Origin of the sequence: Shewanella glacialipiscicola (assembly GCF_023283485.1) — a bacterium.
GTDB classification, from domain to species: Bacteria; Pseudomonadota; Gammaproteobacteria; order Enterobacterales; family Shewanellaceae; genus Shewanella; species Shewanella glacialipiscicola.
The window spans coordinates 57,672-111,142 of sequence record NZ_JAKILU010000012.1 but is presented as its reverse complement, the minus strand read 5'-3'; the positions used below and the strand labels follow the sequence as shown (position 1 = coordinate 111,142).

Genomic DNA, 53,471 nt, shown 5'->3' with positions numbered 1-53,471 from the left:
GGACCCGTCCTCTTTCTGATGAGTTTAGCGACTACATCGTGGCCCATTGCGAGGCCGATTAAAAGTGGATGGGTCCATTCCATTATCCATGGCGAGACTCACGCAATTTGTCTATTCACCCTGCGGCAACTCCGAGGGGATGCCGTATTCCTTTGATTTTTTGAGTTGTCTGATGATCATTAAAAACATTCAAGAGTTGTGGATGTCCTGTTTCACCATTCGCCCCTGCGAGCTAATGAAAAATTAAACAATGAGTGTCTTGATAAATTTTCTGTGCGGAGCCGTATGCAGGGGGGTGTGGGGCTAGATACCTCCGGCCACCCGATTAAATTTTTGATATCAGGAGTTTTAGGTCAAACCCATTAAACTTGTGATTTGGCCAATGCTCTACAACCAAGGCGATTGTCTTATCCTCAACTTTCTCAGAATATGAATTACAACCTGAAATAGCACTTTTCATCTCATCAGATAAAGGTAGTCTTAAACTCGACATACTCAAAGCTTCTGCCATAGCTTCTAACTTTTCACATGCCTGGTGGGCTCTGGATGCATCATTCACATTCACTTTAAGCTTCAGAGCTTTTGCAACATCTTCAGAACCTTCAACATAATAAGCGATATTATCAGGAATAATACCATTGCTAAATTCTTTCATTGGGGATGATGCAAACCAATCTTCTTCGAAAGATCTATTATAGAACCCAGTGTTCAACCCTTCGTTTACGAGAAATTCTTTGGCTTTATAGGGGCTCCAACCTTGCTCTTTTGGCACATCCTTTGGATTTTTCTCAGAATGTCTCGCTTTACATATATATTTGAAGGTATCAATCAGATCCGAGTGTGATTCTATGTTTGCTTTGGCGACTTGAAATGACCACCGCTCAAGCAGGCTGAGCCGAAAATTAAATAATATAAATGCATAAAGTTTAGCCGTATATCTATGGAGCCGGCTCTTTATTGTTCGTCTTAGACGAACAAAGACCTGTTCATAGGTTGAATAAACCAACATAAAGAAAACAAATGGTAAGTAACAGAGAGTCAGTAATGGTGGAACAAAGAAGTCGTATGCAGTTTTTTCTTTCCCAAACTCGTCAAAATCGGTCATTAACATGTACAAAGTGTAAACGATTAAGACTACCCCGAAAGAAGATAGGCAATACTCTAGAAAAACCTTTACCTGATGATGTTTTCTATCGTTTTCAGCAATAGCCAGCATAGCTCCCAATAATGCTAAAACAGGAACTAGCAAAATTTCGACCCAAAGAGAGAAAGTATACACACCAACGACAAATTGAAGAATCGCTAGTAGTTTCAAGTTACCTAAAACTGAGTGCTTGAAAAAATGCTTATCTTGTTTGATTTTTTCAAGCTTAAATAGCGACATAAAACCAACAGAAAAGCACCAAAAAACAGTATTTTTTAGCTGCTCAAAATCCCATAGTTCCAACTCAGAAAGCCAGTAAATGACAATTGCCATGTAAGCAATCATCAAACAAAGGACAGTCATAATTCGTCTAACAAAAAAAGCTGCTATCACGCCTTTGAAGGCATTTCTGACCTCTGCCATTTTAGAGGAAAAAAGAATGTAAATAGAAATTGCCAGAAGCCATAACGAAATTGCAATTTCTCGATTATTTAGAATATCCACGAGTTTCCTTGTGCATTTAACGGCTTTGTATTTATGCGCTGTTTGCAGCGCATAAATGGCTTGTTGGACTTGGTCGCTGCCACATCCATGTCAATTGGTATAAATGATGCTATAGGAATCTGCTATTTTGCGGTAGCGGTTTTTTATACAGTTTGATGGGTAATCACTTGATATCGTTTTAGCTTTATTATTCTTTGCTGGCTAGCAGAGATACGCAAAGGTTACTAGGATTAAGCATTGTCATGGAAGTGACCGTTGACGGCATGGATGCCGTCGTCGAGCCTATAGGGACATATTCACGGCGAGTCACTGGAATGACAGTGTTTAATCCTTATTGAAGGTGATGAAGAACCTTGCTTTGCATCTAAAAGGTTTAATAAGCCATCTATTCCTAAATTTCCATTATCTAGCAAAGAGTTAGGCAGCCAAGCTACTTATATCTGCGTAAGCGAGATTAGGCATTGCGGCACTCTTGCAACACCAGAGCAAAGCAAGATGCGGTAACTTGTCATTCGTCTTGTGGCCTCGTCTTGTGGCTCTTGTCTAGTGGATCAAACGCGCAGGCGGGTTTTCTTCTGTTATAATGCCCCCTCGATTTTTTGGAGGCGAGAATGGACGTATCTTCTTTACTAGACGGCCTGAATGATAAGCAGCGCGAGGCTGTCGCGGCACCGCAATCTAGCATGTTAGTGTTGGCGGGCGCGGGCAGTGGTAAAACTCGGGTGTTGACCCACCGCATTGCGTGGCTGATGCAGGTTGAACAGCAGAGTCCGTACTCGATTCTCGCGGTGACATTTACCAATAAAGCGGCGGCTGAGATGCGCGAGCGAGTTGAAAAAGTCGCTGGCACCAATATGGGCCGCATGTGGATTGGCACGTTCCACGGCTTGGCGCATCGCTTGTTACGCACTCACTTCCAAGATGCGGGTTTACCGCAAAGCTTTCAAATCCTCGATTCTGACGATCAAGTGCGTTTGATCAAACGTATTCTTAAAAGCTTGAATTTGGATGAGAAACAATATCCTCCACGCCAAGCTCAGGGTTATATCAATGGTAAAAAAGACCAAGGATTACGCCCTAAACATATCGATGCGTGCGGTTTTCCGCTGGAGCAGAATCTGCTAAAAATCTATCAGGTTTACCAAGAATCCTGTGACCGCGCAGGTTTAGTCGATTTTGCCGAAATCCTATTACGTGCCCATGAGTTATGGCTCAATAAGCCGCACTTATTGGCCCATTATCAAGACAGATTTAAGCATATTTTGGTGGACGAGTTCCAAGATACTAACGCCATTCAATATGCGTGGATCCGCGTGCTCGCCGGTCAAACTGCCAATGTGATGATAGTCGGTGATGACGACCAATCGATTTACGGCTGGCGCGGCGCTCAGGTTGAAAACTTACATCGATTCTTAAAAGATTTCCCGACGGCGACCACGATTCGCCTCGAGCAAAACTATCGCTCTAAGGGCAATATTCTTAAAGCTTCCAACGCCTTAATCGCCAATAACCCAGAGCGTATGGGCAAAGAGTTATGGACGGATGAAGCCGATGGCGATCCGATTTCGCTCTATTGCGCCTTTAATGAAATGGACGAGGCGCGCTTTATTGTCGGTCGGATTAATGATTGGCACGAAAAGGGTGGCAACCTTGGTGATTGTGCGATTTTATATCGTTCAAACGCTCAGTCGCGGGTATTGGAAGAAGCCTTATTACACAAAGGTTTAGCTTATCGTATTTATGGTGGTTTGCGCTTCTTCGAGCGCCAAGAAATTAAAGATGCCATGGGTTACCTGCGGCTGATTAATAACAAAGACGACGATGCGGCGTTCGAGCGTGTGGTTAACACGCCGCCCCGTGGTATTGGCGATCGCACTTTGGATATTTTGCGCACTACGGCGCGTCAGCATGAGTTAACCCTGTGGCAGGCGAGCGTGCGCTTGCTCGACGAGAAAGTGCTTGCGGGTCGCGCGGCAAATTCTGTGCGTGGTTTCATGGACTTAATTATGACACTGCGTGAAGACACTCAAGATATGGTGCTGTATCGCATGGCCGATACTGTGATCCAAGCGTCGGGCCTTAAGGCCATGTATGAAGCCGAAAAGGGTGAAAAAGCCCACGCTAGAATCGAAAACTTAGAAGAACTCGTCACGGCGGCGCGTACTTTTGAGCTGCCAGAAGAGCTGGAGGACATGGGCGAACTTAACGGTTTCCTGTCCCACGCGGCGCTCGAAGCGGGCGAAGGCCAAGCTGATGCTTTTACTGATGCGGTGCAGCTAATGACGCTGCATTCTGCCAAAGGCCTAGAGTTCACTATGGTGTTCATGGCGGGCGTAGAAGAAGGGATCTTCCCGAGTAAAATGGCGCTCGAAGAGGGCGATAGACTCGATGAAGAACGCCGCCTCTGCTATGTGGGCATGACCCGCGCCATGGAAAAACTCTACATTACCTATGCAGAATCACGGCGCATTTATGGCCGCGAAGATTACGCTCGGCCATCGCGTTTTATCAAAGAGATCCCGCCACAGTATGTGGATGAAATCCGCCTTAAGGCGCAGGTTTCAACGCCAATGGCAAATAATCGTTTTAGCGCCCCAAAGTCGGCGGCGACTAACGACACCGGCTTTAACGTTGGCCAACGAGTCAATCACCCTAAATTTGGTGAAGGCAAAGTGACTAACTTTGAGGGCAGCGGTGCCCAAGGGCGAGTGCAAGTGAGCTTTACTGACTTTGGCAGCAAGTGGTTAGTGGTGGCTTACGCTCGGTTAGAAGCGCTTTGATGCATGTCGCCGCCGCGATACATGTCAGCTTTTTGTGACAGGCTTTTAGGCGCATATTCGCATCGGGAGAAGCATAGGTATATGATGCTACACCTGAAAATCGAGTGGAAACTTGAGCCGATATTAGGAATGGGAGTACCTAGTTAATGAATTTAAAGCAGAAGTGGGATGTGTATTCCCGTCTTACTCGAATCGACCGCCCTATAGGTACGCTATTATTGCTGTGGCCATGCTTGATGGCGCTGATGTTAGCGGCGGGTGGTATGCCCGATGTTAAGGTATTAATCATCTTTATTTTGGGTGTAGTAATTATGCGTGCCTGTGGCTGCATTATTAATGATTATGCCGATCGCGATCTGGATTCTTTTGTTGAACGCACTCGATCTCGCCCGCTGGCCAGTGGCGAAATCAGCACGAAAGAAGCGCTGATACTGTTTGCTGTATTAGGCTTAGTGGCGTTTGGTTTAGTCTTACTACTCAATGGCTTAGTCGTTAAGTTGTCCGTTGTGGGCATTATCCTCACGATTATTTATCCCTTCACTAAACGTATCACCAATATGCCGCAAATGTTTTTGGGCATAGTGTGGAGCTGGTCTATCCCTATGGCATACGCGGCGCAAACAGGTACGGTGCCAATGGAAGCTTGGTGGTTATTTGCCGCCAATTGGTGTTGGACTGTCGCCTACGACACTATGTACGCCATGGTCGATAGGGACGATGATTTAAAAGTAGGCATAAAATCCACTGCGATTTTGTTTGGTAAATATGACCGCCAAATCATCGGGTTATTTCAGTTGGGCGCATTAATCTGTTTTATTGCCGCCGGTTGGAGCGCCGACCGTGGTTTGGTATATGGCCTAGGAATACTGACTTTTATCGGCTTTAGCACCTACCAACAAGTGCTAATTTTTGGTCGCGAACGCGCACCGTGTTTTAAGGCATTCCTCAATAATAATTGGGCAGGTTTGGTGTTATTCGCCACCTTAGGCGCTGATTATTTATTAGCTTAAATGCCGCATGGCTGTTGAGCTGCAGCTCAACAGCCGCTATGAAATATCCGTCACTCTGCCACATCAGTCATCTCAGATATCTCCCTACAGGCTTTACTTGCGTAAACGGACGATAATACGTGCGATTAAATATATGCTACTCAATACGTGCCACTAAATGAGTTTAGTGGGCGCGCATGATTGGCACTCATGCTTAAAAACAGTTAAACATATCTGCTATTTTACATGTGTTATTGACGCGGCAGCTTAAGCGAGTATGATTTTCTTCTCTATTGAGGGAGTGTTTATGGCCCAGCTAATACCGTTACAACTGTTTAAATTACTGTCAGACGAAACGCGGCTCGGTATTATGCTTTTGCTTCGTGAAGCCGGTGAACTATGTGTGTGCGATATCACAGTCGCAATACAACAAACTCAACCTAAGATATCGCGCCACCTTGCCATGCTTAGAGAATCAGGTTTATTACTGGATCGCCGCGACGGTAAATGGATCCATTATCGCCTCTCGCCGCATATTCCCGTTTGGGCTGCTCATATTCTTGAGCAAGCTGGCCTGTGTCAGTTGATTGAAACCAACCAACTCCTTAAGCGGCTGCAACAAGGTCATTTATCTTGTCAGTAATACGCTAAAAAATTTTACAGATACATATTCGAAAATTCAGATGTGTATTCGGGTGTATTTCAAATGTATGTATAGTGGGGAAGACCATGCTACTGGCGATAACGATTTTTATGCTGACCTTAATCTTGGTGATTTGGCAACCTAAGGGCTTAGGGATTGGCTGGAGCGCCTCGATTGGTGCTGCCATGGCGCTTACCACAGGCGCCGTGCAATTGAGTGATATTGCTGTGGTATGGCAGATAGTCTGGAATGCGACGGCCACCTTTATCGCAGTGATTATTATCAGTTTATTATTAGATAAAGCGGGTTTTTTCGAGTGGGCGGCATTACATGTAGCCCGCTTTGGCAATGGTAAAGGGCGTTGGCTGTTTAGTTATATCATTTTGCTCGGTGCCTGCGTGGCGGCATTATTTGCTAACGATGGCGCGGCGTTAATCCTCACGCCTATCGTTATTGCGATGTTATTGGCGCTCGGTTTTAGCCGCGGTGCGACTTTAGCCTTTGTAATGGCGGCGGGTTTTATTGCCGATACCGCTAGCTTGCCGCTGATAGTCTCTAATCTGGTGAACATTGTCTCGGCAGACTTTTTTAACCTGGGTTTTATGGACTATGCCGCCGTGATGCTGCCAGTGGATCTGGTGGCGATTGTAGCGACCTTAGGCATGTTGCACTGGTTTTTCCGTAAAGATATTCCAGTTACTTACGATATTGCTAAGCTAAAGTCGCCCAATGAGGCAATTAGCGATCCGCAAACCTTCAAGGTGGGTTGGCTGGTGTTGGCGTTGCTCTTGATTGGATTTTTCGCCCTAGAGCCTTTAGGTGTCCCCGTGAGTGTGGTTGCGGCTGTTGGCGCTTTGATTCTTTGGGGCGTTGCCCGTCGCGGTAAGATTATCGATACAACTGAGGTGCTCAAGCAAGCGCCGTGGCAAATCGTTATTTTTTCGCTCGGCATGTATCTTGTGGTATACGGTTTACGCAATGCGGGTCTGACGGATTTACTGGCGAATATACTCAATACCTTCGCACAATATGGTATCTGGGGCGCGATCTTAGGCACGGGCTTTTTGACGGCATTTTTATCTTCGGTGATGAATAATATGCCGACAGTGCTGATTGGTGCCCTGTCGATTGAGGCCAGCGAAGCCAGCGGTGTGATTAAAGACGCTATGGTGTACGCCAATATTATTGGTAGCGATCTTGGGCCTAAAATCACTCCAATTGGTAGTTTAGCCACCTTGTTATGGTTGCATGTGCTATCACAAAAAAATATCACTATTACATGGGGTTACTATTTTAGAGTCGGTATTGTGATGACGTTACCGATACTGTTAGTGACCCTTATTGCTCTGGCGATTCGTCTATCTTTTTAACGCGGTTTTTATTGAGCGTGTGACGGATTATTGCAGGCGCGCAATATTAGGTGCTGATTACAGATAGTTAACTAAATTTTGTTGAATAGAGAGAAAATCATGCAAGCAGCCAGTGTTATTCGTATTTTTCATAATCCAGACTGTGGCACCTCGCGCAATACGCTAGCGCTTATTCGTAATAGCGGCGTTGAGCCTGACATTATTCATTATCTTCAAACCCCGCCATCGCGGCCCGAGTTACTTACCTTGATTGCTGCTATGGGCATACCAACAAGGGCGCTGCTGCGCGCCAATGTGGCGCCTTTTGAAGAGCTGGGACTCGCTAATGACCGTTTTAGCGACGATGAATTGGTCGATTTTATGTTGGCCCATCCGATTTTAATTAATCGCCCTATTGTGGTGACTCCACTTGGCACAAGGTTATGCCGCCCCTCTGAGTTGGTGCTGGATATATTACCTAACGTGCAGCAAGGTGCTTTTAGCAAAGAAGATGGTGACGCTGTGATTGATATAAAGGGAAAAAGGTTAACATAATGAATCTATTAGATAACGCGCTTTCTTCAGATAACGTGCTGGAGCCCATGCCAGCACTAAAGTCTGAGTTGTTAGATAGCCGCATTCAGGCGGCGCAATTTATGCTGTCGCCAGAGGCGCATCCGCCTCGAGTGCTCATGCTCTATGGCTCAGTGCGTGAACGCTCTTACAGTCGCTTAACTACTGAGGAAGCCGCGCGGTTACTCACTAGCATGGGCGCTGAGGTGCGGATTTTTAATCCATCAGGCTTGCCGCTCGCCGATGATGCCCCCGATACGCACCCTAAAGTGCAAGAGTTACGGGAAATGGTGCGCTGGAGTGAGGCTATGGTGTGGTGCTCACCAGAGCGTCATGGTGCTATGACCGGCATAATGAAAACCCAAATTGATTGGATCCCGCTGAGTGAGGGGGCAATTCGTCCTTCACAGGGTAAAACCTTGGCCATTATGCAAGTGAGTGGCGGCTCGCAATCTTTTAATGCCCTCAATCAAATGCGGATATTAGGTCGCTGGATGCGGATGTTCACGATCCCAAATCAGTCATCGGTGGCGAAGGCGTGGCAAGAATTTGATGAAGCAGGGCGGATGAAACCTTCAGCCTATTACGATCGCATTGTGGATGTGATGGAAGAGTTGATGAAATTTACTCTATTACTGCGGGGAAATGTGGATTACTTAACCGACAGATACAGTGAGCGTAAAGAAAGCCACGCAGAACTTACCGCCAGAGTGGAGCAAAAGCGCATTTAGGCTTGCGTCTACCAATACCAAATGGTTACATTTTAATATCGCGATAGTATTTTTATAGCAGTTAGCAACGTATTCAATGTCGTATTTGATGTGAGTCGCTAAGTTTAAACTGCGAATATTAGAATTAATCGCCAAAGGAATAAACCATCAAAGGAGGTGATGTATGCCGTGTCAGCTAACCCGATTATTTGGCATTGAACTGCCGATTATTCAAGCGCCTATGGCGGGTGTTCAGGGCGGCGCCTTAACGATAGCCGTATCGCAAGCGGGTGCTTTAGGGTCGTTGCCCTGCGCCATGTTATCGCCCGAGGCTTTGCACACTGAATTAACGCATATTCGTACCCAAACGACTAAGCCCATCAATGTAAACTTCTTTTGTCATCACGAGCCCGCACCGCAAGCGGTAAAACAAGCCGCATGGCTCAAGCAACTCGCGCCTTATTTTACTGAGTTAGGTGTCAATCCTGACGCCCAAACCGTGGGGCAGCAGCGCTCACCCTACACCAGTGCTCAGGCTGAAGTGTTAGCTAAATTTAAACCCGAAGTCGTGAGTTTTCACTTTGGTTTACCCAATGATGATTTGCTGCTAGAGATTAAATCTTGGGGTTCTAAAGTGATTTCTACCGCGACCACAGTGGCAGAAGCCTTGTGGCTAGAAGCGCATGGCGTGGATGCTATTATTGCTCAAGGTTTAGAGGCCGGCGGCCATAGAGGGCATTTTTTATCCGATGATTTAACTGCGCAGCTCGGTACTTTTAGTTTATTGCCACAAATCATCGCCGCCGTTGCTGTGCCCGTTATCGCCGCAGGTGGCATAGTTGATGCGAAAACCGTGCGCGCCGCGATGGCAATGGGCGCTTCGGCGGTGCAAGTCGGTACGGCCTATTTACTTTGCCCTGAATGCACCACCAGTAAACTTCATCGCGCCGCACTGCAAAGTGAGGCCGCGCAGCATACTGCGCTGACTAACTTATATTCTGGTCGCCCCGCACGCGGCATAGTGAATCGTTTTATGGCCGAACTTGGGCCTATCAACCAAGCCGTACCCGATTTCCCTCTTGCAGCAAGTGCTGTTGCCGTATTACGAAGCGTGGCAGAAGAGCAAGGATTGGATGATTTTAGCCCACTGTGGTGTGGCCAAAATGCTTCAGGCTGCAAAGTGATTCCCGCTGCGGAGCTCACAAGGCTGTTAGCTTTAGGTTTGATGGACTCAGAAGCTATCGTATAGGGAATTTGTTAACAGGATATCAATATACTTGCCATGACGTGTCGTTGATACCGTTAAATAGCGATTTTCATCCGCTAAAAAACATGGTTAAACAGCTTTCGGTTCAATAAATTTACCCATAAGATTAGGACTTTGGCGTAATGCCGAGTATTTTCTACTTTATCGTTCGCTTTTATTGTGGGAAATGTTAGCCCTATGACGCCGATTTTCAGTAATGCCGCGATTGGTCGTACTCTATTGATTTTGCTGTTGTGTGCTGGCGTGTTCTTTTTTATCGACTTTTTAGTGCCCGCCTTAGCTGCCTTGATCGTGTGTTTTTCGAGTTGGCCCCTGTATCAAAAACTTTTGGCAAAATGCGGTAATCGCTCTGCATTGGCGGCAACCATTGCGCTGTGTTGTATTGTGCTCGGGCTGATTATCCCGCTGGTGTTGGTATTTTCCTATGCGTTACAAGAGATTAAAACTTGGGTTGATTGGCTGGTATTTACCAACCAACACGGCTCGCCCGTGCCCTTGTGGATCAAAGATTTACCTTGGATGGGTGAATGGTTGACCCTGCAATGGCAGCAATTTATCGGTGAACCCCACGAATTAGGTAAAATTATCAGTGCCATCAGTGGACAGAACCTGACGGGTATTTCTCGTGGGGTACTGCAGTTGGGTTGGAACACGTTGGGCTTATTATTAACGTTGATTTTTATGCTGATCACCTTATTTTTCCTCTATAAAGATGGTGAACATGTGGCGAAACAATTAGATGTTATCGGTGAGCGAGTGCTGCCCGCCCGTTGGCATAGCTTTTCCCGAGTGGTGCCTGCTACGGTCAGTTCTACGGTTATTGGCATGACGCTTATCGCCATTGGTGAAGGCATAGTGCTAGGGATTGCCTATTGGATTGCCGGTGTGCCATCGGCCGTGGCGTTTGGGGTGTTAACCGCCTTTATGGCTTTGGTTCCCGGTGGCGCGCCCACTATGTTTACCTTAATTTCACTTTATTTGGTCGGCACTGGTGATACAACCGCAGGTGTCGGTTTGTTTCTCTGGGGTAGCATAGAGCTGTTTATTGTTGATAAAACTCTGCGACCGAATTTGGTTGGTGGGCCAATTAAATTGCCTTTTTTACCGACCTTTTTTGGCTTGATTGGCGGCGTGAAAACCATGGGTTTTGTCGGTTTATTTGTCGGCCCCGTATTGATGGCCTTGCTGGTGGCGATTTGGCGTGAGTGGTTAAGGGATGAGCCTGAAACGATATCGATAGCTAAAGAAGATTAATAACCTGAGCTCGGGATAAGCTCTGCGTCTCTACAGGTTATTTTCCCCTTTATCTGCGTTAACTTTGCTACTAATAGCCTACTATTAGGTACGCAAACTTGCCTTGATAACGGAAAAACTACCTCTGTAGAGTTAATTTTGCGAATAAGGTAATAAGATTAATCAGTTACCACAGCCACTATCCCGAGTTTAGATTAAATAATCTAAAAGCCCACGATATACAGGCTTTTAGACAATAGGATGACGTTACGCTTTAACCAGCTTTGTCAGATCTGCTGGGCGGTAGTAAACTGACTTTAGTACCTTGCCTTGGCGAACCACTTTACCTACCATTTCCACATCTTTAGCGCATTTAGCGATAATGAAGTCGCCCTGTTGGCTACCAACAATTTCAACACCTTGCTTGGCATAAAAGGCAATTGTCTCGGCCAGTTCTTGCTCGTTACGGCACACTTTACTCATATTACTCGAGTGGACTTCGTCCCAGCAGCTTATAAAATCAATTTCACGGTTTTTAGCCACACAAAGCAACAAGTCGATTAAGTAACTGATTTCGAGTCTGTCGGTCATAGCTTGCGCGCCTAAGTGCACTAAACGGCCCATTAACACGTATACAGAATCGACTATGGCATCGGCCTGTTCGATACGACTATCGGCTTCGGCAAGTTCAGTTAACTCCTCAATAATCAGTGAAGTATGTAAGGTGTCGGCCTTGTCATCTAAAGAATCAACATCATTAACGGGCAAGTCGAAGGTGCTACGAAACTCACTGATATCACGATATAAGTGGTCATAAATAGGTTGAGTTAAACGGGTGAATTTCATCTGGCTTGCCTTGATATAAAGAGTTTGGTGGCAATTTTAAAGAAATGCGCCGTGAAATACAAAGTTCAAGGATGGGGTCAAGCGTATAAAAATGCCCGCTGCTAATATTCGTGCAGCGGGCTTCGGTTAATTACGGGTGGTGTGTACCGAAGGAGATTTGAGTTATTAACGTGTTAATTGGTTGGTTATTGGCCGTATTTGGCGATTAATTGGTCTAAGTAAGGGGCTACGTCTTTATCGCCCCAGTCTAGGTATCCCCGCACAAAGCCTACCAGATTACCTTTTGTATCAAAAAAATACGTCGCGGGAACCACGTTTGCAGGAATGATTTGTTCTATGTTTTGCGTTGGGTCGAACCAAGTTTGGTAGTCTTTAAAATTGTGTTTAGTGAGGAAAGGGCGAACTTCCTTTGGATCCTCATCGATAGAGATTGGCACTATGGCAATATTTTTGCCCTGATATTGTTGTTTAAGCTGTTGAAGTTGTGGAATTTCACGTAAACAAGGTACACACCAAGTTGCCCAAAGATTGACTAACACCAGTTTGCCTTGGTGCTGCTTTAGGGTTTGAGTTTGTCCTGCTTCATCGAGAAAGGGCACATTTGGCACCCCGCGTGCGTGCTGCATTTCAACAAAGCCAGTCATTACCCTAGGTTTAGGAATTGCTTCACCGGTATCGTAAAGTTTATTTTGTAAAGAGTGGGCTTGGACTATGGTGCTTAATAGAGCAAAACCGCATAGCAGCGTGAGCCTAACCAAATGTCGTTTCATAGATTAATCCTCTATTTTTTAAAGAGTAGGGCGTGGTGCACTACGTTTAGTTAGCGCAAGGCAAATCCCTACACCGAGTAATAGGAACAGTAATGGCCCAAACCACAACGCCAAAGTTGAGCCTTTAAGTTCGGGTTGATAACGGATTTTTTCACCATAGCGTTGCACCATAAAATGAATTATCTCGTCTTGGCTTTGCCCCTGTTCCAGCATGGTAAATATCTGCGCTTTAAGCTCATGGGCGATAGGGGCTTGAGATTCAAATAGGTTCTGGTTGGTCGCCATAGGGCAGCGCAGCACTTTACTGATATCCATGGCCTGTTGTTGATAAGACACTGTGGTGATTGACCGCTCTTGCGCCATAAATAAAAATATCGCGGCTCCCAAAAGTAGTGTGATAACAAGCAACCCCATTAAAAAACTGAGGTAAGGTGAGCGAAATGAGGCATTCATTAGGCGATGCTCTCCTGTGGTTGTGTATTGGTTGTGCTGTCTAAGGTTTTAACATCTAAAGTTTCAACATCAGATAGATAGCCAAGGCGGCAAGCGGGCCACGCCGCGATAGCACCACCTAATATCATGAATAAGGCACCAAGCCATATCCAACTCGCCAGAGGTTTATAGCTGATGCGGATAAGGTATTCGTTATCACTCAGTTGTAGGCCCATTGAAACGTAAATATCCCGCCATAGACCGTGGTCAATACCAGCATGTGACATTTCCATACCATTACTTTTAAAGGTTTGCCGTTGGGGCGTAACATAGGCTAATACTCGCTCATCTTGGCCGGCATCGCGAATACTGATATTGGCTTGGATAGCAGTAAAACTATTGGTATCAACATTTTCAGTGCTTTCATAAACCAACACATAACCCGCTAGTGGTTTACCTTGCCCTGGTCCCATTCGAAGCAGGGCTTCTTGTTCAAAAAATGATACAGCCGTAGCGCCTGTAATCGTAATAGCCACCCCAAAATGGGCGATGAGCATAGCCACTAAGCGGCGTTTAGAAAGATGATTGACTGTATTGTTAGCATTAATGCTTGCGGGATTATTTTTGCTGGTTTGCTTATAGAATCCTAATGCCGCCATCAGGGTGAGTAATAAACAAACCAGTAACCAAAGCGCTGCTGCAGTGCCAAGCATTAAAAATAAATGATCCCCCGTGGCGGCTTGAAAGCTTATCCATAAGGTTAAGGCTAATACCAATATACCCGGAATGAGCAAGGGCTTAAGTTGTGCTTTTGATGCCTTTTGCCACTGGGCTAAGGGAGCGATACCCATTAACAACACGAGTAAAAAGGTGAGCGGTACAAAAATCGCGTTGAAATAAGGCGCGCCAACGGAAAGCGTTCCTAGGCCGAGTAGTTCGTAGAGTAAGGGATAAAAAGTCCCCAGTAACACTGAGAATGCAGCCACCACTAAAAGAATAATGCCGAGCAACAAGAGGGTTTCTTTACTGAAAAGAGCAAAGCTGACATCTTGTCTGAAGGTATGGGCTTTGAGCGCAAAAATAAGTAAAGCGGCGCTGACAAAAAGCACGAGTAAACAAAGGATTGACATACCACGGGTGGGATCAGAGGCAAAAGCGTGCACCGATTGCACTATGCCAGAACGGACTAAGAAACTGCCGAGTAAACACAGCGAGAAAGCTAATAGACACAAGAGTAAAGTGGTGATCTTAAAGCCCTGACTGCGTTTGGTTAATATGACGGAATGCACTAATGCCGTCGCGACCAGCCAAGGAATAAAAGACGCGTTTTCTACCGGATCCCAAAACCACCATCCGCCCCAACCTAATTCGTTATAGGCCCACCATGAGCCGAAGGCATTACCCGCCGTTAAAAAAATCCACGCGAATAGTACCCAAGGTTGTAAATGGTTGACTTGGCGAGTATTAAATTTCCCTCCAAGTAGCGATGCTAAAGCCGCAGCAAAACAAACGGTCAGCCCAACATAGCCAAGAAAGAGCATAGGTGGATGCAGTATCAACCCTATGTCCTGCAATATGGGGTTGAGATCGCGTCCCTCAATCGGAAAATCAGGTAATAAACGAGCAAAAGGATTAGAGGTAAACAGTAAAAACAGGTTAAAGCCGAGGATCACTAAGGATAAAATCGCCAGTAACCTGGCAAAATACAACGCATCTTGGTAGCGGTCATTGCTGTTAGCGTGGGTGCAATCGGTTATCGATAGACGATAACTGATAATGGCGCCCCAGAGTGCAATGGCAAACACCCAAAATAACATTGAACCTTCATGGCTACCCCAAACGGCCGCGATTTTATATCCCAGCGCTAATTGACTATTAGAATGGTTGGCAACATAGGCAACAGAAAAATCATCGGTGACAAAACAATAAACGAGGCATAGGAGCGATGTGAATACTGCAAAAAATAATGCACGAAATAAAATAGGACTGCATCCTAATAGGTAAGCATTATTTCGATACACGCCGATTAATGGTATTGATGCCGATAATAGTGCAATAACAGTGCTAATAATTAGCAACACATGTCCTATTTCTGGCAGCATCACGGTCATTTATTTATGTCCTTTTGGTTATTCCACTATTCAATGGCTATAGGGCGTAACTATTAAGTTATTAGCAAGTGTTAAGTCATTATCAAGTATTAAGTCGTTAGCAATAAATTGATGGTTCGTTAAATTGATTTTTATATTTATATCGGCGATTCGCTATTTTGTTGTTCAAGGTTATTCGAATGCTATTTTAAAAAATGTGATCTATTCCTTTATTAATTTCTTTATTTATCTCGTTGAATACTTTTTAAAGTTAAAAGTTATTTTTAGATTATTTTAGAACTAAAAATGTTGTTTTTTGATCTAAAAAACTAATGGGAGATAAATGTTAAGCTAATGATTTTATTGTTTATTAATTAGCTGTTGTTATATTGATTTGTTTATAAGGATTTAATGTGCTCTAGCTCTGATTTTTCATCCTCGCCCTTCTTCATCATGCAGTCACTGATCAATTGTTTGTGTCGTTCCGAGAACAATTAAGTTCAGTGGAAAATATAAAACTAATGATAATTAGGAGTGAATGATGAAACGATGGAAATCCAAGGCGGCATTAAGTGTGCTGTTTTGTTTAGGCACTGTCGTCAGTGCAGTAGGGTTAGCGTCTGACGCTAAGTCTGCAGGAGACATCAAGCCCGGTTATGGCAATAAACAGCAAAGTGCAGAAGCACAAGCTATTATGGCCAATCCCGATGTAACAGTAGACTCTCGGGGTGTGAGAACCCTTCAGGACTATATCGTTCAAGAAAAAGAGTTATTTGACTTTTTGTTCGAAAACCATCCAGTATTTAAATATGCAGAAGCCGGCCGCCTAAAGGGAACTTATAAAGTCAGTGACCGTGGAGAAGAATATTTACACGGTGGTGACAGTCAGAAATATAGCCAACACCAAGAGGGTAATCGCCCTATGGCACTGCAATATCGACTTGGCGCTAAGTCGATATTGGATTTCCCTAATAAGTTTGTTGGGCCTGAAAAATGTGGTGAATGCCATGGTCCACAGTATGAAAAATGGAAACGTTCACGCCATTCTAAAACCTTACGCTTCCCTGGTAACCACCCAGAAGTGGAAAACGATATAGAAAAAACAATGTATGGCACTAAAGATACGTCTATTCTGCCAGATGGTATTACGCCAGACGCCATTTACGCCACAGTGGGAACACCAAGAACCAAATATGGCTTTATTGATGGTTATTTAGTTCGCGGTACTTACCATATTCGCGATGGTCTGCTTAAAGACGGTACGGGTACTATGGTGGCCGGTGGTAACCAATTCTCCCGCGGTTGGGCTGAATGGTTAACGCCTGAAATGGCAAAGAAAATCCAAAAGGTGGTGCCTAATTTTCCAACGACAATGGAAGAGTTCGGTGCTAGCGGTTCACATCAATGGGGCATGAGCTCATACGGCGCTAAGTATGAGAAGGAGTTTTTATTCCAACCTGCTAGCTCCTATTGCGAAATGTGCCATAGCTTCAAGTTTGACTTTAAAACCAAAGAAGAGTTCTTTGCCGCGTTAGGCAACCCTAAAGAACTGCAAAAACACACAGTTTCACTGGGTATTACCTGTGAAGAGTGTCATGGCGCAGGGGGTCACTTAGACGGTGGTATTGGCGGCGGCATGCCTTCAAACTGTGAGCGTTGTCACCAGCGGTTCAACTTTGTTGAAGAGCTAGCCCAGACACCTCAGGGTAAAGAAAAGCTGGAATATGCCTTCAACGTGAAGATGAAGTCATCATGCCCATCTTGTGGTACTGAAGGTTCGCAAATGTTTGCCTCTGCTCACTATGACAAAGGTATGCGTTGCTCGACATGTCATGATCCACATGAAGTCACCGATGGCGATTGGAAGTCTGGTATCACGAAACCTAAGTTAGTGAAAGAGTGTACCGACTGCCATGCTGCACAGGCTGAAATTGCTAACAATACCAAGACGCATGGTAAGCAAACCTGTCAAAGCTGCCACATGCCAAACATGGGAAGTTGTGAAAACTTCACTGCTATTCAGGTTCCTGACTTAGCGGGCTTTGATAACGTACGTAAATCCCACATGTGGAAAATTGATGTGGATCCATTACGTAAAACGCTCAATCCACCAGAAGGCAAGTCTCGCGACTCTTCTACTAAAGGTTGGACCGTGGCGAAAGATGAACAGGGCCATAACTACCTTGATTTAATGTGGACTTGTGCCCGTACCTCTGTGTCAGACCACGATGTGGTTGAAAACAAAGGTTGTCATAGCCAATTCCAATCAGAGTTGCCAGCCGGTCTGCATTTCAAAGACCAAATGGAAATCTACGGCAAAGTTCAGAAGTGGCAAAAGCCAGTGAAAGAAACCTTTGCACAAGTAGAGGAAGCACTCGCTCGTATCGATAAGTCAATGTCAAAGGCTAAGTTATCGACAGAAGACAAAGCGCAAGTGTTGATGTTTACCGATAAAGCCGAAGAAGTCATCAAGCTCATTCGAGATGATGGTTCATGGGGTGCACACGGTGCTCGTTACTCACTCAAACGTTTAGACGCAGCTTTGACCTATGTTACTCAAGCCCAAGCCATTATTGATGCTAAAGGCCTAAGTGCAAAAAAAGCCTAGTTTAATGTAAGTCCTAGTTATCCCCGACACCTCTGGGTGTTGGGGAATTTGAGAACCAGATTATGAATACATTACTGCGTCGCAGCCTTACTCAAACCTTAATGGTATTAGCCTTGGGTATCACGGCAATGCCTGTGGTGGCGGGTGGTGGCTCTGAGATGTCCGAAGTGCCTTATAACGAGATCGAACTTAACCCAATTTCAATGATGGAAGCTGAAACATTAGTGGGACAGCAGGGGGTTTATTTTTTTGACGTAAATACGCTGGAAATATGGGCGGATGGTTTTATCCCCGGGGCGGTTTTTTTCAATGTGCAGAGTTGGAGAGAGTTACTTCCAAAGAATAAAGATGCGGTGATGGTGTTTTATTGCGCCAATCGCCTGTGTACCACCAGCAATATGGCCGCCAGAGAAACCATGAAATTAGGTTACACCGGTGTGCGGCATATGACGGATGGCATTTTTGGCTGGCGCATGTCAGGCCGAGTCATTGAAAAGCCATAGTTAAAACAAGATTTATCGTCAGTTTAGTTTGCGGGTCAAAAAGTGAAACTCACAGGGTTAATTACTAAAGAGAACATAATATGAAAACACGTATGCCAACTTCTTTTATTCCAAAAACCGTCACAGTGGCGACCTGTGCGGCACTCTTTATTTCTATGGCAAGTTTTGCAGCGCCCAGTTTGCAAACCGATGCCGATAAAACCTCATACAGCATGGGGGCATCCATCGGTAATTACATTTCTGGTCAAGTCTATAACCAAGTTGAGTTGGGTTCAGCGGTGAATGTTGATTTGGTGGTGCAAGGTTTTATCGATGCTCTCAAAGATAAACAACAACTGACCGATGAAGAAGTGCTGACCTACCTTAATCAGCGGGCTGAAGAACTAAACGCCGCTAGAACGTTAGTCGCTGAAAAACAAATGGTAGAAACGAAAAAAGCCGGTGCTGCATTTTTAGCGGAAAACCAGAAAAAGTCTGGCGTTAAGGTCACTGCATCGGGTTTGCAATATGAAGTCCTCAACCAAGGTTCAGGTAATAAACCTAAAGCAGAAGATGTTGTGACGGTGGAATACGTGGGCAAACTGATCGATGGCACTGAGTTTGAAAACACCGTTGGCCGTAAAGAGCCGACGCGTTTTGCCTTGATGTCAGTGATCCCCGGATGGGAAGAGGGGATCAAACTGATGCCTAAGGGCGCTAAATATCGCTTTGTGATCCCGGCCAGTCTTGCCTACGGTGCGGAGTCAGTTGGGGTGATCCCACCAGAATCCACTTTGGTGTTTGATGTTGAGCTTAAAAATATAGAAACCCCGAGTGAAATGAAAGAGATAAAAAACAAAAGCATGATGCCAGGTCACAGTTAATAGCGGCTATTCGCGGTATTGATGATGATAACAGACGCTCAGTTTAGGGGATAAAATCGTGGTTCTAGGGTTAGGAATTAGCATGTGTTTGGGGCTGTTTGTTGCTTATATTTATTGGCAACACCGCCGCTTAAATCTTGCACAAGATATGGCGCAATTACCTGTCGTATCCGCTAAAGCACCTTTGTTAATGGGCGCGCTACTGGTGCTACTGACCCTAGCTATTTACAGCCAAACTGGCCGTTTTCACGATTGGAACCAAGGTAAAGTTGATGAAAATATTGATTATTTAGTCGCGGCCGATATTACCAAGGGGATTCGCTTGGTTGAAAAAGAGCCGCAAAATACCTTGGCGTTGATGTCTCTGGCACAGGCCTATAGTGCTGGTGGTTTGTATGCCGATGCGGTGCAAACCTTAGACAAACTATTACTGCTGACGGGTGAAGATGCCGAGGTGCTCGGCAGTAAAGCCAATGCGCTTTACTACCGCGATCAACGCCAAATCAGCCCTGAAACCACACAAGTGATCAATCAAGCGCTGGCTTTATGGCCTACAGAACCTCAAACACGCTTGTTACTTGCCACCGATGCCTATTTAAACGCTCGCTATAGTGAGGCCATTAGTCATTGGCAGCAATTGTTGGCAGAGCCAAGTGCTGATATCAATCGCGATACGATTTATAGCGCCATAGAGAAAGCGCAAATAAAATTAACTGAAAGTGCTGATACATCGAGTCATTAACCACTTTTAGGCAAGTTAATAACGATATTAATAACCTTTGATATTAAACAACCAGAGAGCTTTTTACGTCAGTACCCCGCGAGGCGGGTAATTAATACGCAGGTATGTGCCGTTTAATATCTGACAAAACTATGCAATTTAAAAACTTAATTTAGTTTGCGGGACGAATATTATTTTTATCAACCCTCGTCGTATGGGACTGTCCCTGCAAGGTGCCCTGACGAGGTGTTGATGCTTTTACTCAACAGGAGCAATAAGATGAAGATGTACTATGCGTTACTGCTGTTAATACCTTTGCTATTGACTGGCCATAAAAGCGAGGCGACCGAGCAAATCCACCAAGCCGAGATGATCCATGAACATGACCGATGTCATTTGTGTGGCATGGTGATCACTAAATACCCTGGCCCAAAAGGACAAGTACACCTCAAAGCCGACAAAATGGTGCCTAAATTTTGTTCTAGCCGCGATATGTTTAACTTTGCTTTGCAAAGCGAAAATAAGCGCCAGATTGATTATATGATGGTGCATGATGCCGCCACGACCAATTGGGACCAACCAGACGATAGTGCGTTTATCGATGCCAAAAGTGCATTTTATGTGTATGGCACGACTAAAAAAGCCGTGATGGGACCTGCGGTTGCTCCTTTTAGCACTCAGGCCGCCGCCGAAGCCTTTGCCAAAGAATATGGCGGTCGCGTGTTGACCTTCAACGACATTACATTAGAACTGTTGGCGGGCGATAAGTAGGGCTATAAAGATGAAGCTGCGTCGACTCTTTATTGGGCTGTTGTGCTTTGCCTCTTGCGGTAGCTGGGCAGCGCTCATTCGGGTGACAGATACTGATTCACTGACGCTGGCGCTCGGTAAGGCTCAAGATGGTGACACTATTGTACTGGCGACCGCGGTATACAGCGGCTCCTTTAGTGTGACGCAATCTATTCATTTAAAAGGTGAAGCTGGCGCTACCTTAGATGCACAGCGTCATGGTAGCGCATTAATTGTTGAAGCCGCCAAGGTGACTATTGAAGGGCTTAATATCCGTCATTGGGGGCGAGATCTCTATTATCGTGATGCGGGGATCTTGCTAAAGCAAGGGGCGGATAACGTGCTAATCACCGCCAATCGCCTCGAAGGTGAGGGTTTTGGTATTTATGGCGAGCACATAGATGCACCTGAAATCCTTGCTAATAGCATTAGTGGTAATGGCGCTATTTATGTATTGGATAGGGGCGATGGTATTTATCTTAAGCATGTTACTGCTCCGCAAATTCATAATAACCAGCTGATTTTCGTCCGTGATGGCGTGTATCTGGAGTCTGTTAACCACAGTCGCATTTCTGAAAATCAATTTACTAAGCTGCAATACGGTATCCATTACATGTACACCCAAACTGACGAAGCGTGGCAAAACCAAGCCATTGCCGTTGATGGGGGTTATGCCTTAATGAGCTCAACCGATATTTATCTGCACCATAATCGCGTAACTCAGGCGCGTGACTTTGGCATTTTGCTTAACATCACTGAGTCCTGCCATGTACAAGCTAACAGCATTAGTAATATTCATAATCCTAAGGGAACCGTGGAATTAGGTAATGAGGGGAAAGGTATTTTTATCTACGCAGCGCAAAATAATCGCATTGAAGATAACGAGTTTGGTCATAGCGATACGGGGATCAGTATGGCGATGGGCGGTGAAAAAAATCGTCTGTGGCGCAACCGTATTGTGGAAAATCAAACCCAAGTAAAATACGTGGGCGACGCGCAACTGGAGTGGAGTTATCAGGGGCAGGGTAACTATTGGTCGCAATATCAAGGCTGGGATTTAGATTCCGATGGGATTGGCGATCTTGTCCACCGGCCTAACGACAGTTTAGATAAACTATTTTGGCTTTATCCAGAGGCAAAGTTATTAATGGAAAGTCCGGTTGTGCTGCTGCTACGTTGGGTTGAGCGGCAATTTCAGCCCCAAGTGACAAGCGGTATTAGTGATAGCTTCCCTTTAATGCACTGGGACGAGCCTGTGCAAGTTGATCGAGTGTCGCGATGAATAATCAAGCGGTTACACACTCTGCGAATAAGGTGATAACGCATAGCGATATTGCCGTTAAAGCCATTAATGTCGTTAAGTCTTATAACCAGTTTAAGGCGCTGCAAGATGTGAGTTTTGATGTGTTAAAAGGCCAAGTTATTGCCCTTATTGGACATAATGGCGCAGGTAAATCGACGTTACTGAAATTGATTTTAGGGCTTATTGCCCCCACCAGCGGCCAGATTTTTGTGCAAGGCCACAATGTAGGAGCCATGAATGCACAGCAGCGTTTATCTTTAGGTTACTTACCTGAAAATGTGAGCTTTTATGACAACATGACCGCTTTGGAACTGCTGCAGTATTTCGCAAAACTTAAGGGCATCGCCCCTGCAAAAGCCAATACATTACTGGCCGAATTTGGTTTAGAGGCCGCTAAAAATCAGCGTTTAAATACCTTTTCAAAGGGGATGCGTCAGCGTCTTGGGCTTGCACAGGCGATATTAGCTAACCCCCAAATATTATTACTCGATGAGCCGACCGTGGGTTTAGATCCCTTAGCGTCGGCTTTTTTGTATCAAAAAATCGCGCAACTCAAAGCCCAAGGCTGCGCCATTATTATTAGCACCCATGAGTTAGGATTAGTGCAAGATCAAATGGAAAGAGCCTTGATCTTAGGTCAAGGCCGCATGCTTGCAGCCGGAAGCTTAGCTTCTCTTAGGGCGGCAACTGAGTTGCCCAGCCATATTTTTTTACATTCGTTATCCCAAGCGCAAAGGCAAGAGGTGTTAAGTGAGCCTATTTTAAGTGCCTGTGTGAACACCTCTTCGCAGCAGGGCTTAAAGCTGACCATAGCGCCCAGCCAAAAAGCCGCGGTATTATATCATTTATTACAAAAAATGAAGCTAGTGGACTTTTCTGTAGAGCCCCCGAGTTTGCAGGATGTATTTCATCACTATATGGAAAGTATTATGGATAGTGTTTGCGATGCTCCAGCGCCTATTTTATCCCCTACGGCTTTTCAAGCGACGAGTATGACGAGTGACCTTAAGCGGGAGTCGATGACATGAGTCAAACCGACGTTTTATCGGGAGGAAGCCATTTAAGCGCCCTGAGCATTATTAGCACTATCGCCGCGAAAGAATTTAAGGATAACCTACGTAACCGTTGGTTATGGATGATGACGGCAATATTGCTACTGCTTTCATTGAGCGTGAGTTTTATGGGCAGCGCTATATCTGGCAGCTTAACCATGTTTGAGCCTGCGCAAACCCTCTCTGGATTAGTCACTTTATCGGTGTTTATTCTTCCGTTAGGTGCGATTTTGTTGAGTTATGACAGCTTTGTGGGTGAGAAAGAGTCCGGCACTTTATTATTATTGTTGACCTATCCCTTGGCGCGCTGGCATCTGCTGTGTGGTAAGTTTTTAGGCCATGGCTGCGTGATGGCGATTGCCTGTATTTTAGGCTTTGGCGTGACAGGGCTGATGCTGGTTTTATTGGGTGATGCTAAGGTTCAGTTAAGTATAGTCAGCGGATTTACTCATTTAATCCTCAGCAGTATTTTACTATCATTAATCTTTATTTTGTTAGGCTATTGGGTCAGTTTGTGTGTGCGAGAAAAAGCTAAGGCATTAGGGATGTTGCTGATTTTATGGTTTGTACTGGTGCTGATATATGATCTGGTATTACTTACCCTATTAGTTGCAATAGCCGACATACTGAATCGCGAGTTATTTAACATTGTGATTTTATTAAATCCTACCGATTTATTTCGCGCCTTAAATTTGATTGCTAACCCCGCAGATACGCTCGTTGCGAAAAGTAGCCTTACACTAATAGCGCAAACAGGCTTTGGGCTGCCTTTAATGTATTGCTTGTTTGCTGGCTGGATTATCGCCTTATTATTTTGTTGTCATTGGGTCTTTAAACAGCAAGAAATTTAATTAGTATCTGCTACATTAGGTGGGATTTGCGCTTATTAAACAATAACTAAACTGAGTATACAGTCACAGTATTTTATGTTGTTAAAACGTAACATAAACTATATTAGCTCGGTGACGCTTTGTCACTCTAGCTTATGGGGAAAAACGTTGTCCTAATATGGTTGTCAGTGGTTAGTGCAATCATACATCATCAGTTTTTACTGATTTATCGGGCGCTTAACATGCATAAAATTACTGCTTATTTATTGTTAGATGAACAGGCTAAGCAATTAGTCGATCAAGTGCATGGTACATCCACCAGTTTGACCTTTTCTGAAGCGGCGGTGTTGGCATTATTACTGTCATCACCCAATGCAATTTTTACCAAGGAAGCGCTTTTAGAAGCTGGCTGGCCTGATCGCGTTGTTGCGCCAACATCCTTAACTCAGTGCATTAGTACCCTGCGTAAAAAGTTAGAACCCTATACCGAAGTGCAGTTAAAAACCATCGCCCGCCGTGGTTATCAACTGCATGTTTCAGAGCAATCCCATGTAAAAATGTTAGCGATAAACGATGCCGATGCTATCCGTGATGCCATTGTTGGGGTGTCTGCTTGGACTAAATTTGCGGGCATTGCCTTACTGTGCGTTATCTTGGCGATAGTCTGGTATGTGAGTGACCGCCATGCCATGGTTAAGCATTTAGTTAAGTGGCATGCCGATAAATTTATCAGTCTCAATATCGGTGGCACTGTTGGAACCGCGCAAATGTTTTACATTGGCGATGAGGAACATTTACACCCATCATTGTGGCAAAAACATTTAGCGCCTGAAGGTAACCTTGTTGACAGTATCAAACATTTCAGCGCCTTTGTGGCAACCGATGGCCGTAACTATTCAATGGCAATTTGTCCAGAGTTAGAGGCCGATGCCTGTAATGGCCGAGGTATCATTAATATCACCGCGCTAGATGCAAAACCCGCAGGCTTGAATATGGCCGAGTTCATTCCGCTCAGTCAGGAAATGGAGCAACGCATTCGCTACAACCGTATAGTGTTGCCAACTGATAGTGCCGCCATGGGTGAGCTGCTTGAGCATAATTACCACGCGGATATTTATTTCCCTGTTGCGGGCGAGCTGCTCGTACGTAACGATCTCAGTATGTCTCTTGTGTACGAAGGCAAAAATAAGGGTAAGTTTTATTCGACCTCCTGCATTACAGACCAAGATTGCTTAACGACACCGATTAAATACACTATCCGCGGCGAGTTTGAACAGTATCAAACTGAAATCAGTAACCTTAAAGTGGATGTATTCCACGTTAAAGTGCAGCAAAAAGAACTGACAAAGCCAGATGAAGTCAGCCCTTCTGCGATGCAGTTTTATCGTGAAATCCGTAAACACGATATCCGCGATGAAGACTTATTTTATTATCGTATCTATCAAAATGAGCAAACCGCGGTGTGGATCATTCCTCAAATGGGACAAGTGGTTGCATGGACTCAGTACTCAAAAATTAAGCTGTAACTCACCTATAAATAATATTGAGCCGACATCACGTCGGCTTTTTTTCGCCTTAAAATCATCATCTATCATGCTAACGTGCCTTTTTAAACGGCTAGATTAGGTAAAAATCGCTATTTTATATTAATTTTTTATCATAAAAAGTGGCTTTATTTTACATCTGCGCTCACAGCCAGTTACACTGCCAAGCCATTAGGTCAAGTGATTGAGCTTAGCCAAAAGAGTGGCGAGCGCTGAGCTAAAGCAGCCTAAAATAAGCTAGCCGTACAGTTAAGTTAAAGAGCTGTTGCCACGACCAAAATATAACAATAAAACAAAGGAATTATTCATGTCGGATCGTCTTATTCCCGTGTTGTTACTGTCTACATCAGTACTAACGGGACTCACAGCTTGTAATGATAACAGCCAAGAAAATACCGCAAAAACCAGCGAAACTGCACCTAAAAGCCAAGCCGTTGCGACCCAAATGCCTATTGGTATTAATTTAGCGGCCATGATGCCAAGCGTAAAACCCGGGGATGATTTTTATGCTTACGCCAATGGCGAGTGGATGAAAACGACGACGATCCCGGCCGATCGCTCCAGCACGGGTTCTTTTCTGGTGGCCTTTGAAGCGACCGAAAAACATAATACCAGCCTGATTGCGAAGCTGGTTAACACTCAGCACGCCGCGGGCAGCGACGAGGCGCGTATCGCCAACTTCTACAAGGCTTACACTGATACCGGCGCGATTGACGCCGCAGGAATGAAACCCGCCGAGGCTGATATTGCCCGTTTTGAGGCCATTAGCAGCAAACAAGATTTATCTGCGGTATTAGGCGCAAATTTACGCGCCGATGTTGATCCACTTAATGCGACCGACTTTTCTACCGAAAACCTATTTGGGATTTTTGTAACCCAAGGGCTTGCGACACCAGGCGAAGTATTACCCTATATTTTACAGGGCGGTTTAGGCTTACCTGAGCGCGAATATTATCTATCTGCCGATCCTAAAATGGCTGAAATTCGCACTGCTTATCGTGCCTATATTGAAACACTCCTTAAAGACGCAGGTGTGAGTGATGCTGCAGCCCGCGCCGATCGGATTTTTGCCCTTGAACACAAGATTGCCGCCGCCCATGCTAGCCGTGAAGCAAGCGAAGATTTTGTTAAATCTTCAGGGGTGTGGAGTCGCGCTGACTTTGATACTAAAGCGCCGGGCATAGATTGGGCTGCTTTTTGGGATGCCGCTCAGCTGGGTAATCAACCAAAATTTGCCGCTTACCATGCCACTGCAATCAGCGGCCTTTCTGCATTAGTGGCTTCAGAGCCGCTAAATGCATGGAAAGATTGGTTAGTGTTTCATCACATTAATAGCCATGCCGATGTGTTGCCATCAAATATTGAACAAGCTGCATTTGCCTTTAATGGCACTAAGCTTTCTGGCACGCCAGAACAGCGTAGCCGCGACAAACTTGCCCTAAGCGCCCTTGACCAATATTTAGGTGATGCCGTAGGCCATGCCTATGTTGAGCAATATTTCCCAGCATCTGCCAAGGCAGAAGTGAGCACTATGGTGGATAACATAGTGGCGGCTTTTGGTCAGCGAGTTGAAAAATTAGATTGGATGGACCCTTCCACTAAAAAAGAGGCCTTAGCGAAAGTAGCGACTATCGCAGTGGGCGTTGGTTATCCCGATAAATGGCGCAACTACGACAGCTACACGGTTTCTGCGACTAATACCTACGCCAATGCCATTAACGGCGAAAAAGTAGAATATGCCCATCAGTTAGCCAAAATTGGTAAGCCAATGGATAAAGGCGAGTGGTGGATGACCCCGCAAGTGGTGAATGCAGTGAACTTACCAGTGCAAAATGCGCTTAACTTCCCTGCGGGCATTTTACAGCCGCCATTTTTCGATGCTAAGGCCGATGCCGCTTACAATTATGGCGCAATAGGCGCTGTGATTGGCCATGAAATCAGCCACAGTTTTGATAACAATGGCGCAGCGTTTGACTCAACTGGCGCTATGCGCAATTGGTGGACTCCCGCTGACTTTGCCCAGTTTGCTAAACAAGGTGATGCGTTAGCCCAGCAGTTTGATGCCTATGCTCCATTCCCTGATTTACACGTGAATGGCAAGCTCACCTTAGGTGAAAACATTGCCGATGTGGCAGGTTTAGCCGCGGCACTTGATGCGTACCATGCCTCACTTAACGGTAAAGAAGCCCCAGTGATTGAAGGCTTTAGTGGCGATCAACGCTTCTTTATCGGCTTTGCGCAAACTTGGGCCACTAAAATGCGCGATGAAGCGCTGCGTGCTCGCGTTGCTACCGATGGCCATGCGCCCGGCATGTATCGCGCGCTGACCGTGCGTAACTTAGATGCTTGGTATAGCGCATTTGATGTTAAACCGGGTGATAAGCTGTATTTAGCCCCAGAAGATCGCGTTAAGATCTGGTAAAGCCTGCCTGATCAACAACGGTAAATAAGGGGAACGAGAGGTTCCCCTTATGCGTTTGGAGATCCTCTGAACAGTCTGTTTGGCGGAAGGATTAAGCCCTGTAAGATGGCTTTTATTATTGTGATTAAGGGATGAAGTATGACTGCTGATAACCGCTATTTTTACCAGCCGAGCAAAGGCCATGGCCTTGCGCACGATCCTTTAAATGCCATTATAGGCCCACGGCCGATTGGCTGGATTTCATCACGAAATGCCGAGGGGCAACGGAATCTCGCGCCTTATAGCTTTTTCAATTGTTTCAACTACAAACCGCCGATTATTGGCTTTGCCAGCGTAGGCTGGAAAGACAGTATCGCCAATATTGTCGAAACAGGGGAGTTTGTGTGGAACCTCACCACTCGCGGCTTAGCCGAGCAGATGAACCAAACCTCAGCTACATTGCCACGCGGTCAAGATGAGTTTAGCTTTGCCGGACTGACGGCTAAAGCAGGCACGATTGTTAAGGCTGATTTAGTGGCTGAAAGCCCGGTGAATTTTGAATGTAAGCTATCCCAATGTATCCAGTTAACCGCCGCCAATGGCGACAAGATCGATACTTGGTTAGTGTTAGGTGAAGTGGTGGCCGTGCATATTGCTAAGCATTTACTCAATGTCGAAGGGATTTATCAAACCGCCCTTGCCGAGCCCGTATTACGTGCCGGCGGCCCATCGGCTTATTATGGGATTTCTGAAGCATTACGTTTTGATCTACATAGACCTCAAGTGTAAGGGTTGCTCAGTCGCCACAGGGCTTTGGGTTTTTAAACTTCGTTTGAGTTTTGGGCATTAGTTTAACTTTTAACTTTTTAAATCAAAATCTAAGTCAAAGTCGTGGGGCTTCACCCTCTGATTTTTAATAAAGAGTCGACCAAGGAGGACTGCTCGTCCTATCAAAAACGTCCATGTTAAAGAGCCAGCTCGATATGTCCTTCAGCAACTTCGCAGGGGAAGATGTATCTTTGTGGTATTAGTGTTTTTTGATAATTATTTAAAAAAGAGTAATGGATGCCATTTCTTTCACAGTTCTATAAATAAGTGGCTTGATTTTGTTGCTAAATGTATTAGCTTTGGTCTAACTTGGTAGGATCGTTAAAGACGATAGTTTAAATTTTATATAAAAATTAACTAATCAATTTTCAATAGAGCTTACTTTACAAAACGATATGAAAGGGATTTTTTATGAAATTAAATCAGATATTGTCAATCTTAAATCAAATTGAAAAGTCTAAATTTATAACATTTTTAGATAAGTTATGCTTATCAGCTGCTTCTGACGATGAAGGTATATCGAAAGCATTAAATAAAGTAAATTGTCAGATTAAAGATGCTTCAGGTAGTGAGATTACTCAATTGTTCAAAGCCGTATCTTTACAGTATAAAAAATCTGTATATGAGAAGCTTTTATTATGTGACGCATCAATGGCATTGCTAGTAAATATTCTAACTCGAGATGGTAATTGCATTGCACGCATATCATGGATTGAGCAGCTTTATGCTCGTGAATGGGAAAAGTTAGATGTTTTAGCTAAAAAAATAAAACTAGAAATAGATAATAACTTTGCAGAAGATTATGGTCATGAACATCGTTTGAGTATATTCCATAATTGCTTAAATGTAGCTTACATGAATGATGAAAGAATTAATCGCCAAGCTAATATTACGGATGATGAGCGTAGTATTCTAAATGCGCTAGCACATCATTTGAAAATTTCAAAAGATGAGGTTGTGGCTATTGAACATATATCTGAACCAATCAAAACTGGAAAACAGACTGTCGAAAATTGCTTGCAAGAGTTACGAGATATGGGCGTAATATTTATTAATCGTAAAAGTTCAGAAGTACTTATTCCTGATGAAGTAGTATCCATTTTGAACCAGATACAAGGTAAGCAATTAGCTGATAAGCATTTACTGCGAATCCTGCGCGTTTTGTCTGATCCAGAGCTGTCTAATATTTTAAAGAGTTACGGTAAGCGTACTCGTAGTGTCAGTCGTAGTGAGAAAATTAATACAATTTTGCATTCAGGAATTGCAGTAAGAGATATGTTATCGCGTGATTTATATGATGAAACTGAGAGTCAAAATAAACGTAAGGAACGATTAAAGCAGCTAATAATATAACTTGATATTGATACAGAAAGAATCGGATTTACTTTGGAAGAGCGTATTATCGTTATTCTGGAAAGTTTAAATACGGCTTCTGACCATGAATTTGATGCTATCAGTGCAGTAGGTTTTAAAGAAATGTTTGATTCTATTGAGCAAAATTTTATAGGAGTCGACATTACTGGTCAGCCTGAGACGCTTTCACAGCGTATTAGGCAGGAGTTTGAATTAGAAGAAAATGAGTTAATTCAAGTTGAACGATTACGTGCACTTAACATTACGCCACATGATATCTTGTACTTACTAAATAATGATGAAATTAAAGTGCTCCGTGATTGCCTAAAGTTGTCAAAAAAGGGTAATCCAAGATTTAATATTTTGGAAGCATTTGCTAATGCAAACGATAAACTAATCGAAAACTATGAAGCACTGGCCAAACGTGATCTTTATACTCTTAAATCAATTGGTATTGAAATTTCCGAAGCGGAACTCGGGATTAAGTTTGAAGAGGTTACTAAAACAATATTAGAGCAACTTAATTTAGTTGTTGATGAGGACCTTCGAAAATCTATTAATACTACTAAAGATAAAACAGATATCATTATTTCGATCAGTGATGATGATATTATTATTGGTGAAGCAAAAACTTGTAAAAATGGAGACTTCGCCAAATATTCCACTACTTCAAGACAGATTAAAGCTTATGTCACCCGTTGTGAAAATCAGGGAAAACGAGTTGCACAGGTACTTATCATCGCACCAAGTTTTTCGCAGGATTTCATTGACTCAGCAGAGATGGATACAGAGGTCAATATTTCACTATTGACGGCTGAGGGATTGAAGCAAATTCTAGATGCTTTTAAAGCAAAACGAAGGCCAAACTTTTCTGCCAGACTGCTAACCAAAGGTGGTTTACTTAAAGCTGAACTAATTGCGAAAAGTATTTAGAACTCAGTAAATTTAACAAGCTACCTACTTTTGAAGTTTCTAGATATATGGTTGTAAAGCATTCAGATTCAGGAGAGCTTTAAGGAGATTAAGCACTGGCATGTAAGTGACCGTTGGCGGCATGGATGCCGCCGTCGAGCCTATAGGGATATATTTACGGCGAGTCACTGGAATGACGGTGCTTAATAATTACATCATTCGCTGACTTGAAAAATTTCTAGATCTTTAGAACACACCAATAAGTGAAATACGGCGTGACGTATAAAACAAAACCCCAGTAAAAACTGGGGTTTATTATTTGAGCCTATGCTGGCAAAGGTTAGCCAGCTAAGCTAACAAATCAGCGCGTTATTTGATAAACGCGAACGCATCACCGTAGAGATGCGCTTCCTCTACACCAATCTCGCGGAAGATTTCCCGTGCTGCACCTACCATGTCGAAACGGCCGGCGATGTAGATGTCGTAGCCATTTAAGCTGACAAAATCTTGTTTGATTTGCGCTAACAGATTGGCGGTTTTACCTTGCCAATTAGCGGGGGCTTCTTCGATGACAGGGATAAAGTGCAACCAAGGGTGAGCGTCGTGCCACTCGCGAGCGATGGTTTCAAAGTACATGGCATCTTGGGTGCGACAACCCCAATACAGCATGGTTTCAACCTGTTGGTCTAGGGCAATTTGTTGCTCAACGATACTCTTAATATAAGAGAAGCCTGTGCCACCCGCGATTAATAGGCGAGGGCGAATGCTTTCGTGACGCAGGTGGGCATCGCCGCCGGGGGCTTCGATGTCGATAGTGCTGCCGTCAATGGCGCAGGCTTTTAAGTGCTCAACCACTTGCATGGGGTAGCTTTCGCTCACCGCGGCGCCAATGTGCAGTTCGATAAACTCGGCGTTGGGGGCTGACGCGATAGAGAAGGGGCGTTTATCTTTTTCGCCCATGACAACACATAGGTATTGCCCCGCTTGAAAATCGAAGGCGGTTTCAGGTTTTAATAATACTTGATATACGGCATCATTAAATGGGCTGACTTTCTCTATCTTACAACGTATGGTTTTCATCAAACTTCCTTTGCACCTTTCTTCAATGTTGTTGACTAGGTGGCGCTTCGCGGCCGATTATTGGCCTATTTTCTTGGCTTAAGGGTTACTTGAGCAACGGCTTAAGTTGAATTATAGGGTTGGGCTGTCGTCTATGCCTAACTCATCCCAGATTGAGTCGATCTTTTGTTTTACTTTGGGGTCCATCACAATGGGTGTGCCCCATTCACGGTTGGTTTCGCCTTCCCACTTATTGGTGGCATCTAGGCCCATTTTTGAGCCTAAGCCGGCAACGGGTGAGGCAAAATCAAGATAGTCAATCGGGGTGTTTTCGATCATCACGGTATCGCGTTTAGGATCCATGCGGGTGGTGATTGCCCAGATGACATCCTGCCAGTCGCGGCAGTTCACATCTTCATCGACGATAACAATAAACTTGGTGTACATAAATTGGCGCAGGAAAGACCATGCGCCCATCATCACCCGTTTGGCATGTCCCGGATATTGTTTGCGAATGGAGATCACTGCCATGCGGTACGAACAGCCCTCAGGCGGCAGATAAAAATCAACAATCTCAGGATATTGCTTACGCAAAATTGGCACAAACACTTCGTTTAATGCAACCCCCAGCATGGCGGGTTCATCCGGTGGACGGCCAGTGTAAGTGCTGTGGTAGATGGCATCTTTACGCTGAGTGATGTGGGTCACGGTAAATACCGGAAACTTATCGGTTTCGTTGTAGTAACCGGTGTGATCGCCGTAGGGGCCTTCTTCCGCCAGTTCCTCAGGGTCGATATAACCTTCGAGGATGATTTCGCTGGTGGCGGGCACTTCTAAGTCACAGCTTAATGCCTTGCAAACCTCGGTACGTTCACCGCGCAGTAAGCCGGCAAAAGCGTATTCGCTCATAGAATCTGGGACTGGGGTCACTGCACCTAAAATAGTCACAGGATCGGCACCAAGAGCCACCACTACAGGATAACGTTCACCGGGGAATTGTTGTTTAAAATCAGCAAAATCGAGCGCGCCGCCACGGTGGGATAACCAGCGCATAATTAGCTTATTTTTACCGAGTAATTGTTGGCGGTAAATGCCTAAATTTTGACGACTCTTGCGTGGGCCCTTAGTGATGGTTAAGCCCCAGGTCACTAATGGTGCAACGTCGCCCGGCCAGCAATGCTGAATGGGCAATTGGGTTAAATCGACCTCATCACCGGTTTTAACGATTTGTTGGCAAGGGGGATTACGTACTGTTTTAGGCGGCATGTTCAAAGCTTGCTTGAACATAGGGATCTTAGCGATCGCGTCTTTAAAACCGCGTGGTGGTTCGGGTTCTTTTAAAAAGGCCAGCAGTTCACCCACTTCGCGCAGTGCTAAGGGGTCATCTTTGCCGAGTGCCATTGCCACCCGTTTGGGTGTACCGAACAGGTTAACCAACACCGGCATCGAGTGATTTTTGGGATTTTCAAACAAAAGCGCAGGGCCTTTGGCGCGTAATACGCGATCGGCGATCTCTGTCATTTCTAAATGAGGATCAACTGGGTAGCGAATGCGTTTGAGTTCGCCGTTGGCTTCTAAGTGATCAATAAAGCTGCGTAAATCCTTAAAACTCATGTGGAAATAGCCTCTGCAGTGAAAATCCATGTGGCGCGCACTATAGCATTTTTATGTTTTAGGGTTAACCAATTCAGTGATCTTCAGACTTAGGAAGCGTAAAATGATTATCAGTAAGTCACGATTTATCTCGCTTACGCCCTTTATTTCGAGGTTTATATGAATATTTCTACAGGTTTTTCTCACGAAAAGTGTGTTCAAAGTCAATCAGCTAGCGCGCATAAACGGCCGCTAACGTGTTTGGTTTTATCGCTGGCTGTAGGGGTATCACTCTTGAGCGTGCTGAGTGTGTCGACTACAGCGGTTGCCGCTAATCGAGGCTATTCGGAGCAAAGCGGTCATCGCGATAGCCATAGTCGTGGCGCCAGTCATTACAACAATCGCTATGACAACTACGGCAATCACTATGACAATCGTTACGCGCACGCCGTTAACTATCGTCCCTATTATCGACCTTATTACCCTTGGGGTTTAGGTTTAGGATTTGCAACTGGCTCGGGCTGGAATGTCGGTTATGGCGTGAACACGAGCTGGAATAATGATTGGGGTTGGAATTCGCGCCATGCTTATGCACGCAATTACTGGAACTCGCCCTATTCGGGCATAGGCTTATCTATCCCTATGCGCGACGACGATGAACCTGTGGCTATTTCTGCGCCTGTACGGGTGACAACCAGTATGCAGTATTCCGCAAGTGAAGGTCGTATGGTATCGAGTATGCCAACAAGCGTGCCTGCAAACCCGACTACACAAATGGTGCAAAGTTATAGTGATAATGCAGACGCCGTTACAGCCGGTAATAATGCCGCAACGCCCCGTCAGCGCGTGGCGTACAGTGTGTCTAGCTTGCCGAGTAATGCCAGAGTTGTGCAACAGGATGGTCGTACACTTTACGAGTGGCAAGGCGCACTTTATGCCTACGACTGGAGCAGTCAAACCTATCAGGAACAACCCAGAAAGTAACAGTGAAAGCATTGTAAATCAGTTATTTAATTATATGTTTCCTCATTTATATTTGTAGAGTTATAAAAATATAAATAAGAGATACTCTGTCGATATTATTGACTATTACTCACTGTAATAAATGTGCTTATTTTGACTCCAACCATTTTTATTTAAATGATTTATTAATTAGAGTTTTGATATGTTTAATGATTTTAAAGTGCAACTCACAACTTTTGACTGGAATGGTGTCTCAGGTTTAACCAATATTTTAATGGTATTTTTAACGGCGTTCTTACTCTATAGCCTACGCCAAGGTTCTAAAAATATTAAAGAATCGGCGCTTTCACGTGATGCAGATATTTTGCGTTGGGCTATGGCTGAAATGGATATATTAAAGCCTGCTATTCGTGTGCTGACGGATGCCCATAAACGTATTGCGTATTGCCAATGTACAGATAATCATATTAAAGAGTTTGAGTGTAATTGGACGCCAGAAGAGCTTTTAGCAGCACAAGAAGTGAGTGTGAAATTACAGCGAGTTGGTTATATGGCACTGCACAATTTGATCTCTCGTAATCATTTTATGAATATCTGGGGGCCAATGTATTTGTCTACATGGTATTCGCTAGAGCCTTGGGTTAAACACAAAAGACTCGAGATGGATGAACCCCTAACTATTGAAGAAGGGGCTTATTCTCGGATGTATCTAGAGCAGTTTGCTCAGTATTGTGAAGTAAATATGCCAGATGTTTTAGTGAATAATGAGCGGCGACGCTTTAATCTGCCGGAAATTATCATTAAGAAGCCGCTAATATCGAGGCATATTAAAAAGAATTTCAGACGTTCAACTGAAAAACTTGATATCTAAATTATCCCTTAATATATTCTCATCAGTAATTGTCCGTGATGATTAACGAGCGATGCACTTGTTAAACATTCTGTCTTAGCATTACATCTGGCTAGCCCCTTTGTATGGTGATATCGGCGATATAACCATGCTGGGTGGCGATTAATGCTTGTTTAAGCATTCCTGCCGCTTCATCGGCCGACATAAAATTTGTGGTATCTAATGTTTTACCGCTACTTGGCCAAAAGCCAGTGTCCATACCGCCAGGATACACGGCAATCAACTTCATTGGGCTTTGTTTAAGCTCTAAACGTACCGACTCGACAAATCCTCGCACCGCCCATTTTGCCGCGCAGTAAGTTGACTCACCCGCCTTGGCTGCGAGCGCAGCAGTGGACATCACTATTACCACAGTGACCGCTTGATCTTTATAGCGTTTCACTAGCTCGCGCACTAACAGAATGGTCGAGGTAACATTGCTATTGAGTAGGCTTTGAATATCGCGTACGCCTTGGGTTTCAATCGCACCAAAATAGCCGCTGCCTGCACAGTGGATAACGGTTTTGGGTGTCGCAGTAAGACCATCAAACAGCGCTTCGAGACTCGATTCACTGGTGAGATCGGCGGCGATCGCGGCAATCGATTGCGTAGAAAAGGGTGTTAATGCATTGGCGACAGTGTGCAAGCGCTCGGTATTGCGCCCTGTAAGAGTCAGTGGTTCATTCTCTTTAGCATAAAGTGCGGCTAGGGCGGCACCTAAACCACTGCTGGCGCCGGTAATTAATATCATAGTGACCTCGGTTAATACTGCCTTTGCTTGAAAATCGCTGCTTAAACCCAGCTCTGCGGTGCGTTTCAATTCATGCTAAGGCGAGCGGTTAGATTAAGCTAAATAGCGGTTGATCAAATACGATTTCATCACCGTCTTTTACCCAAATAGCGCGGATTACGCCATCGCGTTCAGCTTGAATGGGGTTCATCATTCGCATCGCTTCGATAATGCAAATAACTTCACCTTTGCTGACCCTTTGGCCCACTTTAACCAGCGGTACATCATCGGGCTCGATTGCCGCATAAAAAGTGCCGACCATGGGCGAGACTTGCACAAAACCTTCGGTACTTGGCGAACTTGCTGTCTGCGAAACCGCTGTCGGTGAAACATGGCGCTGGCTAGTCATCTTTGCTTGTGCGCTCATCGGCGGTACTTGTGCTGCGGGCATAGATTGCTGCGTGGGTATATTAGCTGGCATAGGGCTATAGCGGGTGATACGAATCGATTCTTCACCTTCGGTTATCGCCAGTTCTGCGATATCCGATTCTTGTACTAATTCAATGAGCTTTTTAATTTTACGAAGATCCATTGCCATTTTTTGCCCTTGCAAAGTACGCTATTGAATAGGATTTATTGTGGTTGATTTAGCCGCTTAACGGCCGCTGCTAGCGCAAATTCATAACCCTGTGCGCCAAAACCACAAATTACGCCTATCGCCTTATCTGAGAAATAAGAATGCTGACGGAAGGCTTCACGGGCGTGCACATTGGATAAATGTACTTCATAAAAAGGAATATCGACCCCCAGTAAGGCATCACGCAGGGCAACGCTGGTATGGGTAAAAGCGGCAGGATTGATAATAATCAGTTGTGCATCGGTCGCATGAATCGCATTGATAAGTTCAAACTCGGCATTGGACTGAATATGTTCTAGCTCAACGCCTGCCAGCTTGGCTTGCTGGTGTAGTTCGGCGACTATGCCGGCTAAGGTTTGATGACCGTAAACGCTGGGCTCGCGGCGACCTAAGAGGTTCAGATTAGGGCCATTGACGAGTAAAATTTTGTGACTCATTGGGCTTTCCTTTACTCCAAGCCTTAATGTTCAAGCTAGGATAAATCGAGTTTAATGTATGTGCTAGACCACTAACTTAACCTGTTCAACTGGATTTTGCATTATCTGTTCATCGATTATGCATGAGCCGATTATGCCATTGAAATCCTGCGCCATTATTGGCCGATTTTAACTGCTACTTAATGTTTATTACCCATTAATAGTCACTCTTTTGCTGACGCATGGCTTTCGTCGCGCCTTTTTGTTTTTTAGTGTCTAAGCGCCGAGTTTGGCTGCCCTTAGTCGCGCGGGTCGGGATACGCTTTTTTTGCACTTCACCGACACTCGCCACTAAGGCAATAAATTGCTCTAATGCGGTTTGGCGGTTGGAGTCTTGGCTGCGACTCGCTTGGCATTTTATAATAATTTTACCGCTTTTAGTGATGCGGTGATCCGCCTTATTGAGCAAGCGCTCTTGATAAAATTCAGGTAATGATGAGCTTTTAATATCAAAAATCAGCTGCGCGGCGGTGGAGACTTTATTTAAGTGCTGGCCACCCGCGCCACTCGAACGGATAAATTGCCACTCGATTTCATTTTCCTGAAGTTCCACACGGTTTGAGATTGTTATCATGGCAAACTTAGGCATCTTTCAGCGTAGATTGAGAAGTCATCAATAACTGCTTATCGCTTTCCAATAGATTTGTTATCATCGGCGCATTATTTTCCAAGGCATGGGCCAAGGTCTGTGCTTGCAAAAAGTGTTCTCGATTCGGAGTGCCTCTATGTTATGCCAAATCCCCGATATTGCTAAGGGTGTTATCAGTCTTTTTGCCAGTGGTCGGTTGTCTTCCACCGATTATCGTACTCGCTTACAACCGGCGATTAAAAGTTATCGTAAAGACTGGGGGCAAGTTTGCCTGTATGTTGAGGCCGATGTGTTGCTCGAAGGCTGGGAATTTGAGTCTCTCACTGGTAGCGGTGAAGTCCAATTACCGAGTTTTGAAGCCCTAGTCTTTGTGGGCGGCCCTGATTGGGTTGGTAATTCGGTACGATTACTGGGGCCTTTTATGCAAGGCGAAGTTGCTTGGTTTCCATTAGAGCAAAAAGCCAAAGCGATTGCTTGGATCACAAAGCGATCAACTATCTAATGGCCCAAATGGGTTTTATTTATAAGGAATTAAATATGTCTTGCTTGAAATCTTTTGCTGCTAAAACCTCGATGTCTAAAGTGAGCGCGATAGCATTGGTGCTAGCGTTTACCGCAGGGCTTAGTGCCTGTGCACCTGAAGTGGGCACTGATGCTTGGTGTAAACAGATGAAAAATAAGCCATCTGGCGATTGGACTGCCAACGAAGCGGCTGATTATGCTAAACACTGTGTGTTTAAATAATTGAGATACTCATTAATCAGTGCGTAATGTAATAAGGTGATATTTGAATTCTTCCGCTAAGCCTTTCTTTACAAGAATGGTGACCCTACTGATAGCGATAATTGTGCTGCAATTTGCCGGTGCGAATTTAGGCGCGCATCAGCTACATATGGGTAACAGCGCGGAAGAATCTGATAATCACCCCCATTTGCAATTTAGTGCGTCAGTGACCACCTTAACTCAGTGTCTCGATTGCGTATGCCCAAGCGAGCAAAGTCTCGGATTTGTACTGGATGTTGATATTGCGGGCAAAACATCGGGTAAAAATCTAGGCAGTGAATTTCATTCACACTTAGTGAAAACTACCGAAATACAAGATTTTGATTTGTGTCTTGATTGCCAATGTCATGGCGGTCATGTGGCACTGTTATCCTCAGTGCTTAACCAGCCTGAACAGGCGTTAGCAAGCGTTTACCTTGCTAACGATTTAACCTATTTCTCACCTGATAATCTCCCTAAGTACCGCCCACCTATCGTTTAATTCTTCAATATTTTGCTTATTCCTCGGCCGAGAGTAATTGATTCATCCTATTGAATTTCATTCTTTGCTGTGAGGTAAGCCATTGACATTCATCCCTATAAAACTGCCTTAACTGACGCGCTGCACTATTAGCCAATGATAACTAATTAATTATTAGCTAACGAGTCGCTAGCGGTGCAGCCAGTGGTGCATTTTTACCCATGTATAGCATGGCGGGATGATTCGAGCGGCGCTGATTAACTTAGCCCTATTGATTTGAGCCTGATAGTGAGTATGCACTCATATTAAGGCGCACAAGTCAGCCGTTCTACATTCGATATTGTTAGGATTTACGATGAAAAAAAATATTCTCGCCCATGCCTTGCCTTTGTTATTGAGGCTAGGCCGATCTTGTTGTCGATATAGTTTATTGGGCAACGGTTTATTGCTGACCCTTGTACCCGCATCCTTTGCCCTCGCGGCAGAAAATCACCTCACTGAAACTTATTCCCTCGAAGCTAAGGCATTTAAGGCTCAGTCACTGGGTTTACCTACCCCAAAAATAGAAGTGCCATACATCGCCTTTGGCCAATGGCTGCCTGAGTTACTCAAACAGTTCAATCTGTTACCTGAAGTGCAGGCGCAGCTTATAAAGCAACAGCAAGCCGAACTGGTGATTCAAGCAGCAGATCGCGCCGTGTATAACCCCGAACTTGGGCTTAATTATCAACATGCCGATACCGACTCCTACAGCGTAGGGCTGAGCCAAACCCTTGATTGGGGCGATAAGCGCGGCGTAGCAATGCATCGTGCTGAACTAGAAGCACAAATCCTGTTAGCAGACATAGGCTTAGAGCGTAGCCAAATGTTAGCCGAACGTTTACTGGCGTTGGCAGAACAAGCTCAAAGCCGTAAGGCACTGACTTTTGCTGAGCAACAATTCAGGTTTACCAAGGCGCAGCTCAATATTGCCGAGCAGCGGCTGGCTGCGGGGGATTTATCCAACGTCGAATTACAACTAATGCGTTTGGAGCTTGCGACCAATACCGCCGATTATGCGCTTGCCGAGCAGGCAAATTTAGTCGCTGACGGCAAAGTGATTGCACTACTGGGCGGTCATCATTTTGCCTTCGCTGAGTTTATCGAAGAAATTAAGCGCTCGGTGACACAGTTGAAAGGCGATGTGAATACGGCGTCAACCTTGCCTGCTCTCTCGAGTGCTTACCAACAAGTGTTGCTTGCCAGAGTCAATACGATGCAAGTGAAGGCAAACGCTTCAGCGGACCCGACTATCAGTATCAGCGCTGAAAAAGAGGGCACTGATAATAAGCTCGGTGTTGGTGTATCGATTCCTCTGCACGTGCGTAATAACTACAGTGAGTTACAAGCTGTGGCCGATAAGGGCATCGCGATCGCACAGCAAGGCTATCTTGCCCGTGAGCGAGTGCTTACCGCCAAGCAGCAACAAGTCCTCCATGCGTTACCTCGTTTATTAGAGCGTTACCAAGACTGGCGCGAGCTAGTGCAAACCTCGGCCGCAAAAGCGGCTAAATCCTTAGACCAACAATGGCAGGCGGGTGATGTGAGTACTAGCGAGTACTTACAGAGTCGCCGTCAGTTAGCCGCCAGCTATTTAGTGGGCTTAAACCTAGAAACGGCTATTTATCAAAGCTGGTTATCTTGGATGGGCGAAAGCGGCCAGCTTATGCCCTTATTGGACAGCTCCGCTGAATTGAAAAGTTCAATGCCAAGCGCCGTTGCACGCACAGTCAAATAATGAGGTAACACTAATGAATTTAAATAATCACTTTAACGCTATCGAGTCTTATACGGTTGTTATATCAGAAATAATTGTCATGTCTAAATCGACTGCAGCTGAAATCACCGCGCCTGCAAAGCGTCAATTTAAACTGTCGACACTCGCTCTCGCATTTTTTGTGCTTGGCTGCGGGGCGCTTTTTACCGCGCAATCTTCATGGGCTGGGGATGATCACGCTTCAGTCACGAAAACGGAGCCTGCTGATGAACATGGCGAACAAGCACTGAGGTTGACACCAGCGCAGCAAGCTTTAGCGGGCATTAGCTTGTTGCCGTTGTCGAGCGATAGCTTGAATATCGCCAACTTAAATCTGGATATTAGTGCAACAGCAACCTTAGTGGTGGATCGCGATAGAACCGCAACCCTCGCTCCGCAGCTTGATGTCCGTGTGCTGGCACGCCATGTAGTACCTGGGCAAGAGGTTAAAAAAGGTGAGCCTTTACTTACCTTGGGCGGCACTGCGGTTGCCCAGGCGCAGGCAGATTATATCAATGCCGCCGCTGAATGGAGCAGAGTTAAACGTATGAGTGAGGGCGCTGTGAGTGTTAGCCGCCGTATGCAAGCACAAGTAGATGCCGAACTTAAACGGGCTATTTTAGAGGCCATTAAAATGACGAGCGCGCAAATTCGCGCATTAGAATCGACGCCTGAAGCGATTGGTAGTTATCAACTGCTGGCACCGATTGAGGGTCGGGTGCAACAGGATATCGCCATGCTAGGGCAAGTGTTTAGCGCCGGTACGCCGTTAATGCAGCTGACCGATGAATCCTATTTATGGGTCGAGGCGCAGTTAACGCCAACGCAAACTGCACATATAAATGTCGGCAGCGCCGCCTTGGTACAAGTGGGTGATAAAACGCTGGCGGGTAAAATTATTGGCCGTTCCCATGAACTTGATAGCGTGACGCGCACCGAGCAAGTGCTAGTGAGTATGCCCAATCCTAATCATGTGTTGCATGCGGGGCAATTTGCCGAGCTGTATTTTGCCAATACTATCGCCAACTCTGCTGATAAGGCTGGTGGAATTGTGCTGCCCGATGCGGCGCTTACCCGTAGCGGCGATGGTGATTGGCAGATTTTTATTCAAGATGAAGATGGTTTTGAATCGATTGAGGTTGAAGTGGTGCAGCGTCAGCGTGGGTTGAGTGTAGTGCAAAGTGCTGAGCTTGAAAAAGCTAGACAAGCACAGCTTAAGGTCGTGGTTAGTGGGGCATTTTTCTTAGCATCTGAGTTGGCGAAAGCGGGCTTTGATATCCATAACCACTAATGTTGCCACTGAACGCTTGAGGGATTTTGTATGTTACAAAAGTTAATCGAAGCCGCGATTAAAAATCGGCTGTTAGTGGTGTTGGCGCTGCTCGCTATGATAGTAGCAAGCGTGTTTATGTTACCTAAATTAAATCTTGATGCTTTTCCCGATGTCACCAACGTGCAAGTGACCATTAATACTGCGGCTGAAGGATTAGCGGCTGAAGAGGTCGAAAAGCTCATCAGTTATCCGGTGGAATCGGCTATGTACGCCTTACCTGCGGTAACTGAGGTTCGTTCGCTATCGCGTACTGGCTTATCTATCGTGACCGTAGTCTTTGCCGAAGGGACGGATATTTACTTTGCCCGCCAGCAGGTGTTTGAACAGTTGCAAGCGGCGCGGGAGATGATCCCAAGCGGTGTAGGTGTACCTGAAATTGGCCCCAACACATCAGGGTTAGGGCAGATCTATCAATATATTCTGCGCGCCGAACCCAGCTCTGGCATCAGTTCTACCGAATTACGTAGCTTAAATGATTATCTAGTGAAACTGATACTGATGCCCGTTGGCGGCGTGACTGAAGTGTTGTCTTTTGGTGGCGATGTGCGCCAATACCAAGTGCAGGTCGACCCCAATAAGCTGCGTGCCTATGGCTTGTCGATGGCGCAAGTGACCGAGGCGCTTGAAAGCAATAACCGTAACGCTGGAGGTTGGTTTATGGACCAAGGCCAAGAGCAGCTGGTGGTGCGCGGTTACGGTATGTTGCCCGCAGGGAAAGAGGGTTTAGTGGCGATCGCACAAATCCCTCTTACGGAGGCTAAAGGCACACCCGTGCGCGTGGGGGATATCGCCAAAGTGGACTTTGGCAGTGAAATCCGTGTCGGCGCGGTTACGATGACGCGCCGCGATACTAGCGGACAAGCGCAACCTCTTGGTGAAGTGGTGGCGGGTGTGGTGCTTAAACGCATGGGCGCTAACACTAAGGCGACGATTGATGATATTAGCGCGCGGGTGAAGCTTATTGAACAGGGATTGCCCGACGGTGTGTCTTTTGAGGTGTTTTACGATCAAGCTGATTTGGTCAAACAAGCCGTAACGACGGTGCGTGATGCGCTGTTAATGGCCTTCGTGTTTATTGTCGTGATTTTGGCGCTGTTCCTTGTCAATATTCGGGCTACCTTACTGGTGCTGTTATCCATACCCGTTTCTATCGGGCTGGCGTTAATGGCTATGTCCTACTACGGGCTGTCGGCAAACTTAATGTCGCTGGGTGGTTTAGCCGTGGCGATCGGCATGTTAGTCGATGGTTCTGTGGTGATGGTGGAGAATATTTTCAAGCATCTCACTCAGCCAGATCGCCGTCATTTAAAGGCGGCAAGCACGCGCGCCGATGGTGAGCTCGACCCCTATCACGGCGATGAGGATGGTGTTAACGGGATTAGAGAACGAAGTGATAGCGGAAAAAATAGCGTAACTGACTCAACTAAGGCTGCCGATAGCATGGTCATCCGCATCATGCTTGCGGCAAAAGAGGTTTGTAGCCCTATCTTTTTTGCGACCGCAATTATTATCGTGGTGTTTGCACCGCTGTTTGCCCTAGAAGGGGTTGAAGGTAAGCTATTTCAGCCGATGGCGGTCAGTATTATTCTGGCGATGATATCGGCACTGTTGGTAGCACTTATTGCGGTGCCAGCCCTTGCCGTGTATCTGTTCAAGCATGGCGTGGTACTTAAACAAAGTATAATTTTAGCGCCGTTGGATACGGCTTATCGCAGGCTACTGACAACAACACTCGCAAGGCCAAAAATGGTGATACTCAGTGCCCTATTGATGTTTGGTTTTAGCTTATTGTTATTACCGCAACTGGGTACAGAGTTTGTCCCCGAACTAGAGGAGGGCACGATTAACATGCGAGTGACGCTGGCGCCGACCGCCAGTTTAGGCACGTCGCTTGAAGTGGCGCCTAAACTCGAGGCTATTTTGCTAGAGTTTCCCGAGGTGGAATATGCCTTAAGTCGCATTGGCGCGCCTGAGCTTGGCGGCGATCCTGAGCCTGTGAGTAATATCGAAATTTATATCGGGCTCAAACCAATAGATGAGTGGCAATCGGCGAGTTCACGTTTAGCATTACAACGCTTGATGGAAACTAAACTCAGTGTGTTCCCTGGGCTTTTGCTGACCTTTTCACAACCGATTGCAACGCGGGTAGATGAGTTGCTTTCGGGCGTAAAAGCGCAATTGGCGATCAAAATATTCGGCCCAGATTTAGCGGTATTGTCACAGAAGGGCCAAACGCTCACTGATTTAGTCGCAAAAACCCCCGGCGCTGTTGATGTATCACTTGAGCAAGTCAGCGGTGAGGCGCAATTAGTGGTGCGGCCAAAGCGCGAGCTATTGGCGCGTTATGGCATAAGTGTCGACCAAGTGATGAGCCTTGTTAGCCAAGGCATTGGCGGTGCGAGTGCGGGACAGGTTATTGATGGTAATGCCAGATACGACATCAATCTGCGCCTCGCGGCGGAGTTTCGCCAAAGTCCCGATGCGATTAAAGACTTGCTACTCAGTGGCACTAATGGTGCCACGGTACGCTTAGAAGAAATTGCCACAGTAGAGGTAGAAATGGCGCCGCCGAATATTCGCCGTGACGATGTACAGCGCCGCGTGGTGGTGCAGGCTAACGTGGCAGGGCGCGATATGGGCTCTGTGGTGAAAGATATCTATGCTTTAGTACCACAAATTGACTTACCAGCAGGCTATACGGTGATCATTGGTGGTCAGTATGAGAATCAGCAACGGGCACAGCAAAAGCTGATGCTAGTGGTGCCAGTTTCTATCGCCTTGATTGCCTTGCTGTTGTACTTCTCCTTTGGTTCATTCAAGCAAGTGTTACTCATTATGGCGAACGTACCCTTAGCTTTGATTGGCGGCATAGTGGCTTTGTATGTCAGTGGCACTTATTTATCTGTGCCTAGCTCAATTGGCTTTATCACTCTATTTGGTGTGGCCGTACTTAATGGTGTGGTGTTGGTGGATTCTATTAATCAGCGTAGGCAAAGTGGTGAAGCACTGTATGACTGCGTATATGAAGGAACCGTTGGCCGATTACGACCGGTATTAATGACGGCACTGACCTCGGCATTAGGCTTGATCCCTATTTTATTATCTTCTGGCGTGGGCAGCGAAATCCAAAAACCGTTAGCAGTGGTGATTATCGGTGGCTTATTTAGCTCGACGGCGCTGACGTTACTGGTATTACCAACCTTATATAGATGGTTGTATAGAAACGATAAGCACTTCGATGCACTTGGTTAAGCGGAGTTAAACTTAAATTAAGCCGTGAACGAGGACAATATCTTGAACTCTTTAAGGTGATTATCCTCGTATTAGAGCAGGTTATTTTATTGACTAAAAGATTAAAAAATCAGTGAGCTAACAGGCTGTAGATAGGCTAGTCTTAGAACTGACATTTAAGGACGTTAATTTTTGGAGAGCGTTATGATCGCTGTAATTTTTGAAGTCATCCCGACACAAGAAGGGAAGGAAGAGTATCTGCACGTGGCGGCTGAAATGCGCCAATATTTAGAAGGCCGTAAGGGATTAATTTCGATTGAACGTTTTCAGAGCTTAACTGACGATGGCAAAGTGCTGAGTTTGTCGTTTTGGGAAGACCAAGCCTCTATTACCCAATGGCGTAATCAAATGGCCCACAGCATTGCTGAGCAAACGGGCATAGTGCCTTGCTTGTTTAATTCTTACCGTATTCGTGTCGCCGAAGTGGTACAAGATTACAGTGAAACGATACACATTGAAGCTGAGTAATTGCTTATCTAACGGACATAAAAAAACCATCGAAGTCGATGGTTTTTTTATGTCCGGCGCTAAGATGGTAGATTATTTTTCTTGCTGAGCTTTTAATAAGTCACGGATTTCAGACAGTAACTCTTGCTCTTTGGTTGGTGCTGGTGGCGCTGTTGGGGCGGCTTCTTCTTTGCGCTTTAAGCGGTTAATCGCTTTAACACCCATGAAAATGGCGAAAGCGATAATAGTAAAGTCGATAATGGTTTGAATAAATTTACCATAAGCAATAACAACTGATGGCGTGTCACCTTGAGCGGCCTGTAGCACTATGCTCAAATCGCTAAAGTTTACCCCGCCTAGGATAATACCAATTGGTGGCATGATGACATCGGCCACAAAAGACGACACGATTTTTCCGAATGCGGCACCAATGATAATACCTACAGCCATGTCGATAACATTGCCACGTGACGCAAAAGCCTTGAACTCTTTAAGTAAGCTCATCGGGGTTTCTCCAAAATTAAGATTGAATGTTAAATATTGTTATGAAGGATGTATCAACAAAACCTAATAAATTTTTGCTGTTCGTTACCTTTGTAAGCTTATAGTGGCTTGTGGATTAAGGCAATTATGAGCTTGGGGTATTCTTCTTTCTACTGCGATTTAAAACCTCAAAAGTTACAATTGTTACTGCTAATAGCGAAATGATTTACGCGCTAGTATCGGCTTGGCTGATAAAATCGGGAACTTCTAATACTTGCGATCCCCAACGTTTAAATAAAGCGGAATAGATAAACTCTATAAAAACACGGTATTTTCGCGGTAAATATGCCCGTTGCGGATAGCTGAGCACGACCTTAGTCTGGCTCATCGGGTAGTCATCTAATAATGGGATTAAGTGGCCCTTTTCTAATGCTGTTTGGGCGATGATAGAGGGCACTGCTGTTATTCCAAGCCCTGCAATGGCGGCCTCGCGGGCTAGAGTGACATTGTTTACCGTCAGTTGGGTCATGGGTTCAGCAATAATCCAGCTTTTACCATCGAATAACTTCCATGCTCCTTCAATATGTGCCGACTGCAAACGGATGGCTTTATGCTTAGTTAAGTCCTGTGGCACTTTGGGTGTGCCATGCTGGGCTAAATAAGCCGGGCTTGCCATGAGCGATTTATGGGCATTGACTAAGGCATAGCTTTGCAGGCGGGTATCACTCGAATCGGCAATTTGAAATAACAAATCGATACCTTCTTCTATTGCATCGACTTTACGATTAGTCAGCTCGGCGTCTATAGTAATATCAGGATAAAGTGTTAAAAACTGGGCGAAAATTGGCCCTAAAAAGAGTTGACCTAATTCAATCGGGCAAACAATTTTAAGATTACCTTTGATCAATTGTTGCTGGGCGCTGAGCTGATGTTCGGCGCTCTGTAAATCGATAAGAATTTTATTGATGCGATTGTAATAACTCGATCCCGCCTCGGTAAGCTTTAGGGCTCTAGTGGTACGAAATAGCAGTTGTGCTCCGGTATCCGCTTCGAGTTCAGCAATTTTACGGCTTACGGTGGCTTTAGTAATCCCAAGGGCTTTTGCAGCGCCAGTAAAACTGCCTTGCTCGACTACTTGAGCGAAAATTTGCACGCGATTGAGATCCATCATTGTTACACCTGTGAAACAGTGGGGTTATTTTTTACTGACTAATAAACTTATTGAGACAGTAGTACACTAGATATCACTAATCAAGGAGTCATTCATGTCCAAAAGTAAACTCATTATCGCCGTCCCATTGTTATTTGCCGCAGTTGCGGGAGGCGGTTATTACTGGTGGACACTGGTACGTTTTCTTGAAACCACGGATAACGCTTATGTGGATGCGGATATTTCCCATGTTAGCGTTAAAGTGCCTGGTTACGTGGTGTTAAGTGGCGTAACCGATAACCAACATGTGCAAAAGGGTGAGTTATTAGCCCAGCTTGAAGATAACCAATTTACTGCCAAATTGAATCAAGCCGAAGCATCGCTTGCCAGTTCGAAGGCAGACTTGCAAACCTTGGCCGCTAAAGTGGAGTTACAACGTGCTTTAATCACCCAAGCCAGTGCCGGTGTTGTGGCAGCCCAGTCCGATAAAATACGGGCGCAGCAACAATTGAGCCGCTCGCAAAAGCTTAAAGTCAGTAATTACAGCTCCCAAGATGATGTTGACCAACTGCAAGCAGGATTTGATTCTGCTGCTGCCCGCCTCGATGAAGCTAAAGCCGTGCTGGTGGCAAAACAACGTGAGTTAGCAGTTTTTAATGCTCAGTTAGATCAGGCGGATTCCGTAGTTGAACGGGCTAACGCCACCTTAGAACTGGCTAAGATTCAGTTAAATGATACCCGTGTTACCGCACCGTTTTCTGGGGTGATTGGTAAACGTGGCGCTATGGTGGGGCAATATGTGCAGCCCGGCCAAGCACTTTACAGTTTGGTTCCGGATGGGGCTGTGTGGATCACGGCGAATTTTAAAGAGACCCAAATCCAACATATGCAAGCAGGGCAGTCGGTACAGGTCAGTCTTGATGCGTTTCCTGATAAAACCTTCATCGGTGTTATCGACAGTCTGTCACCAGCGTCCGGCTCCAAATTTAGTCTATTGCCAGCAGAAAATGCCACCGGTAACTTCACTAAAATAGTGCAACGCATTCCTGTGCGTATTCGCCTCGATTTGTCTGCGGAAGAGGCGCACGTATTACCGGGGTTAAGTGCGGTAGTGAAAGTAGATACGGCGTCAGGCCCAGTTACATCGGCAATCGCTGCAAATATAGGTCGTTAGTATGAGCGCAACTGGCTCTATAGCTGCGTCTGCCGATATGGAGGCGCAGGGCATCAGTGCATCTAAAATCCCCACTGGTTATGAGCGTGGTAGTCGCCGCTCATGGATTGCTGTATTTGGTGGTTTGATTGGCGCTTTTATGGCGATCCTCGATATCCAAATTACCAATGCATCGTTGAAGGAAATTCAAGGCAGCCTAGGCGCAACCCTCGAAGAAGGCAGTTGGATTTCAACCGCGTATCTGGTGGCTGAAATGATTGCGATCCCGCTCTCGGGTTGGCTCAGTACTGGATTGTCGGTCAGACGTTATTTACTGTGGACCACCGCCGCCTTTATTTTTGCTTCAATTTTATGCTCTTTAGCGTGGAATTTAGAGGCGATGATCGCCTTTCGGGCGCTGCAAGGTTTCTTTGGTGGCGCGCTTATTCCGCTGGCCTTTAGGCTGATTCTGGAGTTTTTACCCGATAATAAGCGTGCTGTCGGCATGGCGTTATTTGGTGTTACTGCAACCTTTGCCCCTTCAATTGGCCCGACATTAGGCGGTTGGTTGACCGAGCAATTTAGCTGGCATTATCTGTTTTATATCAACGTGCCACCGGGTTTGTTGGTGATGGCGATGTTGGCTTACGGTTTAGAGAAAAAATCGATTGTTTGGGATAAACTGAAAAATGTCGATTTAGCGGGCATTGTCACTATGGCATTAGGCATGGGTTGCCTTGAAGTAGTGCTCGAAGAAGGTAACCGTAAAGACTGGTTTGGCTCGGAGCTTATTCGTAATTTAACGATCATTGCTGCTGTTAATATAGTGTTGTTTGTGTGGATCCAGTTAAGGCGTAAAGAGCCATTAGTCAATTTGCGTCTACTCGGTAAACGTGACTTTTTGCTTTCCACCGTGGCCTATTTTTTACTCGGGATGGCACTGTTTGGCGCTATCTATTTAATTCCGCTGTATCTATCGCAAGTTCACGATTACACACCGTTAGAAATCGGTGGCGTGATTATGTGGATGGGATTTCCACAGTTATTAGTGTTGCCCTTAGTGCCCAAATTAATGGAGCGTTTTGATAGCCGTTATCTTGCCGCGTTTGGTTTTTTAATGTTCGCCATTAGCTATTACATGAATAGTCAGATGACCGCAGATTATGCCGGCCCACAGATGATCGCCTCGCAAATAGTACGAGCTCTGGGCCAGCCGTTTATCTTAGTGCCGATTGGGATGCTCGCGACCATGCATTTAAAACCCCATGAAAATGCCTCGGCATCAACGGTATTAAACGTGATGCGTAACTTAGGCGGCGCCTTTGGTATTGCGTTAGTTGCGACCCTGTCTGATACCTTGTCGCGCGCACATTTGGCGCATATTAAAGAATCTTTACCCGCAGTGAGCACACAAGCGCAGGATTATTTAGCTCAAAGCGCCAGTATGTTGCAAGCGGGAGGTTCAGACCCTTACACTGCGGCTTTGCAAGCAAAAGCTTTATTAGCTAAAACCATGAGCCAGCAAGCCTATATTCAAGCCTATAACGATGTGTTCTACATTATAGGCGCGCTGTTACTTATCGCTGTTTTTGCCGTATTGCTTATTCGTAAACCCACGGTGCCGGTATCCCACGATGCTATGGTCGAATAAAGACGAAGTTGTTAGTTGACCTTGTTGAATAGCATAAATCCCTCTCAAATTTATTTAATCTATTCAACACGTTTTACACCTTAGTCTTAGCCGATTAAGGTGCTTTTTTATGGTCTTTATGCTGTGGTAGACTCAAAGCTCTTTTTCGATGATGTGCAGAAGGTGAACGCTTGCAGTGGCAAAATCTTACATTTAATCAATTAAATGCCAATACGCTATACGACATATTAAAACTCAGAGTCGATGTGTTTGTGGTGGAGCAGGCCTGCGCGTATCCTGAGCTTGATGATAAGGATAGGCACCCACAAACCCAACATTTAATTGGCTTGTCGCCAGCGGGTGAACTCCTTAGTTACGCGCGCATTTTACCGCCGGGGCTAAGCTATCCTGAGGCGAGTATTGGCCGCGTGGTGGTATCGCCATCAGCGCGAGGTAAAGGGCTGGCAATGCTTTTAATGCAACACGCCATCGAAGCTGTGCTAACGACTTGGCCCGATGCTGGCATTCAAATTGGTGCCCAAGATTACCTGAAAGCCTTTTATCAAACGCTGGGGTTTAAAGCCTGCTCGCAAATGTATTTAGAAGATGGTATTCCCCATTTAGATATGCGCTATCAATCAGCATAAGCGATCAACAAAAGCTAGGCACATAAGCATTCAACGCTAAGCCCAATAAGGAACCGAGATGTCGACTTCAACGGATTATAAAATCAATCAACAGCAAATTGCCTGTGTGGCGAGTTTTTTGGCTAAAGAGGGTAAAACCGAAGCGCTGATCGCGGCGCTTGCGAGCCTTATTCCAGATACGCGCCGCGAAGCGGGTTGTATTCGATACGAGCTTAATGTGAGCCGTGATGAACCACGTCGGGTGACGTTTGTAGAGAAGTTTGTCGATATTGCTGCTTTTGATGAGCACTGCGCTAAAGACGCCATTCAACATTATTTCCACCAAGTGATGCCCGAATTGGTTGAGTCGTTCCATGTGGAAACCTATCACCAAATTATTGTCTAATCGTGAGATAAATTATTAGGAGCTTGCAGTGTTGATTAACTATATCGAGCCAGTATTTAGACCGCCATCAGAATGGAAGTCATTGATACTGCAAGTGACTAATGGTTGCAGTTGGAATCAGTGCAGCTTTTGCGACATGTATACCCAGCCGCAAAAAGCCTTTCGGGCACAAAAGCTCGATAAGGTTGAGCAGGATATTCTGGCCGTGGCGCGTGCTGGCGTGGCGGTTTCGCGGATATTTTTGGCCGACGGCGATGCCATGAGCTTGCCCTTTGCTCGGCTTGAAGCCATTTGTGAGTTGATCAACACTCACTTGCCGCAGGTTACGCGTATTAGCAGTTATTGTTTGCCGCGTAATCTGAATAATAAAACCCCAGAGCAACTTGCACGCCTACGCGAACTTGGGCTGTCTTTACTCTATATTGGTTGTGAAAGTGGCGATGATCTAGTGCTAGATAAAATCCAAAAGGGTGAGACTTTTGAGTCATCACTCGCGGCGCTACTTAAAATCCGCGCCGCGGGGATGAAGTCATCGGTAATGATCCTCAATGGCTTAGGCGGCGTTGAGTTATCCCATCAACATGCGGTTAATTCAGCTAAGTTAATGAATGCCGCTCAGCCAGATTATCTCTCTACCTTAGTGGTCACTTTACCCTTAGGCACAGAGCGAATGGACGCAGTATTTGGCGGTCAATTTCAGTTGCCGGATCAACATGGCTTGTTCCAAGAAATGCATACCCTATTGAATCATTTGGAATTAGAACAGACGATTTTTAGATCAGACCATGCCTCCAATTATTTAGTGCTCAAAGGCGTGCTTGGTAAGGACAAGGCGAAATTGCTGGCACAGGTTGCACTCGCCATCAATGCGCCGCGCAGCATTCCCTTAAGACAAGAATGGCAGCGTGGGCTTTAAGGGGCGGCAGTTTAACCCTAGCACTGTCAGCTAAATCAAACGTTAATCTAGGTAGAAAGAGGTATGTCAATTATATGGATAGCCTTCACATAACTCATTAAAAAAGATATGAATTGTCTACAGGTGGTGCATATTGATCGCCGCTACCTTGCGAAATAACCATCGCAGGATAACTAACTCAGTAAATAAGTGTGTAGCGAAATAGGGCTATGAACGTTATTGTTTATATTAATGGTTATTTATATCTCGCATAAATACCCCTTCAAAGTCGACGTTTGATATCTATTACAGCGAATCAAAGCAGAGAGTCCGTTTTATCAAAAACTGAGGCTTGTCATTGTAGCTAGTGTTATTTTTCAATTAAAACAGTGAGTTCAACTGGTTTGCGGTGAGCACTTAGGACGGATTAACACCGCTCCAAAAAAACTTAGCCAAGATGTACCACCCCACAGGAGAAAATCATGACTGACAAGAAAAAATTAACCACTAATGCAGGCTGTCCTGTTGCGCATAACCAGAACGTTATGACGGCCGGACCACGCGGCCCACAGTTATTACAGGATGTTTGGTTTCTGGAAAAACTGGCGCATTTTGACCGAGAAGTGATCCCTGAAAGACGTATGCACGCCAAAGGTTCTGGCGCTTATGGTACCTTTACCGTCACCAAGGATATTACCCAATACACGCGCGCCAAGTTATTTAGCCAAGTCGGTAAAAAGACCGCACTGTTTAGCCGTATGTCTACCGTGGCGGGTGAGCGCGGCGCCGCCGATGCTGAGCGTGATATTCGTGGTTTTGCCCTGAAATTTTATACAGAAGAAGGCAATTGGGATTTAGTGGGTAATAATACGCCAGTTTTCTTTTTACGTGATCCGCTAAAATTCCCCGATCTTAATCACGCCGTAAAACGCGATCCACGCACCAATATGCGTAGCGCAAAAAATAACTGGGATTTTTGGACATCGTTACCAGAGGCGTTGCATCAAGTAACAGTGGTGATGAGTGATCGCGGTATTCCTAGCAGT

The 53,471-nt window shown here is 45.3% G+C and carries 49 protein-coding genes (1 of these 49 only partly in view); 36 read left to right on the top strand and 13 right to left on the bottom strand.

Annotation, left to right across the window (positions count from 1 at the left end; genetic code table 11):
- Positions 1-325: 325 nt before the first annotated feature.
- Positions 326-1,648, bottom strand: coding sequence for a hypothetical protein (locus L2717_RS11145; protein WP_220772269.1), 1,323 nt, complete (start codon positions 1,646-1,648; stop codon positions 326-328).
- A 611-nt stretch (positions 1,649-2,259) separates the two neighbouring features.
- On the opposite strand from L2717_RS11145, the gene uvrD reads away from it, so the two are divergent.
- The 8 genes from uvrD (at position 2,260) to L2717_RS11105 (ending at position 11,213) form a co-directional block, all read left to right on the top strand.
- A complete protein-coding gene (gene uvrD, locus L2717_RS11140) occupies positions 2,260-4,428 on the top strand; it encodes a DNA helicase II (RefSeq protein ID WP_220772271.1) in 2,169 nt (722 codons plus the stop codon).
- Positions 4,429-4,574: 146 nt separating this feature from the next.
- Entirely contained in the window at positions 4,575-5,438 is an 864-nt protein-coding gene (ubiA, locus tag L2717_RS11135; RefSeq protein WP_220772272.1) for a 4-hydroxybenzoate octaprenyltransferase, read from the top strand.
- Between the two features lie 286 nt (positions 5,439-5,724).
- The gene (locus L2717_RS11130; RefSeq protein ID WP_220772274.1) at positions 5,725-6,060 is read left to right on the top strand and encodes a metalloregulator ArsR/SmtB family transcription factor; all 336 of its coding nucleotides are present in this window, start codon (positions 5,725-5,727) and stop codon (positions 6,058-6,060) included.
- Between the two features lie 86 nt (positions 6,061-6,146).
- Complete coding sequence (locus tag L2717_RS11125; RefSeq protein ID WP_220772276.1) at positions 6,147-7,430, top strand: arsenic transporter; 1,284 nt, start codon at positions 6,147-6,149, stop codon at positions 7,428-7,430.
- Positions 7,431-7,529: 99 nt separating this feature from the next.
- The gene (gene arsC, locus L2717_RS11120; protein ID WP_220772278.1) at positions 7,530-7,964 is read left to right on the top strand and encodes an arsenate reductase (glutaredoxin); all 435 of its coding nucleotides are present in this window, start codon (positions 7,530-7,532) and stop codon (positions 7,962-7,964) included.
- Complete coding sequence (arsH, locus tag L2717_RS11115) at positions 7,964-8,713, top strand: arsenical resistance protein ArsH (RefSeq protein ID WP_428847845.1); 750 nt, start codon at positions 7,964-7,966, stop codon at positions 8,711-8,713. Before arsC ends, arsH begins: the two co-directional genes overlap by 1 nt.
- A 163-nt stretch (positions 8,714-8,876) precedes the next feature.
- On the top strand, positions 8,877-9,941 hold the full coding sequence (locus L2717_RS11110) for an NAD(P)H-dependent flavin oxidoreductase (RefSeq protein WP_220772280.1): 1,065 nt from the start codon (positions 8,877-8,879) through the stop codon (positions 9,939-9,941).
- Positions 9,942-10,136: 195 nt separating this feature from the next.
- Positions 10,137-11,213, top strand: a complete 1,077-nt coding sequence (locus L2717_RS11105) for an AI-2E family transporter (protein WP_220772282.1) — start codon at positions 10,137-10,139, stop codon at positions 11,211-11,213.
- Positions 11,214-11,459: 246 nt separating this feature from the next.
- On the opposite strand, the gene L2717_RS11100 is transcribed toward L2717_RS11105, so the two are convergent.
- The 4 genes from L2717_RS11100 to L2717_RS11085 form a co-directional block, all read right to left on the bottom strand.
- On the bottom strand, positions 11,460-12,038 hold the full coding sequence (locus L2717_RS11100; RefSeq protein ID WP_220772283.1) for a nucleoside triphosphate pyrophosphohydrolase family protein: 579 nt from the start codon (positions 12,036-12,038) through the stop codon (positions 11,460-11,462).
- 185 nt (positions 12,039-12,223) lie between these two features.
- Positions 12,224-12,808, bottom strand: a complete 585-nt coding sequence (locus L2717_RS11095; RefSeq protein ID WP_220772285.1) for a TlpA family protein disulfide reductase — start codon at positions 12,806-12,808, stop codon at positions 12,224-12,226.
- Between the two features lie 18 nt (positions 12,809-12,826).
- The gene (locus L2717_RS11090; protein WP_220772287.1) at positions 12,827-13,261 is read right to left on the bottom strand and encodes a cytochrome c-type biogenesis protein; all 435 of its coding nucleotides are present in this window, start codon (positions 13,259-13,261) and stop codon (positions 12,827-12,829) included.
- Complete coding sequence (locus L2717_RS11085) at positions 13,261-15,351, bottom strand: heme lyase CcmF/NrfE family subunit (protein WP_220772288.1); 2,091 nt, start codon at positions 15,349-15,351, stop codon at positions 13,261-13,263. The genes L2717_RS11090 and L2717_RS11085 overlap by 1 nt, the downstream gene beginning before the upstream one ends.
- A gap of 520 nt (positions 15,352-15,871) precedes the next feature.
- On the opposite strand from L2717_RS11085, the gene sirA reads away from it, so the two are divergent.
- The 13 genes from sirA to L2717_RS11020 all read left to right on the top strand — a co-directional run bounded on the left by sirA (position 15,872) and on the right by L2717_RS11020 (position 31,058).
- Entirely contained in the window at positions 15,872-17,938 is a 2,067-nt protein-coding gene (gene sirA, locus L2717_RS11080; RefSeq protein ID WP_220774573.1) for a dissimilatory sulfite reductase SirA, read from the top strand.
- A 62-nt stretch (positions 17,939-18,000) separates the two neighbouring features.
- Positions 18,001-18,441: a rhodanese-like domain-containing protein gene (locus L2717_RS11075; RefSeq protein ID WP_220774567.1), complete on the top strand. Its 441-nt coding sequence runs from the start codon at positions 18,001-18,003 to the stop codon at positions 18,439-18,441.
- An 80-nt stretch (positions 18,442-18,521) separates the two neighbouring features.
- The gene (locus L2717_RS11070) at positions 18,522-19,304 is read left to right on the top strand and encodes an FKBP-type peptidyl-prolyl cis-trans isomerase (protein ID WP_076499372.1); all 783 of its coding nucleotides are present in this window, start codon (positions 18,522-18,524) and stop codon (positions 19,302-19,304) included.
- A gap of 82 nt (positions 19,305-19,386) precedes the next feature.
- Positions 19,387-20,046 carry a tetratricopeptide repeat protein gene (locus L2717_RS11065; RefSeq protein ID WP_246611791.1) on the top strand — a complete coding sequence of 220 codons (660 nt, stop codon included), beginning with the start codon at positions 19,387-19,389 and terminating at the stop codon, positions 20,044-20,046.
- 258 nt (positions 20,047-20,304) lie between these two features.
- The gene (locus L2717_RS11060; protein WP_220774568.1) at positions 20,305-20,796 is read left to right on the top strand and encodes a nitrous oxide reductase accessory protein NosL; all 492 of its coding nucleotides are present in this window, start codon (positions 20,305-20,307) and stop codon (positions 20,794-20,796) included.
- 10 nt (positions 20,797-20,806) lie between these two features.
- The gene (gene nosD / locus L2717_RS11055; RefSeq protein WP_220774569.1) at positions 20,807-22,096 is read left to right on the top strand and encodes a nitrous oxide reductase family maturation protein NosD; all 1,290 of its coding nucleotides are present in this window, start codon (positions 20,807-20,809) and stop codon (positions 22,094-22,096) included.
- Positions 22,093-23,145 (top strand): ABC transporter ATP-binding protein, encoded by a 1,053-nt coding sequence (locus L2717_RS11050; protein WP_220774570.1) that lies wholly within the window; start codon positions 22,093-22,095, stop codon positions 23,143-23,145. The genes nosD and L2717_RS11050 overlap by 4 nt, the downstream gene beginning before the upstream one ends.
- Entirely contained in the window at positions 23,142-24,020 is an 879-nt protein-coding gene (locus L2717_RS11045) for an ABC transporter permease subunit (RefSeq protein WP_220774571.1), read from the top strand. The genes L2717_RS11050 and L2717_RS11045 overlap by 4 nt, the downstream gene beginning before the upstream one ends.
- A gap of 221 nt (positions 24,021-24,241) precedes the next feature.
- Entirely contained in the window at positions 24,242-25,525 is a 1,284-nt protein-coding gene (locus L2717_RS11040; protein ID WP_220774572.1) for a winged helix-turn-helix domain-containing protein, read from the top strand.
- A 325-nt stretch (positions 25,526-25,850) separates the two neighbouring features.
- Positions 25,851-27,965, top strand: coding sequence for a M13 family metallopeptidase (locus tag L2717_RS11035; protein ID WP_220775041.1), 2,115 nt, complete (start codon positions 25,851-25,853; stop codon positions 27,963-27,965).
- Positions 27,966-28,103: 138 nt separating this feature from the next.
- Complete coding sequence (locus L2717_RS11030; RefSeq protein WP_220775040.1) at positions 28,104-28,733, top strand: flavin reductase family protein; 630 nt, start codon at positions 28,104-28,106, stop codon at positions 28,731-28,733.
- A 450-nt stretch (positions 28,734-29,183) separates the two neighbouring features.
- Positions 29,184-30,125 carry a hypothetical protein gene (locus tag L2717_RS11025; protein WP_246611797.1) on the top strand — a complete coding sequence of 314 codons (942 nt, stop codon included), beginning with the start codon at positions 29,184-29,186 and terminating at the stop codon, positions 30,123-30,125.
- Positions 30,126-30,158: 33 nt separating this feature from the next.
- The gene (locus L2717_RS11020) at positions 30,159-31,058 is read left to right on the top strand and encodes a hypothetical protein (RefSeq protein WP_246611796.1); all 900 of its coding nucleotides are present in this window, start codon (positions 30,159-30,161) and stop codon (positions 31,056-31,058) included.
- A 348-nt stretch (positions 31,059-31,406) separates the two neighbouring features.
- Here L2717_RS11020 and fre read toward each other — a convergent pair whose 3' ends face one another.
- Together fre and ubiD are read right to left on the bottom strand one after the other, a co-directional pair.
- Positions 31,407-32,117, bottom strand: a complete 711-nt coding sequence (gene fre / locus L2717_RS11015; RefSeq protein ID WP_220774871.1) for an NAD(P)H-flavin reductase — start codon at positions 32,115-32,117, stop codon at positions 31,407-31,409.
- A 111-nt stretch (positions 32,118-32,228) separates the two neighbouring features.
- A complete protein-coding gene (gene ubiD / locus L2717_RS11010; protein WP_220774870.1) occupies positions 32,229-33,710 on the bottom strand; it encodes a 4-hydroxy-3-polyprenylbenzoate decarboxylase in 1,482 nt (493 codons plus the stop codon).
- Between the two features lie 159 nt (positions 33,711-33,869).
- On the opposite strand from ubiD, the gene L2717_RS11005 reads away from it, so the two are divergent.
- Both L2717_RS11005 and L2717_RS11000 read left to right on the top strand, forming a co-directional pair.
- Positions 33,870-34,673, top strand: coding sequence for a hypothetical protein (locus L2717_RS11005; protein WP_220774869.1), 804 nt, complete (start codon positions 33,870-33,872; stop codon positions 34,671-34,673).
- A 181-nt stretch (positions 34,674-34,854) separates the two neighbouring features.
- Entirely contained in the window at positions 34,855-35,523 is a 669-nt protein-coding gene (locus L2717_RS11000; RefSeq protein WP_248938046.1) for a hypothetical protein, read from the top strand.
- 91 nt (positions 35,524-35,614) lie between these two features.
- Here L2717_RS11000 and L2717_RS10995 read toward each other — a convergent pair whose 3' ends face one another.
- From L2717_RS10995 to arfB, 4 genes are all read right to left on the bottom strand, one after another.
- Positions 35,615-36,292 (bottom strand): SDR family NAD(P)-dependent oxidoreductase, encoded by a 678-nt coding sequence (locus L2717_RS10995; RefSeq protein WP_220773109.1) that lies wholly within the window; start codon positions 36,290-36,292, stop codon positions 35,615-35,617.
- An 88-nt stretch (positions 36,293-36,380) separates the two neighbouring features.
- Positions 36,381-36,869 carry an acetyl-CoA carboxylase biotin carboxyl carrier protein gene (accB, locus tag L2717_RS10990; protein ID WP_220773106.1) on the bottom strand — a complete coding sequence of 163 codons (489 nt, stop codon included), beginning with the start codon at positions 36,867-36,869 and terminating at the stop codon, positions 36,381-36,383.
- A gap of 35 nt (positions 36,870-36,904) precedes the next feature.
- Positions 36,905-37,345, bottom strand: coding sequence for a type II 3-dehydroquinate dehydratase (gene aroQ, locus L2717_RS10985; RefSeq protein WP_220773105.1), 441 nt, complete (start codon positions 37,343-37,345; stop codon positions 36,905-36,907).
- Between the two features lie 196 nt (positions 37,346-37,541).
- Positions 37,542-37,973, bottom strand: coding sequence for an alternative ribosome rescue aminoacyl-tRNA hydrolase ArfB (arfB, locus tag L2717_RS10980; protein ID WP_220773104.1), 432 nt, complete (start codon positions 37,971-37,973; stop codon positions 37,542-37,544).
- 136 nt (positions 37,974-38,109) lie between these two features.
- Between arfB and L2717_RS10975 the strand changes: the two genes are divergently transcribed.
- The 7 genes from L2717_RS10975 (at position 38,110) to L2717_RS10945 (ending at position 46,103) form a co-directional block, all read left to right on the top strand.
- Positions 38,110-38,475, top strand: coding sequence for a SpoIIAA family protein (locus L2717_RS10975; protein ID WP_220773103.1), 366 nt, complete (start codon positions 38,110-38,112; stop codon positions 38,473-38,475).
- A 35-nt stretch (positions 38,476-38,510) separates the two neighbouring features.
- Entirely contained in the window at positions 38,511-38,717 is a 207-nt protein-coding gene (locus L2717_RS10970; protein WP_220773102.1) for a DUF3012 domain-containing protein, read from the top strand.
- Positions 38,718-38,793: 76 nt separating this feature from the next.
- Positions 38,794-39,237 carry a hypothetical protein gene (locus L2717_RS10965; RefSeq protein WP_220773108.1) on the top strand — a complete coding sequence of 148 codons (444 nt, stop codon included), beginning with the start codon at positions 38,794-38,796 and terminating at the stop codon, positions 39,235-39,237.
- Positions 39,238-39,571: 334 nt separating this feature from the next.
- Positions 39,572-40,993 (top strand): TolC family protein, encoded by a 1,422-nt coding sequence (locus L2717_RS10960; protein ID WP_220773101.1) that lies wholly within the window; start codon positions 39,572-39,574, stop codon positions 40,991-40,993.
- A gap of 13 nt (positions 40,994-41,006) precedes the next feature.
- Entirely contained in the window at positions 41,007-42,302 is a 1,296-nt protein-coding gene (locus L2717_RS10955; RefSeq protein WP_220773100.1) for an efflux RND transporter periplasmic adaptor subunit, read from the top strand.
- Positions 42,303-42,332: 30 nt separating this feature from the next.
- On the top strand, positions 42,333-45,596 hold the full coding sequence (locus L2717_RS10950) for an efflux RND transporter permease subunit (protein WP_220773099.1): 3,264 nt from the start codon (positions 42,333-42,335) through the stop codon (positions 45,594-45,596).
- A gap of 183 nt (positions 45,597-45,779) precedes the next feature.
- The gene (locus L2717_RS10945) at positions 45,780-46,103 is read left to right on the top strand and encodes an antibiotic biosynthesis monooxygenase family protein (RefSeq protein WP_220773098.1); all 324 of its coding nucleotides are present in this window, start codon (positions 45,780-45,782) and stop codon (positions 46,101-46,103) included.
- A 72-nt stretch (positions 46,104-46,175) separates the two neighbouring features.
- Here L2717_RS10945 and mscL read toward each other — a convergent pair whose 3' ends face one another.
- On the bottom strand, positions 46,176-46,586 hold the full coding sequence (gene mscL, locus L2717_RS10940) for a large-conductance mechanosensitive channel protein MscL (RefSeq protein WP_220773097.1): 411 nt from the start codon (positions 46,584-46,586) through the stop codon (positions 46,176-46,178).
- A 205-nt stretch (positions 46,587-46,791) separates the two neighbouring features.
- Positions 46,792-47,736 carry a LysR family transcriptional regulator gene (locus L2717_RS10935; RefSeq protein WP_246611734.1) on the bottom strand — a complete coding sequence of 315 codons (945 nt, stop codon included), beginning with the start codon at positions 47,734-47,736 and terminating at the stop codon, positions 46,792-46,794.
- Positions 47,737-47,830: 94 nt separating this feature from the next.
- Between L2717_RS10935 and L2717_RS10930 the strand changes: the two genes are divergently transcribed.
- The 6 genes from L2717_RS10930 to L2717_RS10905 form a co-directional block, all read left to right on the top strand.
- Entirely contained in the window at positions 47,831-48,889 is a 1,059-nt protein-coding gene (locus L2717_RS10930; protein ID WP_220773096.1) for an HlyD family secretion protein, read from the top strand.
- 1 nt (position 48,890) lies between these two features.
- The gene (locus L2717_RS10925; RefSeq protein WP_220773095.1) at positions 48,891-50,519 is read left to right on the top strand and encodes a DHA2 family efflux MFS transporter permease subunit; all 1,629 of its coding nucleotides are present in this window, start codon (positions 48,891-48,893) and stop codon (positions 50,517-50,519) included.
- Between the two features lie 170 nt (positions 50,520-50,689).
- Entirely contained in the window at positions 50,690-51,145 is a 456-nt protein-coding gene (locus tag L2717_RS10920; RefSeq protein WP_220773094.1) for a GNAT family N-acetyltransferase, read from the top strand.
- 58 nt (positions 51,146-51,203) lie between these two features.
- Complete coding sequence (locus tag L2717_RS10915) at positions 51,204-51,530, top strand: putative quinol monooxygenase (RefSeq protein WP_006084260.1); 327 nt, start codon at positions 51,204-51,206, stop codon at positions 51,528-51,530.
- A 28-nt stretch (positions 51,531-51,558) separates the two neighbouring features.
- The gene (locus tag L2717_RS10910) at positions 51,559-52,446 is read left to right on the top strand and encodes a radical SAM protein (protein ID WP_220773093.1); all 888 of its coding nucleotides are present in this window, start codon (positions 51,559-51,561) and stop codon (positions 52,444-52,446) included.
- Between the two features lie 461 nt (positions 52,447-52,907).
- On the top strand, positions 52,908-53,471 hold the start of the coding sequence (locus L2717_RS10905) for a catalase (RefSeq protein ID WP_220773092.1). Its footprint extends 894 nt past the window's final position; 564 of the gene's 1,458 nt are visible here — the first part of the coding sequence; its start codon is at positions 52,908-52,910; its stop codon lies off the right edge, out of view.

Bases quoted from the DNA above. Each gene is read 5' to 3' on its own strand.
- L2717_RS10995 (WP_220773109.1), bottom strand. From the start codon at position 36,292: ATGATATTAATTACCGGCGCCAGCAGTGGTTTAGGTGCCGCCCTAGCC.
- L2717_RS10945 (WP_220773098.1), top strand. From the start codon at position 45,780: ATGATCGCTGTAATTTTTGAAGTCATCCCGACACAAGAAGGGAAGGAA.
- uvrD (WP_220772271.1), top strand. From the start codon at position 2,260: ATGGACGTATCTTCTTTACTAGACGGCCTGAATGATAAGCAGCGCGAG.
- L2717_RS11070 (WP_076499372.1), top strand. From the start codon at position 18,522: ATGAAAACACGTATGCCAACTTCTTTTATTCCAAAAACCGTCACAGTG.
- L2717_RS11090 (WP_220772287.1), bottom strand. From the start codon at position 13,261: ATGAATGCCTCATTTCGCTCACCTTACCTCAGTTTTTTAATGGGGTTG.
- L2717_RS11030 (WP_220775040.1), top strand. From the start codon at position 28,104: ATGACTGCTGATAACCGCTATTTTTACCAGCCGAGCAAAGGCCATGGC.
- L2717_RS10960 (WP_220773101.1), top strand. From the start codon at position 39,572: ATGAAAAAAAATATTCTCGCCCATGCCTTGCCTTTGTTATTGAGGCTA.
- L2717_RS10955 (WP_220773100.1), top strand. From the start codon at position 41,007: ATGAATTTAAATAATCACTTTAACGCTATCGAGTCTTATACGGTTGTT.
- L2717_RS11075 (WP_220774567.1), top strand. From the start codon at position 18,001: ATGAATACATTACTGCGTCGCAGCCTTACTCAAACCTTAATGGTATTA.
- mscL (WP_220773097.1), bottom strand. From the start codon at position 46,586: ATGAGCTTACTTAAAGAGTTCAAGGCTTTTGCGTCACGTGGCAATGTT.
- L2717_RS11035 (WP_220775041.1), top strand. From the start codon at position 25,851: ATGTCGGATCGTCTTATTCCCGTGTTGTTACTGTCTACATCAGTACTA.
- L2717_RS10970 (WP_220773102.1), top strand. From the start codon at position 38,511: ATGTCTTGCTTGAAATCTTTTGCTGCTAAAACCTCGATGTCTAAAGTG.
- arsC (WP_220772278.1), top strand. From the start codon at position 7,530: ATGCAAGCAGCCAGTGTTATTCGTATTTTTCATAATCCAGACTGTGGC.
- L2717_RS10915 (WP_006084260.1), top strand. From the start codon at position 51,204: ATGTCGACTTCAACGGATTATAAAATCAATCAACAGCAAATTGCCTGT.
- ubiD (WP_220774870.1), bottom strand. From the start codon at position 33,710: ATGAGTTTTAAGGATTTACGCAGCTTTATTGATCACTTAGAAGCCAAC.
- arsH (WP_428847845.1), top strand. From the start codon at position 7,964: ATGAATCTATTAGATAACGCGCTTTCTTCAGATAACGTGCTGGAGCCC.
- L2717_RS11125 (WP_220772276.1), top strand. From the start codon at position 6,147: ATGCTACTGGCGATAACGATTTTTATGCTGACCTTAATCTTGGTGATT.
- ubiA (WP_220772272.1), top strand. From the start codon at position 4,575: ATGAATTTAAAGCAGAAGTGGGATGTGTATTCCCGTCTTACTCGAATC.
- L2717_RS11040 (WP_220774572.1), top strand. From the start codon at position 24,242: ATGCATAAAATTACTGCTTATTTATTGTTAGATGAACAGGCTAAGCAA.
- L2717_RS10975 (WP_220773103.1), top strand. From the start codon at position 38,110: ATGTTATGCCAAATCCCCGATATTGCTAAGGGTGTTATCAGTCTTTTT.
- L2717_RS11050 (WP_220774570.1), top strand. From the start codon at position 22,093: ATGAATAATCAAGCGGTTACACACTCTGCGAATAAGGTGATAACGCAT.
- L2717_RS11100 (WP_220772283.1), bottom strand. From the start codon at position 12,038: ATGAAATTCACCCGTTTAACTCAACCTATTTATGACCACTTATATCGT.
- arfB (WP_220773104.1), bottom strand. From the start codon at position 37,973: ATGCCTAAGTTTGCCATGATAACAATCTCAAACCGTGTGGAACTTCAG.
- L2717_RS11110 (WP_220772280.1), top strand. From the start codon at position 8,877: ATGCCGTGTCAGCTAACCCGATTATTTGGCATTGAACTGCCGATTATT.
- L2717_RS10950 (WP_220773099.1), top strand. From the start codon at position 42,333: ATGTTACAAAAGTTAATCGAAGCCGCGATTAAAAATCGGCTGTTAGTG.
- fre (WP_220774871.1), bottom strand. From the start codon at position 32,117: ATGAAAACCATACGTTGTAAGATAGAGAAAGTCAGCCCATTTAATGAT.
- aroQ (WP_220773105.1), bottom strand. From the start codon at position 37,345: ATGAGTCACAAAATTTTACTCGTCAATGGCCCTAATCTGAACCTCTTA.
- L2717_RS11045 (WP_220774571.1), top strand. From the start codon at position 23,142: ATGAGTCAAACCGACGTTTTATCGGGAGGAAGCCATTTAAGCGCCCTG.
- L2717_RS11025 (WP_246611797.1), top strand. From the start codon at position 29,184: ATGAAATTAAATCAGATATTGTCAATCTTAAATCAAATTGAAAAGTCT.
- L2717_RS11085 (WP_220772288.1), bottom strand. From the start codon at position 15,351: ATGACCGTGATGCTGCCAGAAATAGGACATGTGTTGCTAATTATTAGC.
- L2717_RS11130 (WP_220772274.1), top strand. From the start codon at position 5,725: ATGGCCCAGCTAATACCGTTACAACTGTTTAAATTACTGTCAGACGAA.
- L2717_RS11000 (WP_248938046.1), top strand. From the start codon at position 34,855: ATGTTTAATGATTTTAAAGTGCAACTCACAACTTTTGACTGGAATGGT.
- L2717_RS10935 (WP_246611734.1), bottom strand. From the start codon at position 47,736: ATGATGGATCTCAATCGCGTGCAAATTTTCGCTCAAGTAGTCGAGCAA.
- L2717_RS11060 (WP_220774568.1), top strand. From the start codon at position 20,305: ATGAAGATGTACTATGCGTTACTGCTGTTAATACCTTTGCTATTGACT.
- sirA (WP_220774573.1), top strand. From the start codon at position 15,872: ATGAAACGATGGAAATCCAAGGCGGCATTAAGTGTGCTGTTTTGTTTA.
- L2717_RS10925 (WP_220773095.1), top strand. From the start codon at position 48,891: ATGAGCGCAACTGGCTCTATAGCTGCGTCTGCCGATATGGAGGCGCAG.
- L2717_RS10930 (WP_220773096.1), top strand. From the start codon at position 47,831: ATGTCCAAAAGTAAACTCATTATCGCCGTCCCATTGTTATTTGCCGCA.
- L2717_RS11105 (WP_220772282.1), top strand. From the start codon at position 10,137: ATGACGCCGATTTTCAGTAATGCCGCGATTGGTCGTACTCTATTGATT.
- L2717_RS11065 (WP_246611791.1), top strand. From the start codon at position 19,387: ATGTGTTTGGGGCTGTTTGTTGCTTATATTTATTGGCAACACCGCCGC.
- L2717_RS11095 (WP_220772285.1), bottom strand. From the start codon at position 12,808: ATGAAACGACATTTGGTTAGGCTCACGCTGCTATGCGGTTTTGCTCTA.
- L2717_RS11005 (WP_220774869.1), top strand. From the start codon at position 33,870: ATGAATATTTCTACAGGTTTTTCTCACGAAAAGTGTGTTCAAAGTCAA.
- accB (WP_220773106.1), bottom strand. From the start codon at position 36,869: ATGGCAATGGATCTTCGTAAAATTAAAAAGCTCATTGAATTAGTACAA.
- nosD (WP_220774569.1), top strand. From the start codon at position 20,807: ATGAAGCTGCGTCGACTCTTTATTGGGCTGTTGTGCTTTGCCTCTTGC.
- L2717_RS10965 (WP_220773108.1), top strand. From the start codon at position 38,794: ATGGTGACCCTACTGATAGCGATAATTGTGCTGCAATTTGCCGGTGCG.